This is a genomic window from Microcoleus sp. Z1_A1 (genome assembly GCF_036700305.1).
Taxonomy (GTDB): Bacteria; Cyanobacteriota; Cyanobacteriia; order Cyanobacteriales; family Microcoleaceae; genus Microcoleus.
The window spans coordinates 1-45452 of the sequence record NZ_JAUBOR010000040.1; the positions used below are offsets into that span (position 1 = coordinate 1).

Annotated in this window: 26 protein-coding genes; 16 read left to right on the forward strand and 10 right to left on the reverse strand. The window is 46.9% G+C overall.

The features are described 5' to 3' along the window. Nucleotides 1-50 precede the first annotated feature (50 nt). Nucleotides 51-1025 (reverse strand): transposase, encoded by a 975-nt coding sequence (locus tag QT973_RS21540; protein ID WP_333392135.1) that lies wholly within the window; start codon nt 1023-1025, stop codon nt 51-53. Between the two features lie 130 nt (nt 1026-1155). Further along, nucleotides 1156-2001: a M48 family metallopeptidase gene (locus QT973_RS21545; protein ID WP_333053986.1), complete on the reverse strand. Its 846-nt coding sequence runs from the start codon at nt 1999-2001 to the stop codon at nt 1156-1158. A gap of 372 nt (nt 2002-2373) precedes the next feature. On the opposite strand from QT973_RS21545, the gene QT973_RS21550 reads away from it, so the two are divergent. Both QT973_RS21550 and QT973_RS21555 read left to right on the forward strand, forming a co-directional pair. Further along, nucleotides 2374-3738 (forward strand): ATP-binding protein, encoded by a 1365-nt coding sequence (locus QT973_RS21550; RefSeq protein ID WP_333054089.1) that lies wholly within the window; start codon nt 2374-2376, stop codon nt 3736-3738. 172 nt (nt 3739-3910) lie between these two features. After that, the gene (locus QT973_RS21555) at nt 3911-4477 is read left to right on the forward strand and encodes a hypothetical protein (protein ID WP_333053987.1); all 567 of its coding nucleotides are present in this window, start codon (nt 3911-3913) and stop codon (nt 4475-4477) included. Nucleotides 4478-4810: 333 nt separating this feature from the next. Here QT973_RS21555 and QT973_RS21560 read toward each other — a convergent pair whose 3' ends face one another. Then, nucleotides 4811-6007 carry a GNAT family N-acetyltransferase gene (locus tag QT973_RS21560; protein WP_333392137.1) on the reverse strand — a complete coding sequence of 399 codons (1197 nt, stop codon included), beginning with the start codon at nt 6005-6007 and terminating at the stop codon, nt 4811-4813. Between the two features lie 162 nt (nt 6008-6169). Further along, a complete protein-coding gene (locus QT973_RS21565; RefSeq protein WP_333231946.1) occupies nt 6170-7045 on the reverse strand; it encodes a dihydrofolate reductase family protein in 876 nt (291 codons plus the stop codon). Nucleotides 7046-7263: 218 nt separating this feature from the next. On the opposite strand from QT973_RS21565, the gene QT973_RS21570 reads away from it, so the two are divergent. The 8 genes from QT973_RS21570 (at nt 7264) to QT973_RS21605 (ending at nt 25004) form a co-directional block, all read left to right on the forward strand. After that, nucleotides 7264-9288: a hypothetical protein gene (locus QT973_RS21570; protein ID WP_333053990.1), complete on the forward strand. Its 2025-nt coding sequence runs from the start codon at nt 7264-7266 to the stop codon at nt 9286-9288. Further along, nucleotides 9281-10279: a hypothetical protein gene (locus tag QT973_RS21575; RefSeq protein ID WP_333053991.1), complete on the forward strand. Its 999-nt coding sequence runs from the start codon at nt 9281-9283 to the stop codon at nt 10277-10279. Before QT973_RS21570 ends, QT973_RS21575 begins: the two co-directional genes overlap by 8 nt. Nucleotides 10280-10290: 11 nt before the next feature. Then, the gene (locus tag QT973_RS21580) at nt 10291-15990 is read left to right on the forward strand and encodes a DEAD/DEAH box helicase (RefSeq protein ID WP_333053992.1); all 5700 of its coding nucleotides are present in this window, start codon (nt 10291-10293) and stop codon (nt 15988-15990) included. Between the two features lie 427 nt (nt 15991-16417). Continuing rightward, entirely contained in the window at nt 16418-16798 is a 381-nt protein-coding gene (locus tag QT973_RS21585; protein ID WP_333053993.1) for a photosystem I reaction center subunit IV, read from the forward strand. Between the two features lie 2 nt (nt 16799-16800). Continuing rightward, nucleotides 16801-17694: a DNA-formamidopyrimidine glycosylase gene (locus QT973_RS21590; protein WP_333209417.1), complete on the forward strand. Its 894-nt coding sequence runs from the start codon at nt 16801-16803 to the stop codon at nt 17692-17694. Between the two features lie 187 nt (nt 17695-17881). Continuing rightward, on the forward strand, nt 17882-18097 hold the full coding sequence (locus QT973_RS21595) for an NAD(P)H-quinone oxidoreductase subunit O (RefSeq protein WP_333053996.1): 216 nt from the start codon (nt 17882-17884) through the stop codon (nt 18095-18097). A gap of 122 nt (nt 18098-18219) precedes the next feature. After that, entirely contained in the window at nt 18220-19173 is a 954-nt protein-coding gene (mdh, locus tag QT973_RS21600) for a malate dehydrogenase (RefSeq protein WP_333053997.1), read from the forward strand. Between the two features lie 1271 nt (nt 19174-20444). Further along, on the forward strand, nt 20445-25004 hold the full coding sequence (locus QT973_RS21605) for a PAS domain S-box protein (RefSeq protein WP_333313062.1): 4560 nt from the start codon (nt 20445-20447) through the stop codon (nt 25002-25004). Between the two features lie 735 nt (nt 25005-25739). On the opposite strand, the gene QT973_RS21610 is transcribed toward QT973_RS21605, so the two are convergent. Beyond that, nucleotides 25740-29870 (reverse strand): EAL domain-containing protein, encoded by a 4131-nt coding sequence (locus tag QT973_RS21610; RefSeq protein ID WP_333231950.1) that lies wholly within the window; start codon nt 29868-29870, stop codon nt 25740-25742. A gap of 463 nt (nt 29871-30333) precedes the next feature. Between QT973_RS21610 and acnB the strand changes: the two genes are divergently transcribed. From acnB to QT973_RS21630, 4 genes are all read left to right on the forward strand, one after another. Further along, nucleotides 30334-32949 carry a bifunctional aconitate hydratase 2/2-methylisocitrate dehydratase gene (gene acnB, locus QT973_RS21615; RefSeq protein WP_333054001.1) on the forward strand — a complete coding sequence of 872 codons (2616 nt, stop codon included), beginning with the start codon at nt 30334-30336 and terminating at the stop codon, nt 32947-32949. Between the two features lie 159 nt (nt 32950-33108). Further along, nucleotides 33109-33465, forward strand: a complete 357-nt coding sequence (locus QT973_RS21620) for a hypothetical protein (protein WP_333261939.1) — start codon at nt 33109-33111, stop codon at nt 33463-33465. A gap of 9 nt (nt 33466-33474) precedes the next feature. Then, on the forward strand, nt 33475-33930 hold the full coding sequence (locus QT973_RS21625) for a nucleic acid-binding protein (protein ID WP_333392139.1): 456 nt from the start codon (nt 33475-33477) through the stop codon (nt 33928-33930). A gap of 85 nt (nt 33931-34015) precedes the next feature. Then, nucleotides 34016-34396 (forward strand): cupin domain-containing protein, encoded by a 381-nt coding sequence (locus QT973_RS21630; RefSeq protein ID WP_445242800.1) that lies wholly within the window; start codon nt 34016-34018, stop codon nt 34394-34396. Between the two features lie 196 nt (nt 34397-34592). Here QT973_RS21630 and QT973_RS21635 read toward each other — a convergent pair whose 3' ends face one another. From QT973_RS21635 to QT973_RS21655, 5 genes are all read right to left on the reverse strand, one after another. Further along, entirely contained in the window at nt 34593-35252 is a 660-nt protein-coding gene (locus QT973_RS21635) for a pentapeptide repeat-containing protein (protein WP_333054004.1), read from the reverse strand. A gap of 161 nt (nt 35253-35413) precedes the next feature. After that, entirely contained in the window at nt 35414-37063 is a 1650-nt protein-coding gene (locus tag QT973_RS21640; RefSeq protein ID WP_333054005.1) for an ABC transporter substrate-binding protein, read from the reverse strand. 308 nt (nt 37064-37371) lie between these two features. Next, nucleotides 37372-42210: a PAS domain S-box protein gene (locus QT973_RS21645; RefSeq protein WP_333392141.1), complete on the reverse strand. Its 4839-nt coding sequence runs from the start codon at nt 42208-42210 to the stop codon at nt 37372-37374. 239 nt (nt 42211-42449) lie between these two features. Next, a complete protein-coding gene (locus QT973_RS21650; RefSeq protein WP_333209427.1) occupies nt 42450-43661 on the reverse strand; it encodes an RNA-guided endonuclease TnpB family protein in 1212 nt (403 codons plus the stop codon). 785 nt (nt 43662-44446) lie between these two features. After that, a complete protein-coding gene (locus QT973_RS21655) occupies nt 44447-44698 on the reverse strand; it encodes a hypothetical protein (RefSeq protein ID WP_333231955.1) in 252 nt (83 codons plus the stop codon). A 277-nt stretch (nt 44699-44975) separates the two neighbouring features. Here QT973_RS21655 and QT973_RS21660 point away from each other — a divergent pair, with 277 nt between their 5' ends. Together QT973_RS21660 and QT973_RS21665 are read left to right on the forward strand one after the other, a co-directional pair. Next, complete coding sequence (locus QT973_RS21660; RefSeq protein ID WP_333054091.1) at nt 44976-45143, forward strand: transposase; 168 nt, start codon at nt 44976-44978, stop codon at nt 45141-45143. A 64-nt stretch (nt 45144-45207) separates the two neighbouring features. Next, the gene (locus QT973_RS21665) at nt 45208-45402 is read left to right on the forward strand and encodes a zinc ribbon domain-containing protein (RefSeq protein WP_333392144.1); all 195 of its coding nucleotides are present in this window, start codon (nt 45208-45210) and stop codon (nt 45400-45402) included. Nucleotides 45403-45452 lie beyond the last annotated feature (50 nt).

Sequence of the window (45452 nt, forward strand, 5' to 3'; positions counted from 1 at the left end):
AACTCAATCCTTTTAAGGATTACCCCATAGAAGCCAGTTATCCCCCGTTTTCACGGTTTCGACTGAACGAATCGCACGCAAGTCTTGCTCGATGGATACCAACGGTCGATAAAAATGATTTGTTTACCTTTCTTCGTCGCCACCCATCCCAGAATTTGCAGGAATTCCCCAAATGCTAAATCTAAAATTTTCCGTCCCCAGAGGCGTTGCATTCCCTTCAGGTTCAACGTCTCAAAGCACAGCACGTCAAACTGATCTGTTAGTTTATGTGCCAGCTTCCAGAACCAGTCAGAGCGCCGATTCACCACATCCTCATGCTGGCGAACAAGATGCTTTCTAGCGCGTTCCCGATTGGCTGAACCTTTCTGTTTATGAGAGTGCTGGCGACTCGCTTTCTGGATGGCATTAAGCGACTGTTTGAGGAATTGAGGCGATTCGATTTTGGCAGCATCCGAGACGGTGAGGAACGTTTTTAAACCAAAGTCAAATCCAGCGATTCTACTCGTCTCGAATTTGCTTTCTGACTCCGAAACGCTATCAACAACCACAACCATAAACAACTCACCTAATGTCGTGCGTTTAATGGTTAAAGTTTTGACTGTTCCCTCAATTTCTCTCGATTTCCAATATTGATACACTTTCTGCCCAATCTTGAGCCGATTGCCACCTAAAAACTTGTATCCAGCCTGTTTTAAGGTGAAAGACTTATATTTCTTTACTTTCTTGAATCCCGGCGCCCTCACTCCTTTTTGATGATGTTTGAAAAACAACTGGTAGGCTTTCTCAATGCGCTGGCAGATATCCTGCACAGCTTGAGCTCCAACCAACTGCCAGAACGGATTGCGCTTCCGCAGTTTGGCAATATGAGCCTGAAGTTTGGCGCAGTTCAAATGCTTAGCCCACATCCGGTAGTACCGTTTATGGAGTGCTATACAATGGTTATAAATTACCCCGGCAGCATTGATGGTTCGCTTGAGGTATTTATTTCGCTTATGATTGTATAGTTTGAACTTCAGAGTCTTCATACTATTATTGTATAGTCAAAATGTTCTCATGGGGGACTCAGAGAAAATAAAATACAATAAAATAAAAAGCCGTCCTAGAAGGACGGGGCTTTAGACCCATTAATTTCGGTAAAGCCCGATGCAATTATTGCTAACCGCCCGACACATTTTTAGCAAACTCATCGCGTCCAGACTCCAAATTAGCTGGAACGCCGTTAGGGTAATTTTGCGCGATTAAAGCTTGCAATTTTTGCACTCGGTTTTCAGGGTTGGGGTGAGAACTCAAAAACTCCGGCGGCGCTTCGCCCTTCCTAGCGGCACCGAGGATTTGCATCACCTCAACAATACCTCTAGGATCGTAACCAGCTTCAGTCATAAACCGAAAACCGAGCCGATCGCTCTCAAGTTCATCCGATCTACCGTACCGCAAACCGACAACTTGATTGACAGCTTGAGCAATTAATGCTGCCTGCTGCCCGCCCCCGCGATCGTCGCTAGTAGCCACCCCAACCGCCGTTACCAAAGCCCTGCCCAACTGCTGTTTTGCCAAGTGTTCCGCACCGTGGCGGGCGACAACGTGACCGGCTTCGTGCCCGAGTATAGCGGCCAACTGAGCCTCCGAATTCAGCCGCCCCAGCAGCCCCGCAGTAATGAAAACTTGTCCCCCCGGTAAAGCAAAAGCATTCACAGTTTGGGCGTCTCGCAGCAGGTGGAATTCAAACGGATAACCCGCTTGTTTCGCCACAGAACCGTTGATAACTCGTGCTCCTACTCGATCGAGATACTGCTGAATACTTTGGCTGGGATAAAGCCCCCCGTGCTTGGCGGCCATTTGATCTCGCGCCTGCAATCCCAAAACTATCTCTTGGCGGGGAGAAAGCTGCACCCGCTGTCTCTCTCCTGTTACCGGATTTTCTACGTCGTTTGTAAAATAGGTGATTGCCCCAAAAAATGCCATTAACAGCCCGATCGCGGCTCGAAATAAAAATTTATTCACAGGCTTTCTACCTAAAAAGTTTCGCGATTAGAATACTATGGTGACAGCTTTCTCGACATCTGTCTGAAGTATCAAGAATGGAAAGTTGTTAGAGTTTTTTGAGATAATTTGCGAACAAGGCTTTTTTTTAACGAACCGCGAAGGCGCGAAGGACACGAAGGAAGGGAAGAAGGTTATAGTTATTAAATTGGTTAAACTGAGATGTTGCACCATTGTCAGCAACAGGCTTTCCGGCCTGTTCCACAAAGAATAGATTTTCTTGTGGAACAGGCCGGAAAGCCTGTTCCGAAAAGGCTAATTGAGAATGGTGCAACATATGAGTTAAATCTCTTGAATCCACTACAAAATCAGTTGCCGAACTTCCTTCGCAATATGTTCCAAGCTACCCGCCGCCGCCTCGCTATTTGGTACACTGCCGTTACTGCCGTATTATTACTTGTATTCGCCACAGGTTTCTATTTCTACGTCCGCACTACTTTGATCGATCGCATTGATGACACCCTCAATCATGTTGTCGAAGTAATAGAGCGAACTCTCGTTATCGAACCGCTCAAAATCCCTAATACCACAGATAAAAATAAATTGCAAGTTAATATTCAAGCCAGTTTTCGAGATAGCACCGATGCAGTAGAAGACGACCACATAGATTTAGAATGGTTCAGTCCTACGGGCGAATTGCTGTGGTCTACATTATCGGAACCGCTGAATATTCCCATTCACGCTAACCGCACCGGCGAAACAGTTTGGATAATTAATAATGAGTTGCAGTCAGCTCAAAACTATTCTCTCAGACAAGTAACCCAGCGAGTACAAATCGGCAGGCAAGTTCTGGGATATTTGCGAGTCAGTCATCCTTGGTTTGAAGTGACAAAACCCATCCGCCAATTAATTCTTGATTTGATTTTGGGCGCGAGTTTAACTCTAATTTGCGTGGCGGCGATTGGCTGGCTGCTGTCGGGATTGGCAATGGCACCGGTGCGAGAGTCTTACGGGCGTCTCAAACAGTTTACCGCCGACGCTTCTCACGAACTCAGAAATCCGATCGCCACTATTCAAACTAACGTCCAAGTAGCTTTGGCGGAACCGGATATCGAACCGCAGCAACACCAACAGCTACAAGTTATCGAACGCCTCACCCGCCGTTTGGGGCGCTTGGTTGACGATTTGCTGTTTTTAGCCAGACAAGACAGCGGTATCGTGCAACAGCAGTGGATTGAAGTTCCCCTCGATGCTTTGCTGATGGAGGTAATTGAAGAACAACAGGCGATCGCCACAACCCAAAACCTCTCTCTTTCTTTGGAAATTGTCGATCAGCCCAACGCTGAGGACAACTTTACACTGTTGGGCGACTGGGATCAACTAGCCCGACTCTTTACCAATATAGTCAGCAACGCCGTGCAGTACACACCCTCTGGCGGAGAAATAGAAGTAGAATTGCAACTTGCAGCCAAAAACAAAAGAAATTCGCCGATCTTAAATCCAGCCCTGCAAATAAAAGTAACAGACACCGGCATCGGAATTTCCCCAGAAGCCCTGCCACATTTATTCGATCGATTCTACCGCGCAGATCCCGCCCGCACCCATCGCAGCGCCGCCGGTTCCGGCTTAGGATTAGCAATCGCCAAAGCAATTGTCGAAAATCACCGGGGCCAAATCCGCATAGACAGCCAAGTCGATCGAGGTACAGCCGTTACCGTCACCCTCCCCGCCCACAAATCAGAAGCATCCCACCTCTAAAACTTCCCCTCCTCCTCTGCGCCCTCTGCGCCCTCTGCGGTAAAAAAAAATCTCCCCCTCAAGCCTGATTCTTCTTACCTCTGGCCCAAACCAAGCTATTAAAATTCAATTCCCGCATAGATTAACATGAACTTTGTTAGACAACCTCGATCGAACTTGTGAGGAGTTATTTATGTTTCGCCACAATCTACCGTTTAAAAAAATCAGCTTGCTAGCAGCCACCGGCGTCGGTTTACTCGTTAGTCTCGCAACAATTTCCCACGCCGGCGGCCCCCCGCCCCAACAAGGAAAACCCGTTTCCCAACCCGCAGAGACTCCCGCAGCCACTGAAGAACCCGTCAGCGAACCAACTCCGGCTGCGAGTCCGGGCCCCAGCGGGATGCCCTCTACACCAACAGACGCGCCTGCCCGCTTCCCCATGCCCAGTGCGCGAGTTACGCCTGCCGAAGGCATGATAGTAATTAAACTGGTGAATACCACCAATGCCGTCATCAATTATCAAATCGTAGGCGTCACCCAGCCGCGCACTCTGGGCGAACAATCGGAAATTTTGCTTCAAGCCATCCAAGTGCCCATCACCATCACTTATCAGCGCCCAGACGGCGGATTGCTGCTGGTTCGCCCCCAAGCAACCGCGATGCCGGGAATGTTGCAAGTCAGTTTCGGCGCGACAACTGAGTTGGAGGCTGATACAAAATCGCTGCAAATTCAGGAAGATGGCAAGGTAATTTTGAATTAGTTTAACTGTTGACTGTTGACTGTTGACTGTTGACTGTTGACTGTTACCATTCGTGTCAACTTAAGACTCAAATCCATAATCAATATCGTTTATAGTTGAGTTTAGAGCCCCCTAACCTCCCTTAATAAGGGGGGAAAAGAGTATTCTTACCTCCCCTCTAACTCCCATTAATAAAGGGGAAAGAGCATTCAAAGTCAACCCCTACTCCCCACCGATCGGGGGGATTTAGGGGGATCGAAACTTCGATACAAACGAGATATACACAGGGTTTTAGTATTAGGTTGACACCGATGGGCTGTTACTAATTTACAATTCCCAATTCCCAGTCAACCGTCACTCGCCGAGTAACAACGGAGGTAACTTAGTAAAAGGTAAATCCTCGTTGATTGCATCAATTTCTTCCTGTTCTCTTTCGTTGATTTGACCGATATAAGACTTGAGAATTTGGGCAAGACGGTTGTTATAAAATCGGTGCAAACTATAATTGGGCGTAGCTGGAAAGCCACGCCGTTTTTTGTGCCGCCCGCCGGCACCGGGATCGAAGCTTTGGATGCCCCGATCGATCGCCCATTCGATCGGCGTATAGTAACAAGCATCGAAGTGCAAGCAGTCGATTTCCTGCAAACTTCCCCAATAACGGCCGTACAGTCGATCGCCCTTATACAAACAAAAAGACATACCCATCGGCTGTCTCTCATCTTCCTTGTCGTAGGCGGCTACAAATAAAACTCGATCGCGATAATTGTGGTGCAACTGTTCAAAAAATCGCTTAGTCAGATACTTGCTTCCCCACCAACCAAATTTGTCGCAAGTATTCTCATAAAAAGCATACATTTGAGAAAACATAGCTTGGGGAATTTCATCGCCTGTCAGCGTTTTTACCAACAAACCAGCTTGATCAACTGCTTTGCGTTCGCGTTTGATATTGCGGCGCTGGTTGGCATTAAATGCGCCTAAATAATTGTCAAAATTTTGATAGCCTTGATTTTGCCAAATATAACTGTGGTGCAACCAAGCGCTGAAACCGTGGCGTTCCATGCGCTGCCGCCATTCTGGATCGACATAAAGGAAATTGCAGCCGGAGATATTGTGGCGATCGCAAAAATGGTCGATCGCGCTTACCATTACTCCGGTTAACTCGTCTTCATCTTCCCCCTCGGCAATCAAAAACCGATAGCCTTCAGCCGGAGTAAACGGCGTCATTCCCATCAATTTGGGATAATATTGAATACCCAAACGTTGAGCTAAATCCGCCCACTGATTATCGAATACAAATTCGCCGTAGCTGTGGCTTTTGACATAAAGTGGCGCGCAAGCAATCAACTGTTTGTCTCGCCACACAGTCAAGTGATGCGGTAGCCAACCGGTTTTACCTGTCGCAGAGCCCGATACTTCGAGATTGTTCAGCCAATCCCATTCGAGAAATGGAGTTTTTAGTGGCATCGCCAGGGCATCCCACGACGCTTGCGGGATTTCGCCTATTTTGCTAATCCAGGCTACAGAATATTGAGGTTTTGGCTGTTTCAGCATAGGGAGACTTGTGCGTAGAGCGAACTTCATCGAGACTTACGCAGAGATCCCCCTAAATCCCCCTTAAAAAGGGGGACTTTGAGAATACTCTTGTCCCCCCCTTCTTAAGGGGGGTTAGGGGGGATCGAGCTTTGAGACTCTCAATGCGTAAGTCTTGTTCATTTAACTTAATACAACTCCCCTATTTATGGGTATTTTGACTCTGCGATCGATCCGATAATGCAAAAATACCTCTTGTCCCACCTGTTTAACCGCCAAAAGCTCCAATTTCGGAGCTAAATCCGCCAAAAAACCCTTTCCCTCCACAGGTGTCGGTGCATCCGCCCCGCCCAAAATTAACGGACACACCGTCAGCCAAAGTTCGTCTACCAAGCCTGCAGCCAGCACAGACGCTACCAGTTTTCCCCCACCCAGAATCGCCAAGCGTTTGATACCGAAGCTGGCTAGCTGTTGAAACGCATCAATCCAATCAATCTCTTCACCTGCGGTTTTCGCATAGATAATTCGATCGAATTGAGATGTTGCACCATTCTCAATAAGCTTTTTATGAATAGGCAAGATGCCTGTTCCACAAGAAAATTCCTCTGTTGTGGAACGGGCATCTTGCCCGTTCTTGAGAATGGTGCCAGATGTGCGATCGAACTTACTGTCTTTCGTCGGGTACGGAGACGGCAATGGCGTTTCCCTAGTGTCTTGCCCCGTCAGCAGCCACCGAGGCACCGGTTGCTGGAAAAATCGCAAGTTTGGGTCAAATTGGACCGATCGCGAACACACAATTTGCACCGGTTGTGGTGGCTTCCCTTGCAGTTCCCTCTGTTTGAGCAATTCCGGCGAAATCACTCTCATCGTCGTCCCATAGGCCTGTAAAGTGCCGTTGCCGAACAAAACGGCGTCGCTTGCTGCTACTTGCTGTTCGAGGTGGGCTTTGTCGTTGGCAGAACCGAATCTCGCGGGCGATCGTACTGCATCGGCAATTTTACCGTCGGCACTGATTGCGAGTATTACTGTTGCTAATGGTCGATCGATTTTATCTGTCATTAATTTATTAAATTTTCGCACGACATCATATTTAACTAAGTAACTTCACGGATATAAACCCTATTATTGTTCGCTATACGGACGCCATCACCAAGTCTTATAATCGATATCGGCTGGCGATTTCGACATAATTAAGTTTCTCTATACTCACCTGCTTAGCAACTAGAGTTATAATACTTAAAATTACCAATTTACGTCAAATTATATAAAACATAAAAATGGATTATTTAACCTGGAATAATTCAATCGCATCTCATTTCTTTAAACCGGAAATGGCGGACAGTACCGTTCACCTGTATGTCACAGAGAAACTAATAACGGATATTGGTCAAGAAAGGGGTGTTGATTTGTCAGATTTTATTGCAGCTATCAAAACGGGGCCTCCTGGGGTGACAAGGCAGGGTTTGTGCGTGAAAGCCTTACAAAGCCGGGATAATTGGCAGCAGCGAGAATTAGACTATCCGCCTTATATCGCTTATTTAGCGCTCTTTGTCTTAGCAGCCGGTATTGAAGGAACTTTTGCCGCCCATTCTTACTATCCGCGCTTGCGAACATTACTAGGCGAAGAACCTACCACAGGGCAGTATCCTTCATTTAACCGGATGTCGGAACTCTGGGAAGATTTAGAAAAATGGTCTAATCAAGATAAATCTGGCGAATTGGGTATCTTCAACAGCACCAGCATTGGCAAGAGAAATCACATTGGATTGCCGCTTGCACAAACTCTTCTGACTGAGGAAGAACGGCGCGCACTCCCGGCTATTTTTGCCGCTGCTGACTTAGATCCTATTTCATATCCCGCTGAGGGGGCGATCGCACTTTTGTTAGTCAAGCACGGGCGCAAACAACTGCGAGAACGGACTTTAAGCTTATTAAAAGAAACCAGAGACAGCGACGAACTTCGCCAAGCATTGCTCGAATGGATTATTGATGAATTGCGCGATTGGGATGGAACTGCTGAAGATTCAGGTAAGACGCAGATTTACGGAATCTTGAGATTGTGCTGCAAACTCGATTCAATTGCCAAACGCGCTAGCCTAAGCTTGCGTTGCAGTACCAAACACGAATTTCCTGAAGAGGATTTGCTGTTATTTTTAGAAGACAATTCTCAAGCTTTTTCCTGTTACGAAGATAGTGGGGGTTTGTCTTCACCTCTAATATGTGAGTCAGACGGAAAACCGCTGGTTGGTTGTGAGTTTGATTGGTTGAAAGGTTTGCAAGTGCGATCGGCTGACTCTAAATGGTGTTTTAAGCTGCCAGCATCGCCCATTCGAGTATTCGTTAATGGAGACAGTCAGGGATTGCCAGGTATTGTGGAAGTGCGGCAGTTGCCCACTCAAAAGCCATTTTATTTAGCTGCTCATCAAGAGTGTTTGGAATTGCTGACAAGATGGGGAGAATCGAGCTGTCAAGGCTTTGAAAAATTGCAAATAATAGATGGTTTGCCCAGTGGGTGGCACTTTTTCAAAGCGCAGGCTGCTTGCAGTGACGAGCTGATTAAACAAAAATACCCAATCTTAGCTTTACCGACTAATGTACGGCTAGAGTTAGCTGGGGGAATCCGCCTGGAAAGAGGCAATAAATTCTTTAAGTTTGCCCCGCCGAAATTGGTTCTGCAAGGTGCCAATGAATCAATAAAAGTATTTGGCAATAATAAGCTGTTAGATTGCACGGAAGCAGCAGGTATTTATGAACTGCCAGCCGATACAGCGGAAACGAAGTTGCTAATTGAAGCACGCAGTGGAGATGATATTATCAAACGCTGTTCTCTGTTATTGGTAGAAAACTATTCTTTGCCATCCCAAAGCAACGCGCCACAGTTCGATCGCTTCGGGAAGATCCACACCGGGGAAAATGAGAGCGCGGGCGTTTCTGGTGCATGGGTGCAGGGCGTTGATTTCCCAGACTTTAACTTTAACACTTTTTTACCAATACAAGGAAAGCAGCGGATTTTCTATGTAGGTAAAGAACCAGGGCAAATAGCAATCTGCCCTGCGGAATCACTACCTACAGATTGGGAGCCTGTTTGGGCGATTTCCAAAGGTCGCCATCGCGGTCAAGCAATGTTTTGTGGCACCAATTTGGCAGAGTCACAACCGTCGATGTCAAAGTGCAAAGACCGCAAGAAGATGCGGGCTTGGAAAGAAATATTGTGGCACGATCGCAAGATAATTTCCCCGCCAGATCGATCCAACTTGAAACCATTGTGGAAACAGTTTCAGAAGGAGGCAGAACGTGTCTGAAACTAGCGAAAAGCTGCTCTACGTTATTTCTGCAAAAAAGGAAGTTGCTTGGCTATCCTTTAAGGAAACCTTTGATTATTTGTATAATCTTGAGACGGGTGTGATGGAGGAAAATACCGGAATTAAGAATAAAAGACTTCAAACAATTCGCGCCCTCGATTCCCTAGGTCATTGCGACTTTAATTTTAGCGATCGCAGCAAGAGTAAGGTTTATGCTGCTCCCCCTGTATTGGTGCGGTTGCCTTGTGCTGGCTTTCCTCAAGCAATTTTAGCAGGAGCACGATCGCCTGCTACGATCGCACAATTATCAGAGGCTTGTCAGTCGGTGGGACATCACATTAACCTGGAAGTCACAGAACAATCCAATGAATTAGGGTTGATACCGAAGCGAGTCGCCGTGCAAGCGGAGGATGTAGGAGAATTGAGGGCGATCGGCAATTTGCTTAAAATACCTTTTATCGAAACGCCTTCAGCCTGGTCTTTGCTGCATTTTGCCGCTTGTATTTACGATTACTTAGCTACCATCGAATGGTCTAAAGAACCAGAACTAAACTGGCAAAGCAAAACCTTTGACCCGATTTCTTTACAATTTCAATCCATAAAAGAAACCGATGGCGCCATTCGCCTTAGTGAATACAGTCACCCATCCCGAAACACCAAAGTTTATTATCTGTGGCAAGATGGAATGTGTGCGGAAATAGACCTCGATTGGGGGAGGTACGCTGTTCTAAAAGCACTGCGGCGGAATGTTCTTATCTACGACAAACGCACATTCCATATGGCAGTACCCGCCAGCGCTAAGCTGCCACGACTTCTAGAAAGATCCTTAACTCTTTGTTCTGGTTATGCAGCAAAATATGAAAAAATGCCGCGTGTTCGGCCGCAAATTCAGGGATTCAATTTATTCTCCGCTATTCCCCCTCAAATAGCAGAAAGGATCGCAACTAAATTAGGGCAGACACTGTTGCAGCAATCTTTAGATATAACATAGTGAGGTAACTTATGCACAATCCAATTAACGCATTTAACACAATTCGCGACAACTTTCTACTTTATGTAAAAACCGCTTTCGGAACTCAATTTCCCGAAATTGAACGAGAACGGGAAAGACTGCTGCGCCAACCCGGTGCATTCCATCAAGAACCATGGATTGAACCGATGCCAAGCTATCAAAAATCAGGTAAAACCATCAATGATTTAGATATTTCAAATGTACCGGGATTAGATCAAACTGCCCTTCAAGACTTTAAACAACTTGCCGAGTGCGAACTTGTAGGCAATTACGAACTCTACGAGCACCAAATCGAAATGCTACGGCAAGCATTAGCAGGTAACAATGCTGTAGTAACTGCCGGTACAGGTTCGGGAAAAACCGAATCTTTTCTGTTACCTTTGTTTGCTTACCTCGCGCAAGAATCAATAAATTGGAAGCCGCCTAAAGCCGAACCAGAACACCTTAACGATTGGTGGAAAAATGAACAATGGCAGAACCAATGCAATCCGTTAGTAAATAAAAAACGCAGCTTTAAGAAATCTTATCGGGTTCCTCAGAGAAGTCACGAACAGCGGGATGCAGCAGTTCGCGCCTTGATTTTATATCCCATGAATGCTTTAGTTGAAGACCAGCTTACCAGGCTGCGCCGCGCTTTAGATTCTCAAGCAGCGCGAGATTGGTTTCAAGATAATAGAAAAGGCAATCGAGTCTATTTTGGCAGGTACAACGGCGTTACTCCCGTACCGGGGCATGAATACAAAGAAAATCGTAAACCTAATGGAAAAAAAATAGAAGAACTTCTGGAAGCAATGCAGCAGATGCAGTTATCAGCCGATCGCGCTAGCGAACACGCCGATCGCACTGGCGATCGAGATGTGAGGTTCTTTTTCCCGCGCTTAGATGGGGCAGAAATGCGCTGCCGCTGGGATATGAAAGATGCCCCGCCAGATATCTTAATCACCAACTATTCTATGCTCAGTATCATGCTGATGCGCGATCTCGAACGAGATATTTTTGAAAAAACAAAGGAATGGTTAAACAAAGATGGCAGCGTCTTTCATTTAATTGTTGACGAATTGCACTTATATCGCGGTACTTCTGGGACAGAAGTTGCTTATTTGCTGCGACTTTTGCTGCAACGTTTGGGGCTGCATCCCGGTCATCCAAAATTGCGGGTTCTTGCTTCTAGTGCATCTTTAGAACCAGACGATCCAAAAAGCTTAGAATTTTTGAATCAATTCTTTGGTTCTCAATGGAATTCCCAACAGATTATACCGGGTCATTTAGAACAAATTCCACCAATTGAAGGTCAAGAGTTTCTGGAGAGCGAACCGTTTATCGCTTTGGCAGCAGCACCAGAAATCAACAATGCAGAAACGTTGCAGTCAGCGGCTGCATACAGTGCTTGCCGTCAAATTGTGGAATCTGAAACCGCGCAAGTTGGTGCTAGAATGGTCAATGCTTGTAAAGTTGACGGCAAAATTCGCGCCGTAGCGATCGCTAATTTTGCTAAACAGATTTTCGGCAATGACTTACCCGATGAAAACCTCGAACTCGCAGTAACAGGACTTCTAGCGGCTCGCGGTTTATCGAACCAAACATCTTTGCCATCTTTCCGGCTGCACTGGTTTTTCAGGAATATTGAGGGGCTGTGGGCTTGCACTAAACCGAATCACGGGTGCGAAGAAAATGAAATCAGCAAAAATCGATTGGTTGGCAAACTATTTGTCGAAAATCCTCCCATACTTTACGACGAATACCGAGTTTTAGAACTGCTTTATTGCGAACAGTGCAGAACTGTATTTCTTGGGGGAAACAGGCTGACAAGACAGGATAATGACGGAGACGGATGGGAACTTTTGCCTACAGAACCAGATATTGAAGGGATACCCGACCGCAAGACAGCCATAGCTTTGGATCGCCGCAAGTATTCTGAATTTGCCGTGTTTTGGCCTTTTAGAAATATTAATGAAGATGTTTGCAAAGGTTGGAAGCAGCCATCGAGACAAGGTGAAGGCGGCGAGAAAGCCTCCTGGGATAAAGCATCGTTAGATACCCGCAGCGGTCGTGTTATTCTAGGAGATCCAGATTCCCCGGACGAACAGTGGGTGAAAGGCTATCTGTTTCACTTGCGATCGCTCTCTGTAGAGAAGCAAGAATTTATTGGAGCATTACCCTCCATTTGTCCCTGCTGTGCTGCTAACTACAGCCATCCTAAGAAAAAAAATAAATCGCCTGTTCGTTGGTTCCGCACAGGTTTTTCTAAGGTGAGTCAATTACTTTCCAAAGAACTGTTTTATCAGTTACCGGAAGATGCAGAATCCCGCAAATTAGTTGTGTTTTCTGACAGCCGCGAAGATGCCGCTTCAATATCCAACGGCATTGAGCGATCGCACTACGACGACTTGGTACGAGAAGCACTTTTTGATGAACTCGGACAGTTGGCTGTAGGCGAATTACGTTTATTAGAAGATATTCAACAATATGGTCAGCCTACTCGTCCTGAAGCCCAGTTATTTGCTCAACGCAACCCCAATATTGTCAGCGAGTTACAGGAAAAGCTTGAATCAGCTAACTTGACCTGGCAACCAGAACTTTCTCCTGTAGCAGTAAAAATTTTGCAGAAAGATCGAGATAATGCTCAGAAGCTACTCAACGAAATTCAGCAAAGAGGCAATACCCGCACAGTTCCTCTCAGAGCACTATTTGAAGGCATTGAGAATTCCCAAGACCCGGGACTCCTGATCCAGCGATTAGTAAACTTAGGCGTTAACCCTGCAGGTAACGATGTTCTTTACCAAGAATTTTCCTATGATGGAAAGTACCATCATTGGACAAAAATATTTGACTTTGCAACCGCCGGGTGGAAACTAGACTTGCCTCCTGAAGCAGAAACAAGGCGAGACAGCACACTTCGAGAAAAAGTTAAATCTGAGGTCTGCGACACACTTTTTAGTCGCCTGTACTTTGGGATTGAAGCATCTGGATTGGGTTATATTCGCCTGAATTTACTCCCAAATCAATTAGAACAGCTAGCCATTCAATGCGGAGTTTCAAGCTCAGTATTTGAGAGTATTTGCGATGGCGTATTGCGAATTTTAGGTGAATTGTACAGATATCCAAGAAAACCTCAAGATTATCCGCTGGATGACTGGAAAGACTGGGGTGATGCGCGCTCCAACTTCCGGAATTATATTAAAGAGTGTGCAAAAGCTTGCGGAATTTCCGAACAGGAATTGAAGCCCGCATTGAAATCTGCTATTTGCGAATACGGTCAACACCACCACTTTAAACTTAATCCCCGGTATTTATCTGTACGAGTTGCTGTGTCCGATGACCCCGTGTGGCAGTGCGAGTCTTGCCAGCGCCATCACCTGCACCGCGCCGGAGGTGTTTGTACTAATTGTTTGGCACATTTACCAGCGAAATCTAATAGAAAATGCGGGGATTTGTACGATCGCAATTATTTCGCCACCCAAGCTGTAAATAAGCGTCAACCGTTGCGGTTGCACTGCGAAGAGTTGACCGGGCAAACCGACGATCAGGCCGAAAGACAGCGGCATTTCCGCAACATCATCGTGAATTTTGGCGAACAAGACAGAGATTTTATCCCAGTAGTAGATACCATCGATATCTTGAGCGTCACAACCACAATGGAAGTGGGAATTGATATTGGCAGTTTAATGGCTGTTGTGATGGCAAATATGCCGCCGATGCGCTTTAATTACCAGCAGCGTGCGGGTCGCGGAGGGCGCCGGGGTCAGGCTTTTGCTATTGTACTTACTCTCTGTCGCGGTCGATCGCACGATGAGTTTTATTACCGGCATCCTGAAAAAATTACGGGCGATCCGCCGCCGGTTCCTTTTCTTGCTATGTCACAGGTTGAGATGGCCCAGCGCCTCCTCACCAAAGAATGTTTGAGACTAGCATTTATTGCTGCTGGTGTCAACTGCTGGGAGGTGGAAAAAAAGCCGGACAGTCACGGTGAATTTGGCACAGTTCAAAATTGGAAGGAAACGGAAGAACGGCGCGAACAAGTTCGGCGCTGGTTGGGAACTTCTTGTGAAGTAACTGAGGTAATAAATTCTCTGCTAGTCGGCGTTGAAGGTATCGAGCGCGATAACTTAGAAAACTATGCACGTCAGCAGTTGTTTGATAAAATTAATGAGTGCGCCAATAACTTAGAATTGACTGGTGATGGATTGGCAGAACGCCTCGCTGAGGGCGGGATTTTGCCGATGTACGGGATGCCTTCAAGAGTGCGCGATTTGTACCATCACGAACCGTCTAGAAAACAGAAAGTTTCTACTATCGATCGAGATTTAGATTTAGCAGTCGCGGAATTTGCACCAGGTTCCGAAAAAACTAAAGACAAGCGAATTTATACCGCGATCGGGTTTACAGCACCGTTAATTTCAGACGGTAAACACGGGTTAGTTCCTGCGGGCGAACCTGTGAGCGATCGCAAATGGATGTTGAGGTGTCAGCGCTGCCAACATACGGCAACCTCTAATACAATATTTGAAGATATAATCTGTCCGAAATGCGAGGCAACTGAGGAACATGGATTTCGAGTTTTTCAGTGGGCTGTCCCTTTAGCTTTCCGTACCAGCATCAATCCTGGAGCTGACGCTAAAGAGGAATACGATGCGTTAATTACAGGTGCAGGCAGCGTCGCCGAGGCCCAACCTCAAGATTTTAACTTAGTAAATAACACGAATACTCAGATAGCTTTCTCTAAGTCCGGCCGCGTTTTCCGCGTCAATGACAATAGAGGACAGCTATTTAAGGGAGCAATAGGAACTGCCACATTTGGACGCGGTGACAAACTATTACCCGATCAGTGGATTGATGAGCGATTCCAGAATAAGCCTGACGGGGTGAGGTTTAAACCCCAGGGCGAGTCAGAGGCGATCGCTATAATTGCCCCAAAAACTACTGGCGTACTGCGAATTAAGCCCGTTACTGTACCTGATGGATTGTGCCTCGATCCTATTGCACCCGGTTCTGCTGTCAAAGCTGCTTTCTACTCAGCCGCTTTCACGGTTCGTGCTGTAGCAGCACAGGAGTTAGACATCGATCCGGAAGAATTAGACATCAGCGGTTTGCGACAGGTTGAATTAGAGGATAAAAAAGTAGGAGAAATTGTAATTAGCGATCGCCTTGCTAACGGTTCTGGCTTCACCTATTGGCTAGCTAATCACTGGGAAGACATCCTTTTAGACAAAATTCTGAATTCTCAAAATAGCTTTGCTGAGGCAATTATGTCACCACAACACCGCCAAAAATGCGACTCTTCTTGTTACGATTGCTTGCAGCAGTACCGCAATATGAACTATCACGGTCTGCTGGATTGGCGTTTGGGACTTTCCTTGCTGAGGGCATTGGCTAGCAGCAATTTTCAATGCGGACTCGATGGGGATTTTTCTACTCCTGACTTAGAAAATTGGCTGCTGAATGCAACTGCTTTGCGCGATATATTTTGTGCTTCGTTTAGTTGTTCCGGGGAACAGTTCGGCGCTTTACCGGGTTTTGCAGTGGGAGATAAAAGCGTTATTATCGTTCATCCTTTGTGGGACGTAGATAACCCTCAAGGCTTATTGCATGAAGCGATTGCTACAGTAGAAGCGCCCGATCGAGTTCGATACCTAGATACCTTCAATCTCCTGCGCCGTCCGAGTTGGTGCTATCAATCGCTAGATGATTAGATGCAGGATTCAAACATTAACACACTAGATGGTGGATAACTTGACTGAATGAGGATTTACGCAACCTTCTCGTGCAGAGCCGTGGCAATTCCCAGAGCGCTTGGGGCTACGCGGCCTGCTGGGGGATTGCCACGGCTCTGCCTAAATCCTATTAATGCACTATGTAGGCGCTCCGGCCTGCTCTCCTATTTGTAAAGTTTTTTATAGATCCGATCGCACAGCTTGTATTTAACGGATAATGTCTGTTTATTTATTTTTGTCCCCCAGCGATCGCCCTAGCAAAGTATTTACTTTTCTTTACAAAAAGCAGATCAAAAAACGGCGCGACAGGTAAAAATTTCCTTGCAGACTTCAAATGCGTCGCGCGATCGACTAGAGTAAAAAAAATGGCTTTATCCGTTTATTCATCGCAAAGGAAACAAAGCTCATGGTTCAACGCGGTTCTACAGTTCGGATTCTCCGCAAAGAATCCTTCTGGTATCAAGAAGTGGGCACCGTTGCTACGGTAGACCAAAGCGGCATTAAATACCCAGTTATCGTTCGCTTTAACAGCGTAAATTATGCAGGCGTCAACACCAACAACTTCGCCCAAAGCGAATTAGTGGAAGTGTCAGCACCCAAAGCAAAAGCGAAAACAGGGACTCCAGTAGCTTCCGGCGGCAAACAAACCACGCTGGACGAGAAAACCCGGAAAACCGGCAGCGGAGGAGCCCCCCAGCAGCCGAAAACTTCGACCGACAGCAAACCCGGTGCCGAAGTGACCGGCAGCGTCGAAGGTTCGCCAAATCAAGGAACAGAACAACGCTAATTGTGCCAGAACTGCCAGAAGTTGAAACTATTTGCCGGGGATTGAATCAAGCAACCCTCGATCGAGAAATTTTGGACGGGGACGTGTTGTTAAACAGCACGATCGCCCGCTCAATCTCTGCGACCGATTTTTTGACAAAAGTCAAAGGAAAGTCGATCGCCCGCTGGTACAGACGCGGCAAATATCTACTGGCAGAACTATCTCAATGTAGGGGCGGTGCCCCCGTGCCCGCCCTCCCCGCGCCCGCCTTCTTCCCTCCTTCAAAAGCCGGCTGGCTGGGCGTTCACCTGCGGATGACAGGACAACTGCTGTGGGTGAACAGATCCGAGCCCCTGCAAAAACACGCGCGAGTCCGGCTGTTTTTTGAGGGAAACCAAGAATTGCGCTTTGTAGACCAGCGCACCTTCGGGCAAATGTGGTACGTGCCCGCAGAAACCGAGGTTTCGAGCACTGTCATCGGTCTGAAACTCTTAGGCCCCGAACCGTTTTCAGAGGAATTTACAACAGAATATTTGACCCGCAAGCTGCACCGGCGGGCGCGACCCATTAAAACAGCTTTGCTAGACCAGTCACTGATAGCTGGTTTGGGCAATATTTACGCAGACGAAACTTTGTTTTTGTCGGGAGTGATGCCCACAACTCTGTGCGCGGATTTGACAGCAGAGCAAATTGGGCGCATCCATACAGCTATTATTCAAGTTTTACAGAAGGCGATCGCATCCGGTGGCACCACTTTTAGCAATTTTCTCAACGTCCAAGGTGTCAACGGCAACTACGGCGGCGTCGCTTGGGTGTACAATCGCGCCGGCCAACCCTGCCGCACTTGCTCCACAACCATCCAACGTATAAAATTAGCAGGGCGATCGACTCATTTTTGCCCCCTTTGTCAGACATAGGAAGCAGTCAAGGGATTTTAGGCTTGAGATTTTAGATTTTAGATATACCCCACGAATCGGACTCCTTTATTCCTTAGTCAGCTTGGAGTGACTTCGTTTGTTTAGTAGCGATTTCAATCGCCGAGTGACTTTGCAGCCAAATCTAGATTAAAATTTGTATAGTTTTTTAAACTAAACCAAGCAAGTTATGGCAATCAAGAAAGGCAGCATAGTTCGCGCTGTACGCGAAAAATTGGAAAACAGTCTAGAAGCCAAAGCCAGCGACCAGCGCTTTTCCTCCTATATATTTGAAACAAAGGGCGAAGTGATGGATGTTCGCGGCGACTATGCCTTCGTCAAATTTGGCAAAGTTCCCACCCCGAATATTTGGCTGCGGGTAGACCAACTCGAAGATTTTCAGTAACTCACCAAAACTAAACACACTGTTCTTAATGTAGCGAAGGGTGCACACCGCGCACCTTTCCCCAATTAAGCTGATTGCTAAAATCTAAAATCTAAAATCTAAAATCTAAAACCTAAAACCCAATGAATTCTCCATCAAACCGCGTATCAATTATTGGTGCAGGCAAAGTCGGCAGTACCTTAGCCCAGCGAATTGCTGAGAAAAATCTGGCAGATGTAGTATTGTTAGATATTGTGGAGGGTTGGCCACAGGGCGTTGCTTTGGATTTGATGGAAGCTAGGGGAGTGGAACGTCACGATCGCCAAATTGTCGGTACAAATGATTATACAGATACGGCCAACTCAAATATCATAGTAATTGCAGCCGGAGTGCCGCGCAAACCCGGTATCAATCGCGAAGATTTAATTAAAATCAATGCTCGAATTGTCACCGAAGCCACAAAACAAGCGATCGAGCATTCTCCCGAAGCAATCTTAATCACAGTCACAAATCCCCTAGATATCATGACTTATTTAGCTTGGGAAGCGGCAGATTTGCCCAAACACCGAGTCATGGGGATGGGGGGAGTTCTCGACTCCGCCCGCTTTCAAACTTTTATTGCAATGGAATTGGGCGTTTCAAATGCTCAAGTCAATGCAACTGTCATCGGTTCTCATGGCGATTTGATGGTTCCTTTGCCCCGCTATTCCACTGTCAACGGTATTCCCATCAATCAACTTATGGATGCTGCGACTATTGATCGACTCGTACAGCGGACTCGCCACGGTGGCGCAGAAATTGTAAAATTGATGAAGACTGGTAGTGCTTATTTTGCACCCGCATCTTCTGTCTGTTTGATGGTAGAATCTATTTTATTTAATCAGTCGCGACTCTTGCCTTGCTGCGTTTATTTGCACGGCGAATACGGCGTGCAAGATATCTTTTTAGGAGTGCCCTGCCGCTTGGGATATCAGGGAGTCGAACAAATAGTGGAACTCGAACTCAGCGATACCGAAAGAGCAGCCTTTATCGAGTCGGGGAAATTGGTTGCCCAAAATATTGAGGAAGCCAGGGCTATACTGAAAACGGCTTCTTAAGCTTGTAGGAGTTCGTTGAGAAAAGCAGCCTGCTCGTCGCTTCAATATAATAACTTATACTGAGTATGATAGTGCGATCGCTCTGTCGGAAGTTGGGTTCTCGGATTTCAACAGTCCTTTGATAAATATTATCGATCATCTTTGTTAGGCTGTATTGCACCAGCTACAAAATGGCAGCAAGGAACCGATTGATAAATATAATACTAATTATCAAAAATCATGCAACAGTAGCGCTCCGGGTGCGTCGCCCTAGAAAAGTTATCAAAAAAAGCGACTCTCTCACAGATCCGCACCGGTGCATAAGCTGTTGCGCGTTTAAATTGCATATTCGGGACGGGCTCGCGTGCCCATCCCACAATAATTTGAGTTATTTTTGACACACAATTTAAATGGAGAACAGCTTACAGTGTTTCAGGAAACACACCAAAAACTCATAACTGTTGCAAGATTTTGGATAATTGGTATAAAATTTACTATCAAAAACTTGCTGACAACGCAAAAAACTGGCAAAAGCAGTTGAACTTGGTTTGCGCGACAATACCCTCACAGTTTCTGTAGAAATTCAAGCAAAAATCTGCCATTTTTTAACTGGTTCCCAAGCTCTGCCTGGGAACCGATGTAAGCGAGGCTCTGCCTCGGCCCAGACTATGGAGGCTCTTCCTCCGGATCTGCGTTACCACGCTCTTCCTGGTAACGAGTATAATCATTTAGGATTGCTATAAATCGAGCATTACTTAAAACTCTAGAAAAGGCGATCGCCGAAATTCAAACAAATTTTAAAAGACGTGTTCCCAACAGGATATTCAATCGCCAAAACAAGGAAACCATTAATCGAGTTTGCGGTAATAATAAAAAGGTGACAATAGAAACCGAAGGCGAGCAAAAAAAATGTCAAAATTAGTCAGAGACGCTCCTCCCGATCGCGAAATGGAACCGGGTTTCTTGTTTCCACTTTCGGAGATTCCCTGACTTGATTACGTTAATAAACCGGGTTTATGTGTAAGTTTTGTTAGCATTATTCTCAATAATTGATACTTAATGAAGTAGCAAATTATGCCACTTTTTCAGTAAATATACGGGAGCTAAGATGGTCGATAGACCTCCAAATCTCGAAAAAATACGGAAATGCAGTGTGAGTAGCTGCTAAGTGCTAGCAGAAGGAGGAGAATAGGTTCTTTGCCTTTTTGACTTACCAGACTCAACTTGCAGAGCGCTATTGAGATGCCATCAACCTCGATACCAAACCGCAAAATAACTAAAGAAAAAGCATTATGTTTCATGAATACCTGTATTACGAAGTTTGCAACCTGCGCGAGAAACTAGCTCACCTAGAAAGAGAAACGCAGTCTCAAACCTGGTTCAAAAAGCTGCAAGCGCTGATGGGAGTGATTGGCAAAATTCGTGAATCCCTAGACTTAGAAACAATATTCAAAATCACAGCCACCGAAGTTCGGCAACTCCTAAATGCCGATCGAGTCGCCGTCTACCGATTCTTTCCCGAATCCGAATGGAATGAGGGCGAAGTAGTGTCCGAAGACGTACTGCCCCAATACAGCCCATCTTTGGGAGCAAGAGTCCGCGACTACTGTTTCGGCGAACAATTTGCCGCCAAGTATGCCAAAGGTTACGTTCAAGCTGTCACGGACATCTACAAAGCCCGGTTGAGCCCTTGTCACCTCAAAATCCTCAAGCGATTTCAAATTCGAGCCAACTTAGTCGTACCGCTGCTGCAAGGGAAACATTTGTGGGGATTGCTGTGCATTCACTCCTGCGGCAATCCCCGCGATTGGCAAGAAGACGAAATCGAATTTGCCAGACAAGTAGGCGATCATTTAGCAGTTGCCATCCACCAAGCCGAACTGCACTTACAAACTCAGAGGCAAATAGCACAAATCGAAGCAGCACAGCAGAAACTCCGCGACAGCGAGCAAAAATATCACCAAATTCTCGATTCGATCGCCGATATGGTATTAGTCAAAGGCCCCAAATCCAAAATTGTTTGGGCAAATCAAGCATTCCGCGACTATTACGGCATGACTCAAGAGGAACTTCAAGACATCCTAGACGCACCTTTCGCCGATCCCGACAATACCCTCCAGTACGTCAGAGATGACGCCTTCGTATTTGAAACCGGACAGACTCTGCAAATTTCCGAAGAACCAGTGACGCGCTACGACTCAGAAGTGCGGCTGTTCAGCACCGTCAAAACACCGATCCGCAACGCAGACGGCCAAATCGTCATGACTGTCGGCGTCTCCCGCGACATGACGGAACGCAAACAAGCAGAAGAAGCCGTCAAAGCCAGCGAAAGCAAATACCGCAGCCTGGTAGAAACCTCCCAAGACATGATTTGGTCGGTAGATGCTTCAGGACGCTACACCTTCGTCAACCCAGCAGTTAAGTACATCTACGGTTACGAACCAGAAGAAATGATCGGTAGGCCCTTCTCCGACTTTGTGACACCAGAACAATGCCAGAAAGATTTAGAAGTTTTCGCCCGCCTGTTTGCCGGAGAATCAATTTTCCAGTACGAAACCACCCAAATCGCCAAAGACGGTAGCATGAAACATTTGATGTTTAACGCGATCGCCCTGTACGACGAAACCGGAAACTTCCTCTGCACCACAGGTACAGCCGCCGACATTACCGATCGCAAGCGAGCAGAAGCAGCCTTACAACACGCCAACGCAGAACTAGAGCGCAGAGTAGAAGCGCGCACAGCCGAACTGCGACAGACTTTTGCCGCACTCAGTGCCAGCGAAACCAAGTTTCGGACGATCGCAGCCACCATGCCCGGAGCTCTGTTCCAGTTTTGCAACCGTGACGGAATTTGGCGCATTGACTACATGAGCGATCGCATCTTCGATATCAGTGGCGTTACCGCAGCAGAAATGATGCAAGACATCAATACATTCATTTCCCGCGTCCATCCCGAAGACTTGGAAGGCTACATCGCTTCGGTGAACCAGGCCATAGAAAACCTCTCCCTGTGGCACTACGAAGGGCAGTTAGTCAAGCCCGACGGCGAGATTCGCTGGTGGCAGGGCGACTCCATGCCCACCCGCAGCGAGAACGGCGAAATCGTATTTTGCGGCGTATTGTTCGACATTACCGATCGCAAAGTTGCCGAAACCGCCATCCGCAACAGCCAGCGACAGCTACAAGAAGCCCAGAGACTCGCCCACGTCGGAAATTGGGAACTCGACGCAGCCACCGGAACCATCACTTGGTCGGAAGAACTTTTCCGCATCTTCGGACTCGAACCAGCCCCCATCGCGCCCAACCTAGCCGAACAGGTCGCTCAGATTCATCCAGAAGATTTGGCATTGTGGCAAACTCAAGTGCAGCGGGGACTCGAAGCGGGCATCCCCTTTGATTTTGACTTTCGCCTTTACCGTCCCGACAGCATCTTGCGACACGTGAACGCCGTGGGTCAAGCCGAAACCGATGTCAACGGCAAGGTGGTAAAAATGTTCGGTACGGTGATCGACATTACCGATCGCAAAGCCGCCGAAGCAGCCCTGCGGCAAGCAGCAGTCGAGTTAGAAGACAGAGTGAGCGATCGCACGGCCGAACTTTCCCAAGCAGTCACCCAATTAGAACAAGAAATTGGCGATCGAAAACTTGCAGAAGCAGCGCTGCAAGTTTCCGAGCAAAACCTGCGAACCATATTTAACAATGTCTACGATGCTATCTTCATTCACGATTTAGAAGGAAACATTCTCGATGTCAATAATCGAATGTTAGAAATGTACGGAGTGAGCCCCGAACAAGCAAAAAAATTATCAATTAAAAATGACTATTCAAGCGCCGACAATCCCATTGAACAAATGGAAGAACTTTGGGAAAGAGTATTAGCAGGCGAAACTGGTCGCGTGGAATGGAAAGCGAGGCGTCCCAAGGACGGTTCAACTTTTGATGCAGAAATTGCCCTGTCCAAAATTAATCTCAACGGCAATCTCAGCATCATTGCCAACGTCCGAGATATTAGCGATCGCAAACAGGCAGAAGCAGAACTGCAACACGCTCAAAATTTTATGGAGTCAGTGCTCAAAACCATACCCGTAGGAGTGGTTGCCAAGGATGCCCAAGAACTGCGGTTTGTTCTGTGGAACCCAGTAGCTGAACAGTTACTCGGTTTCAGTGCAGCAGAAGTAATCGGCAAAAATGATTACGACTTTTTCCCAACAGAACAAGCTGATTTTTTCACCGCCAAAGACCGGGAAGTGATCGATAGCGGGCAAATTTTAGAAATCGCCGAAGAAGAAATTGAAACTAGCCAAGGAGAAACGCGGATATTTCATAGCAAGAAAACAGCAATACTCGATGCTGATGGCAAACCGCAATATCTATTAGCTGTCACCGAAGACATTACCGATCGCAAGCGGGGAGAAATTGCCTTAAGGCAATCGTCAGCCAGACTCAGACAGCAAGCCGAGCGAGAAAAACTGCTCAACAACCTCACTACTCAAATCCGCAATTCCCTCGATTTCGACAGCATTATTGCTGTCGCCGTCCAAGAAATTCGGGCTTTCATGCAGATCGATCGTTGCAACTTTAGCTGGTATCGTTGCGACGGAGACGAACCATACTGGGAAATTATTCAAGAATCTCGCACAAGAGAACTTCCAGATTTAATAGGTTGCTATAAAGCTTCTGATTTCGGAACTATAGGAGAACAGATGTTGCGTCTAGAAACGCTGCAAATCGATGATGTCGGAGCGATCGCAGACCCTATTTGGAGAAGCTCTCTTAACTCTCTGGGCTACCAATCTGTCTTGGCAATTCCCATGCAGGCACTTTCGGGAGTAGTGAGCGTTGTTACCTGCGCCCACTCCGCTGCTGTGCGACTCTGGAGTGACGACGAAGTAGAATTATTGCAAGCGGTTACAGTTCAATTGGCGATCGCCCTCAACCAAGCCGATCTTTACGCCCAAACTCGGAATAAAGCTCTCGAATTAGAAAAAACATTGAAGAAATTAACCAGCACTCAATCGCAGTTAATTCAAAATGAAAAAATGTCGAGTCTCGGTCAACTTGTGGCAGGAGTCGCCCACGAAATAAACAACCCAGTTAACTTTATTTACGGCAATCTCAGTCACGCCAACGACTATACCCAAGACTTGCTACACCTGATCGAACTTTACCAAAACCACTATCCCGATCCCGTCCCGGAAATTCAAGAAGAAGTAGACAATATTGAACTCGACTTTCTGATGAAAGACTTGCCAAAGTTGCTTTCTTCAATGAAAGTCGGTGCAGACAGAATTCAACAAATTGTTGCTTCTCTCCGCACATTTTCCCGCATGGACGAAGCGGAAATGAAAGCCGTCAACATCCACGAGGGCATAGATAGCACCCTGATGATTTTGCAGCACCGGCTCAAAGCTAAACACAACCATCCAGAAATTGAGGTAATTAAAGAATACGCTCAACTGCCCTTGGTAGAATGTTATGCCGGACAATTAAATCAAGTATTTATGAACATCTTGAGCAATGCTTTGGATGCTTTAGAAGAACGGGATCTGCGCCGTTCTGCTGAGGAAAAGCGGCAAAAGCCCAGCAACATCCGCATCCGCACTGAACTATCGCCAGCCGGCAAAGTAATCATTCGGATTGCTGACAACGGGCCGGGAATACCGGAGACTGTCGGCACTCGGCTTTTTGACCCGTTTTTTACTACTAAACCTGTGGGTAAAGGCACCGGGATGGGCTTGTCAATTAGCTATCAAATTGTTACAGACAGACACAACGGGTCGCTGAAATGCACTTCTTCGCCGGGCCAGGGTACAGAATTGGCGATCGAGATTCCCCTCAAAGCTAATTGTTAATAGGGAATTGGTAAGTTGTAATTGGCAATTGCGAAAGCGTTACTGTGCGTCATTCGATTTTAGATTTTAGATTTTAGATTTTGGATTGACTTGCGCGAGATAAATGCTCTTTCTTGAGGATTTTCGATTTCCGATGTTGGATTGATTCCACGGATAAACCACGTGGCGGGTACCACATGAAGAAATTCGTGGTCAGTTGGGTAATTTTCAACCATATCAAATCCGGTAGCATCGTCCTGATATAGCAACCGCCAAGACAGTTAGGACGTTGTTAATGGCTGAAACGATTGATTATATTGCTTCTTCCTGCTTCCTTCTGCAATAAAATCCAGTCATATCAAATCCGGTAGCATCGTCCTGTATTCATCTCTGTATTCTCTCCCTCTGCGTTCTCTGCGCCCTCTGCGGTTAAATCATTCCGATGCAACCGGAAACGATATCAATACTCAACAATCACGGACGGTACAACCGGAATTGAACTCATTTATCTGCGTGAATATCTGTTAATCTGCCCTCATCTGCGGTTAAAAAAAGAGAATGTATTAACCGCAGATGACAATGGATGGACGCGGATTCACGCAGATGAATAATTCCGATCCTAACAGATTTGATATCATCACCTAAAATCTAATTTTGATGCACCATTTATTCCCTGGTGCATCAGTTTTGAGATTAGGAGTTTGTAGCAAAAATGTCTTCACAGGGTGAGGCACTATTTACCAATCTGTAGCTCAATCAGTCCCTAATTTCTATATTACCGAGATTTATCAGGATTTCGGTCACGGCAGAACTGTCCAAAGGTTTAGAAAACCAATATCCCTGAGCTAATTCGCAGTCTAATTCTCGAAGCTGTGCTAACTGTTCGCCTGTCTCTACACCTTCGGCGATCGCATTCAATCCCAAATTGTGAGCCAAAGTTACGATCGCCCGCACAATCTGCAAAGGCTGACCCCCGTCGTCACCATTTTCGACAGCCCCCAAGCGGCTCACAAAAGATCGATCGATCTTCAGTGTATCCAGCGGAAAACGGTGCAAGTAACTTAAAGACGAATAGCCAGTACCGAAATCGTCTATCGACAATCGAATATTCCTACCTTTTAATTCGGCTAGCACAATATTGGCTTTTTTCACATTTTCCACGATCGCGCTTTCAGTAATCTCCAATTTTAAACAGCTCGGATCGCAGCCAGTTTCTGCTAAAATATCATCGATTTCCTCGATTAAATTCGGCATACCTAACTGTTTAGGAGAGAGATTGACGCTCATTGTTAATTGCGAAGGATCAATAATGGGTAATTTAAAATTCGCAATTGGTAGCTGGGAAGTTGTACTGAACGTAGCCGAAGAGTTGGTAATTGGGAATTGGGAATTGGTAATAGAGGAGTGGAAATCGGTAATCGGGAATTGGTAACTGGGAATTGGTAATTTTTTACCGATTCTTTCTTCCCTGTGACCAATACTGGGGCTACGCTCAGTAAAAGTTCCGTGTTCCTCATGCCCTGTATCTGTTACATCAGTTAAATCCCCTACATTGCCCGTTGCCCTCTCCTCTGTTGTTACCCTGAGCGAAGTCGAAGCGCCTTCTTCCTTCTGGTTACGCTGAGCGACTTGCTCTGAGTGCAGCCGAAGCGAGTCAAAGGGCCTTGTTCCGACTTCCATTGGACTTCTTCCCTGTTCCTCGGTTAACATTTCTTGCCAAATCCGCAATTGCTGACAAGCTTCCCGCAACACCCAGGCTCCCAGAGGCACGATCAAACCTGTTTCTTCAGCTACAGGGATAAAAGTAGACGGCGGAACTAGACCCCGAACTGGGTGGTGCCAGCGCACCAAGGCCTCAAAACCTTCGAGCGCACCGCTGGCGATCGAAACAATCGGTTGGTAGTGCACAATAAAGTGCGAACATTGATTCTTGCTCTCTCCTAATTCCTCCTTGCCCAAAATAGCCAACCGCAGGTCAGTTTCTAACTGCAACAGCGACATAGTTTGGTCGTGCATCGCCAAATTAAACACTTCGTGGCGGGCCTTACCCAAAGCTTTAGCGCGGTACATAGCGATGTCAGCATCGCGTAGGAATTCTTCCGGGTGAGTGTACGAATTTAATTCGCCACTGGGGGTGGCTTCGCCTCGACTGAAAACAATGCCAATGCTAGCGGTGGTAAATACTTCGTGCCCTTCGAGATGAAACGGCTTCGTCAGTTCTTTTTGTATCTTTTTAGCTGCGAGGGTGGCGTCGCTGAGGCTCTGAATGTGGTCTAGCAGGATCGTGAATTCGTCTCCCCCCAGTCTGGCGACGGTATCCGAAACCCGGACGCAGGTTTGCAGTCGCTGGGCGAGGGCGATTAGCAGTTTGTCTCCTAAAACGTGTCCTAAAGAATCATTAACGACTTTGAAGCGGTCTAAATCTAGGAAAAGTAAACCAAATTTGTAATCGGGGGACTGATTGGATCGGCGGATGGCTTGTCCTAGCCTGTCGATGAACAAAACCCGGTTGGGCAAACCCGTCAGCGCATCGTGAAAAGCGCCGTGCAGCAGTTCCCGTTCTACTCGCTTGCGCTCGGTGACATCTCGGATAATAATCTGGCCGGCCGTCGAGCCTTGATAAATAGCGGGGATACCGGCCATTTCAACGTCTATTATTTGTCCGTCGAGCCGCATTAGTTTTTGTTCGGCAAGGTCGAGTGGCTGATTTTCTGTCTCGACTAGCCGAATGCGCTCTGTGGCTATTTCCACATAGTTTGGATGGACGAAATGCAATATGGGAAAGCCAATCAGCGCTTCGGGAGAACTCGCACCGAGGAGTTTCGCGCCGGCAGCATTGATGTAGGCGATTTTCCCTTGACTGTGAACGGCGATCGCTTCGGGAGATAGTTCTACTAAACGGCGATAGCGTTCTTCACTTTCTTTGAGAGATACTATCAACTCGCATCGCTCTTTTTCAGCTTGCTGGCGTTCGATTTCCATTTGGTGAACCGCCAGAATTTTCCCAATACTTTGAGCCATCAATTCTATAATTTCTATTTCCTCGTACTTGAACTTTCTTTTCTTTATTTCTGGCGAACTAAAACTTAACGTACCGTAAGTTTTATTGTTGACAAATATCGGCGTTCCGATGTAAGATTCTGATTTGCAGCTTAGATAAGCAGGATGTTCGCGCATCTCAATATTTGCTCCTATATGAGAATACGCAACTGTTTTGTTGAGCTTAATTACTGCGGCGCAGTAAGTATCGCTGAGGTTCAATTCTAAGCCTCGCACGAAGTATCCTAAATCAGTTTTCGCTGCCTGGACAATAAAAGTTTCGCTGTCAACTTCAGCCATGATGCCCATAGAAAGTCCAAACATCAAACAGCCGGCTGTTAGATAATCGTCAACCAGTTCTTCAAAGTTTTGATAATGATAAGTTGTAATCCGGTGCAAGTGTTTGAGATTAGCGCTAAAAGCTGCTAAAGCTTGAGATTTTAAAAATAACTCTTCTTCCGAACGCTGGCGGTCGGTAATGTCTGTTTGTACTCCAATAAAGTGGGTTAAGTGTCGCCGCGAGTTGTAAACCGGAGCGATCGACAATTCGTGCCAAAAAGGCGTGCCGTCTTTCCGAAAGTTGCGTAATATAACTTGAGCTTCTCTGCCTTCTTCAATCGCAATTCGCAATTCTTTGGCAGCGGGGCTGTCAGTGTCTGTGCCTTGCAAAAATCGGCAATTTTTGCCCATTAACTCGTCTCTGCTATAACCCGTAATCCGCTCAAAACTGGGATTGACATAAATAATCGGATTATCTGCAACGGTTGCGTCGGTGATTGCAATGCCGTTGCTGCAACTTTCGATCGCCCGTTCCATCATTTGTAAGCGCTCTTGCGATATAATCCGCTCGATCGCCGCAGCTAACACGTTGGCGATCGCTTCTACAAAATAAACGTCATCTTGACTGAAAACCCGCCCTTGGCTGGTATGAACCCCCAAAATGCCCCAGGCCTGCGAGGATGAACTGTCCGCTGGTTCTACTTGTCCCCAGTTCCTCCCCAGTCCCCGATTGCCGGGAATGATCACAGTAACGCCGCTGACAGCCCGGTGGTTGTGCAGTAGCGGCAACTCGCTAAAGCGCGTTTCCACCCGCAAATCTTCGACGATCGTCGGTTCGCCCACTAGCAATGTGTAACCTGCTTGGGATCGAGCAGAAGCGGCAACAGTAGCGCTGCCGACGAGGCCCGGCTGCCAGCCAACCCCCGCTCGCAGCATAAAAGCATGACCAGAGGGCAACAGTTCTAACACCTGGCAATAATCAACGTCCAGGGTTTGAGCAATTAAAACCGCAGCTTTGTCCATCAGTGCGGACAAATCAGTTTCGGCCAGGGCCTGCTGCCCCAAGTAAGCGACGGCCGCTTGCTGGCGGGCTCGCGAGTGGATTGACGTGAGCAATTCCTGCTCCTTGGCGGCCGCTCGCTTCCGATCCGTAATGTCGGTGAACACCGACAGAACAGCTTTCCCCGACACCAATGTCAGATACCGCATCGATACACTTGCCCAAAACAGCGTGCCGTCAGCTTTTTTAAACCGGATTTCTGTCTCGCGGACGTGTCCGTTGCGGGCGAGCCGCAACAGCAATTCCTGGCGCTCTGCTGGTTTGTGGTAGAGCGTTTCGGCTTTTTGGCGGTCGATCGACTTAAATCCTGTGAACCCGAAAGCCTGACGACATAAATCGTTACTATAAATAATTGTGCCGTCCCCCAGACTGCTCACGATCAGGGGTATTGGCATCGAGTTGGCGATCGTCAGCAGTAATTCTTTGGCTCCTTGCAGCTCTTTGTACAAGTCTGGCTTGGAGGCCCAGCCGTGACAGTCTTCAGACTTTTCAGGGATAAAACTTTCCATTGTTTAATCGATCCATTAGCAGGACAACTTTTTTAAACTTGTGGTCAATCAATACTGCGGACTGTTTTTAATTAGCATTCGTAGAATAAAAGTTTCAAGGCGATTCGCCAATGGAGCTACCAACGGAAAATCAAGGGTTTCACACTACGAACTACAAACAGTCCAGACTATTGGTAAATGACGATTTCAGATGCAGAGGAGGATCTACAGTAGCCCACAACACATTAATCTTAACCAGAACTATGCAACTGAAGGCCCTAAACTGCTCGACTGAAGTTTGATACGCTGCTCTCTCGTTAAAGACCACATCTGTCTTTGGTATGAAAATCTACTGTTTTTAAAGTTGCGTTAAGTTTTGATGTATGGCGAGGTACTTTACCCAATGTGCAGCGGAAGCTCCTAATCTAAAAAGTAAAGCCACCTACTTGCCAACCACCGAATACTATCCGAGGAGAGAGGAGAAATGCTTGAATCTTACCGCCGTACCGCGGCCGAACGTGCCCATGAGGGAATTCCACCGCTGCCGCTAGACGCCCAGCAAACGTCGGAACTGTGCGAACTGCTGAAAAATCCGCCGGCAGGAGAAGAAGAAACCTTAATAGAATTATTGCGCGATCGCGTCCCCCCAGGCGTAGACAGCGCCGCCTACGTCAAAGCTGGTTTTTTAACTGGCATTGCTAAAGGCGAAATCCACAGCCCCCTAATTGCTCCCAAATGGGCAGTTTACCTGCTGGGGACAATGATGGGCGGTTACAACGTCCAATCTTTAATCGATTTGCTCAACCCCACTGCCGAAATCGCCATTCCCGCCACCGCCGCCCGGGCACTGAGCAAAACGTTGTTAGTATTCGACGCTTTCCACGACGTTATAGCTTTGTCTGATACAAATCCCTACGCCAAGCAGGTAGTCGATTCTTGGGCGGATGCCGAATGGTTTACAGGCCGTCCTGTATTGCCAGAAGCGATTACCGTTACAGTCTTCAAAGTTCCTGGAGAAACCAATACTGACGACTTGTCGCCTGCACCTCATGCTACCACGCGGCCGGACATTCCCCTACACGCTTTGGCGATGCTCGAAAGTAAGATGCCTGGGGCTTTGCAAACCATTGCAGAATTGAAGCAAAAAGGTCATCCCGTAGCCTATGTTGGTGATGTTGTCGGTACTGGTTCGTCGCGGAAATCGGCGATTAATTCCGTGCTCTGGCACATTGGCAATGATATTCCGTTTGTGCCCAACAAGCGCAGTGGCGGTTATATTTTAGGAGGTGCGATCGCCCCGATCTTCTTCAATACCGCTGAAGATTCCGGCGCATTGCCGATCGAATGTGATGTCTCCCAAATGGAAACAGGAATGGTAATTACCATCCATCCATACAAAGGCGAAATCACCAACGAAGCCGGAGAAATTATCTCCACATTCACCCTCAAACCTGACACAATTCTAGACGAAGTTCGCGCAGGTGGCCGAATTCCGCTATTAATTGGACGCACTTTAACCGACAAAACCCGCGCAGCTTTAGGACTAGAACCTAGCACTATTTTTACCCGTCCTACAATTCCAGTAGATACGGGAAAAGGCTTTACTTTAGCCCAAAAAATGGTAGGCAAAGCTTGCGGTTTGTCCGGCGTTCGCCCCGGTACATCTTGCGAACCAGTCATGACAACAGTCGGCTCGCAAGATACCACAGGGCCAATGACTCGCGACGAATTGAAAGAACTTGCTTGTTTGGGATTTAGCGCCGATTTGGTTATTCAAAGTTTCTGCCACACCGCCGCTTATCCAAAACCAGTTGATGTCAAAACTCACCATGAATTGCCCGATTTCATGGCAGAGCGCGCCGGCATAGCTTTGCGCCCCGGAGACGGCATTATTCACTCTTGGCTGAACCGGATGTTATTGCCAGATACAGTGGGAACGGGCGGCGATTCTCACACTCGTTTTCCTTTGGGAATTTCCTTTCCTGCGGGTTCGGGATTGGTGGCATTTGCTGCGGCATTGGGCGTCATGCCTTTGGATATGCCGGAATCAGTTTTAGTGCGGTTTAAAGGTGAATTGCAGCCGGGAGTAACGCTGCGGGATGTTGTGAATGCCATTCCCTATGTAGCAATTCAAAAAGGTTTGCTAACCGTCGCGAAACAGAACAAGAAAAACATCTTTTCTGGGCGGATTATGGAGATTGAAGGTTTGCCCGATTTGAAGGTTGAGCAGGCTTTTGAATTGACCGATGCGACTGCAGAGCGTTCTTGCGCTGGATGCACGATTAAATTGAGCGTGGAGACTGTTTCTGAGTACATTCGTTCCAATGTCGCGCTGCTGAAAAACATGGTGGCGCGGGGCTATCAAGATGCGCGGACGATGATGCGCCGGGTGGCTAAGATGGAGGCATGGCTGGCAAATCCGGTGCTGATGGAGGCGGATGCTGATGCGGAATACGTTGAAATCATCGAAATCGATCTGAACGAGATTAAAGAGCCAATTGTGGCTGCTCCCAATGACCCGGATAATGTTAAGTTGTTGAGTGAGGTTGCGGGCGATCGGGTTGACGAAGTATTTGTCGGTTCCTGCATGACAAATATCGGTCACTACCGCGCCACAGCGAAGGTGTTGGAAGGTGCAGGGGAAGTGAAAACTCGCCTGTGGATTTGCCCGCCAACTCGCATGGACGAACAGCAACTCAAAGAAGAAGGTTATTACAGCATTTTTGGAGCCGCTGGAGCGCGTACAGAAATGCCCGGATGCAGTCTTTGTATGGGCAATCAAGCGCGGGTTAAAGATGCGACAACGGTTTTTTCAACTTCTACTCGTAACTTTAACAACCGCATGGGCAAAGATGCACAAGTTTATCTCGGTTCGGCGGAATTGGCGGCCGTTTGTTCGCTGTTAGGTCGCATTCCTACAGTCCAAGAATACAATGACATTGTGTCAAAGAGAATCGATCCTTTTGCTGGTGATTTGTATCGCTATTTGAATTTCGATCAAATTGCTGGTTTTGAGGATGAAGGACGAGTGATTGCTTTGGAAGATATGCCTCGCATTGAGGATATTTTGGGGATTCCCGATGGTGTGCTGAGCAAGTAAAAAGTGGGGCGGGCAAATGCCCGCCCTTTGTTTATAATATGAGTAGGGGTTCACCCCTGCATCTCTAATTCACATCCAGGATATTGATCGACCCGCCCCGCTCCCCTTTTCGTAAGTCGATCGAACTTGATATAAATCTGAGAAAGGAGAAAAGTGATTATGCCTGAGCAAGTTTTAATCAGCGAAAGCCAACCGACAGCAACTTCAGCGCCAGAAACTCGCATAGGCGAAGAAATTGTAGATTTTTTGCGGGAGATTCAGCAAACTCCGAGAGAATATTGGCCAAACTTACTTCAGATGATTCGGCTATTTCGCTCCACAGTAACAATGAAGCCAGGAACCCCCGATACTTCGATAAAAGCTACAGACGAAATTAAGACCATCGATCCCGTACAGCAGCACGAAGCTCTGAGCAAATTGCTACAGTCTTGGGTTGACGATGGAGATGAACAGGAGCAAACAGAAACCGCTGAAGTTCTCCGCAAGGCACTAGAAGAAAACTCCGTGCATATATAAGAGCATTCCATGAGCAGAATAGTGTTGTTAGATTCGGGGCCGTTAGGAATTGTTACCAATCCCAAAGCCACCTCTCCTTTATATCAAGAGGGCAAACTTTGGCTGCAATCTTTGCCACAGAAAGGTTACATTGTAATGCTCCCTGAAATTGCTGACTACGAAGTGCGACGCGAATTAATTCGCGCAGGTAAATTAGCAGGTATTCAACGGCTTGATGAACTTAAATCGCAACTTCCCTACCGTCCTTTGACTACAGAAGTAATGCTTCTAGCAGCTCAGTTGTGGGCTGACGCGAGAATGAGAGGAAGACCAACCGCAGAAGCCAATGCACTTGACGGGGATGTGATTTTGGCGGCTCAAGCAATTTTGGAGGCAAATGAAGGGCATGAGGTGATAATTGCCACCACAAATGTGGGGCATTTATCCCAATTTGTGGATGCTCGCGAGTGGCGGCTAATTGAGTAATGTTTAAATCCATCGCACTTAGCCAATCCCTGCTATACTTTCAACTACAGATATTTTTACAGACACCGTTAGCGAGATAAACAGCATGGTGGAAACAGTGGAGACAAGCGAAAAAATTGACGATCGCACACAAACCCGCTACTGGGGTCAAGTTACAGTCATAGACGCGGGCGATCGTTATAAGATCAATCGCATTGAAGTCAAGCCGGGGCATCACATCAGCACCCAAATGCACTATCACCGCAGCGAGCACTGGGTTGTCGTCTCCGGTACCGCTAAAGTTATCTGCGACGACAAAGAGACGATTCTCATGCAGAAACAGTCAACCTACGTTCCCATGAATACTGCTCACCGCGTAGAAAATCCAGGAGTTATTCCCTTGGTGATGATTGAAATCCAAAATGGTGAATACCTCGGCGATGATGACATTATCCGCTTCGCCCAAGATGCTCACGAGGCAGATTGATCCTAGATCCAAATATGAAGCAATCGCAGACGCCAAGAAAAAGCTTCGCACACCGAACAATCATCTACGCTACGCAGCGACGGGAAACAAGATAAATCCTACAATTAAAAATTTAGGGGCAATTTCAGAATTGCCCCTACCTTATTATATTAAGCTTGTTAAGCACCAGAATTTGATATAGCAAGTGGCGATCGTCCTAGGGCAAAGAAGCGTTTTTCAAATCTACATTTGCCATATTGGCATTCTTTAAATTGGCACCTGTCAAGTCCGAACCGTTCAAATTTGCACCGTTCAAATTTGCATTGGTCAAATTTGCATCCCGCAAGTTGACTCCCTGTACGTCGATTCCCGACAAACTGCCACCTCTGAGGCTGACATTCGCTAAATTGGCTACAGACTGGCGAGCATTTCTCAGATTTGCACCCGCCAAATTGGCGCTTTCTAAATTAGCACCGATTAAATTAGCGCTGGTGAGGTTGGTATTTTTCAAACTCGCAATCACTAAACCCGCCAAACTCAGATTAGCGCGGCTCAAATCAGCACCCTCCAAATTAGCCCCGTGCATTTTAGCAGCAATTAAACTCGCACCTTGCAATTTAGCTTGTTTCAGATTTGCTTCGTTCAGTTTGGCTTCGTTCAAATTTGCACCGTTCAAATTTGCACCGCTCAGATTCGCACCGCTCAAATCTGCCCCGCTCAGATTGATACCAGCAAGCTGCGCTCCTGTCAAGTCACATTGGCTACATTTTTTAGTTTCTAATAATTGCTTGACGTGGGATACGTTTTCTGCCTTTACTCCCGATGCCAAACCGATCGCAATTAGCACCCCTGTTGTTGTTAAAATCCCAAATTTCATATACCACCCTCAGCAATATCTCTCTGTTAATAATATCGCACATTATTAAAGAGGGTTGGGTGATCGGTCTCTTTGATAAACTGTGACAATCATCACCCTGTTGTGCACAAAATATGCAATAATTATTGACGTTTCAACTCCCCCAAAATTATTGTAAATAATTATTGCTTTTTCAGGAACCAAAAAGGAAAAGATTGCGTCGGTTCGAGACGGACTCCGGTGATGCTGTTCTGAGCAAAGGTATAGTCCTTATCCTGCCAAAGAGGGATGAAAGGTACATCTTGACCTAGTATGTCTTGAATTTCCGCAAACAGAGCTTTGCGGGTTTCAGGATTTGCTTCTTTTCGTTGCTTGTCGATCAGTTCATTGACCCGATCGTTATAATAGAACGAACCCTGACCTTGGCTAGCACCCTTTTCACAGCCCCCAGCCGCCGAACCCGTCGCACAATCTAAAAACGGCTGAATGTAATTATCGGCATCGAAAAAGTCGGCGTACCAATCCACTAAAACCGCAGGATAAATTCCCTTCTCTATGTTTTGAAACAAAGTCGGAGATTCAACGCTGTTAATTTCTACCTGCATTATCCCGTCCATTTTGAGTTTAGTTTGCGCCTCGATCAGACTCGCGACTAAAGCTCGTTTTGTGGAAGCTGAAGGATACCAAAGTTGCAGAACAAAAGGATTGGTGGCTGAGTATCCAGCTTTCGTTAAAAGTTCCTTAGCCTTTGTCGTGTTGGCATCTCCGTACAGTTCTTTAAAAACCGGTTTTTGAACGTCGAAGGTTGTAGGGATCAGACTGTAAAGCGGTTGTGCTTGTCCGCGCAGTACGCGCTCATTAATCAGGGGGCGATCCATCGCTGCTGCGATCGCCTGTCTCACTTCTAACTTATCCAACGGTTTAGACTTAGTATTCAGCGTCATGTAACTAACCGTACTGCTTTCCCCCGCAATTTCCTGCCATTTCCCTTGTTTTGCTCCCTCGCCCAAGCTTTGAACTTGGTCTGCATCCAGAGACAAATAAGCCACATCAACTGCACCAGTCCGAAAACTATTGAACAAATTTGACGAACTAGAAAGCAGCAAAAGGTCAATTCCTTGATTAACTGGTTTTTCGCCCCAATACTTGTCAAACACATCAAACTTGAGAGAATCGCTGCCGTAAGTTGCCAACTTGTAGCGTCCCGTTCCCACAAACGTATCGGGTTTAAATTTACCCTCCCCAATCTCGTAAGCTTTTGGAGAAACTGCACAACTACCAGCGAATGTCAAGAGAGAAGGAAAAGCAGCAAAAGGCTTTTTGAGTTGAAAAGTTAATTCGTATTCGCCCGTCGCTTTCACAGATTCTACGGCATCGCTCAACAAGAAAGCCGGACGACCGCCATTTTTGATAAACCGCTGCAAGGAGAACTCCATTGCTGCGGCATTAAACGGTGTGTCATCGTGAAAAATAACTCCTTGACGCAAGGGGATGGTATATGTCAATCCGTCTTGGCTAACTTTTGGCATTGCTGTGGCTAAATGGGGGATTAACTCAGTAGTCCCCGACTTGTAAGTATAGAGAGTGTCGCCCAAATTTTGCAGCAGTTGCCCTGAGATAATTTCGTAAGCGTCCGCAGGGTCGATCGTCCGCAATTTCAAGGTTGTGCCAATAGTAACGCGGTTATTAGCATTTTCGCCGGTCGCAGTGACCGATGGACGTGTTCTTTGTCCACAACTTGCAGTTAACAAGCAGCACAGAAAGAACAGAGCTATCGCTTTAATCACTGAAGGTTTTATATGTATTCTAGGCTGCTGCTTGTTAATTCCCATCGTCTTTTTTTGACACTCCAAATTATTGATTATATTATCAGGACTTACGCACTATTAGACTAGAAACCGGATTTATTGATAGATTCTCCTGTAATATCACGTCCGAGCGATTGACCATAATATCCCGGCCGGGCGGGTTTTTGAGATTGTCAATTATTGGCAGATATGGTTGTTGAACCCGCCCCTACCTCATTTCGGGCGAAGCGAAGCGGAGGGAATCGACCGGACAGAAGATAATACAAATATCGCTCCCTAACCACAGCAACTTAAAAGCTTGGTGATATTCGATCGGTTTGAGATCCTTGGGCTCAATCTCGATCGCTTGCTGGGCCATCAGTGTTCTTGCTAAGAAGTGCGACGATCGTCTTAATTAATTCATCCGGTTCGATCGGCTTTGCCAGATGTCGGTGAAATCCAGCTTGCAAAGCTTGCTGTTGATTAAACTCACCCGCATAAGCAGTCAGGGCGATCGCGGGAATCAGCCCACCCCGTTCTGGCGGCAGAGCTCGCACTTGTCGCAACAGCATATAGCCATCCATTCCCGGCATACCAATGTCGCTCAACAGGACATCTGGCTGGAAATTAGTCAACGCTGTGAGGACTTCTTGAGGGACAGCAAGAGTCAGTACCTCTGCACCTGCATCTTCTAGCAAAAACGAAATCAACTCTCGCATATCCGGCTCATCATCAACCACAACTATCCGCATCCCCGATAACGGTTCATCCGCAGTCGATCGTTCCGAAAGTCTTGCAAGAGAGTTTTCTTGTCTTACCTTCGGTGATAGGGGCAGTCTTACGGTAAAGGTAGCTCCTAACCCTTCACCGGCGCTATCTGCCCCAACCGTGCCACCGTGCAGTTCGACTAAATGCCGCACGATCGCCAGCCCCAATCCCAAGCCACCAAACTTGCGGGTTGTAGCGCCATCTTTTTGGCGGAAGTAGTCAAACACGTAGGGTAAAAACTCCGGTGCAATGCCAACCCCTGTATCCGCCACCGTAATTTGAGCGCGATCGCCCACACGAGTTAAGCGCACCTCAACGCGCCCCCCGGCCGAGGTGAATTTGACCGCATTGGAAACAAGATTCCAGACTATTTGCTGCAAACGGCCCGAATCTCCCAAAATTTGTCCGATCTGAGGATCTAACACAGTCCGAATGTCAATGGATTTGGCAACAGCAGCCAAATTGACAGTTTCGATCGCCGATTCCACAGTTAAAGCTAAATCAACTGGACGAATATTCAGACTGAGCTTACCTTGGAGAATTTTCGAGACATCAAGCAAATCTTCAATCAATTCAGTTTGCAGCTTGGCATTCCGTTCGATCGTCGCTAACGCCTGGGCGGTTTTCGCCGCATCCAGCTTGCCAGTTTGCAGCAGCTTTGACCAGCCCAAAATAGGATTGAGGGGCGATCGCAATTCATGGGATAGTACCGCTAAAAACTCATCCTTGATCCGATTTGCCTGTCTTAGCTGTTCCGCTTGCTGCTGCAGTGAATCGTTCAGATTTGCCCGTTCCAGAGCGATCGCGATTTGGTCACAGATAGATCCCAGCAGCTCGATTTCAGCAGGCGTGAAGTGCGTCCGAGTCAGACTGGCAAAGGAGAGCGTTCCTAATAACCGTCCTTGAGCGATTAACGGTTGACCCACGTAAGCCGTGATGCCCAGTTCATAGAGGGCTTTACCATTCGGATGAGTGGAAAGTTCGGCTTGATTCAAGACAAGTTGCTGCTGGGTTTGGGCAACCAATCCACAGAGATATTGCCCTACTTCGATCCAGGCGATCGCCTGCGCCCTTTCTTCAGAGATGCCATCATAGTTTCTCAAATGCAGCATCGGGCGGTTGTCTTTTTCTTCCACCATGAAGTTGTAGTAACAATCCAGATCGAGTAGCACTGCCAGTTTGCGGAATAGCGTGTCCATCAAAGCCAGAGGCTGTTCTGTCTTCATCAGATCGCGGGTAGTTTCATACAGCAATTGCAGGCGCTCACTTGCTTGCCGTTGTGCAGTCTTGTCCTGCATGATTTTGACAAATCCCTGCGGACAATCCGCTTCATTAAGCAGGGGCATCATCAATCCACTGGCCCAAAAGTGATTCCCATCTTTGCGGACGTGCCAGCGTTCGTCTTCGACCCGTCCTTGCAGTAGAGCCATTTGCCTCTGGTACTCGGCTTGTCCTTGTTCGTTATCTGCTGGTGTGAAAATCATCCGACTGGAGCAACCAATTGCTTCTGTCTCGGTATAGCCCAACAACCTTTCTGCCCCTGAGTTCCAACTGGCAATGATGCCGTTAAGGTCGAGGGTGAAGATGGCATAATCTTTGGCGCTTTCAAAGATCAGACGGAGGCGGGATTCATTCTCGCGCAGGGCTTCCTCAGCTTGTTTGTGGTCTTCAATATCAACACAGGAGCCGATGTAGCCCAAGAACTCACCTTCCAATCCGTAGCGAGGAACAGCTTCATCCATAATCCAACGGTATATGCCATCACAGCGTTTCAAGCGATAGTCCATCTTGAACGGTTGACGGGCATCAAAGGCAGTCACATAGGTGTCTAAACACCGCTCAAAGTCGTCGGGGTGGACTCCTTCTGTCCAACCATTGCCCCTTTCTTGCTCGATCGTCCGTCCCGTAAAGTTTAGCCACGGGACGTTGAAGTAATAACAGAGTTTATCTGTGCCCGACATCCAAATCAGCACAGGGGCGGCATCTGCCATCAGTCGGAACCTTGCCTCACTCTCCCGTAGTGTGGCTTCGGCTTGTTTGCGATCGGTGATATCGTTGACGAATGCTACAAACCCTTCAATTTTTCCCTGGCTATTGAAGCGGGGAACATAGGTGGCATTGATATAACGGGTTCCACCATCTTTGTAGGGAATTTGGCTTTCAAAGGTCACTTCCTGTCCTGCCAAGACTTGCTCAACATAACGACGAATCCCTTCATAGCCAGTTTCGCCTAAAACCTCTTGAAGGTGCTTGCCATAGATTTGCGCTGCCGAATGTCCAAACCATTCTTCATATGCTCGATTGTTGAAGCGATAACGCTGGTCTGAGTCTACAAAGGAAATCAAGGCAGGCACGGCATTGGTGACTAAACGAAGTTCTGCTTCTCGTTGTTGCAATACCTCCTCGGCCAGTTTTCGATCGGTGACATTTCGGAAATAAATGGTAATCCCGTTGGCTGCAGGGTAGGTGCGAACGTCATACCACCGATCGTGATCGGGATAAAAAGCCGTGACTGACAAAGCCACGCGCTCGTTTGCCACGCGCCGATAAACCTGCTCAAACTCGCTGCCATTAAGTCCGGGGAATTCTTCCCACACATTTTTCCCAATCAGATCGCTGGCAGTCCGGTCTAGCAGAATTTCCGCTGACCGATTCACATAAGTGAAACACCAATTCTCATCAAGGGAAAAGAATCCATCATCAATACTCTCTAGAATGTTGCGACTCTGCTCTTCGCTTTGACGCAAAGCTTCTTCTGCTTGTTTACGATCGCTGATGTCGATTAATACGCCCCGCGTCGAAATTATCATGCCCTCAGCGTTATAGGCGCAATCGCCCTTTGCCAAAATCCAACGAACGGTGCCATCTGCCCACAGCGTCCGATACTCAATTTCAGTATGCGGTTGATTCGCTTTGAGCTCATTGAGTACGGTGTGAACGAATGGACGATCGTCGTGATGCACCGCTTCTAAAAACACCTTCATGGAAATTCCCCGATCCACGGGTAAACCAAACATCCCTTTGGCTATGTCCGTCAAACTCAGGGTGTCAGTTTCCCTATCCCAATACCACAAACCCAAATTGCCGCCTTCGGAAGCCAGTCTGAGCTGTTCTTCGCTCTCGCGCAACGCCTGGAACGATCGATCGCGCTCGAAGACGATGCTGGCAACTTGGGTGCCGAACTCCGCGAGTTTATGTTCCCAATCCGTCGGCATCCGCGCCTCGCTAAAGCAAAGCATCAGCGACCCCATAGGTAGATTGTCCTGCCTGAACACGGGCTGAGAATGACACGCTAGAATGCCATGAGCCACGCATAAATTTCGCCATGCTTGCGACCAGCGATCGTCCTTGGCAATGTCGGCGCAGGTCACGGGCTGACCGCTATACACTGCTTCGCCGCACGTTCCAATGCACAAATCGTTAATCGGAGCATTTTGGAGTCCTTCAGCAAAAGACGGTGGAAAGTCTGGAGTAATCGATCTGTTAAAAGTCAGCCCCTGAGCATCCGCTAGCATGAAGCCCGCGCGGGTACCCGGATTCAGCCTGGATACTGAGTCACACACGGCTGCCAGACAGTCGTCTAGTGGCTGTCCGAAGGCGATCGACTCCAGCAGTCGTTTCTGCTCGATTAGGAGGAGTTCCGCCTGTTTGCGATCGGTAATGTCAGCAAGCAAAACGGTCAGTCCACTGGGCGAAGGGTAAATTCGATGGTCATGCCAACCTTTCAAAGGTGAGTACAGATAATCAAACTGGAGTGGCGTTTGTTCCCGCATTGCCCGATGAAACTGCACGTAAGCATCGGTGTCAACGGCTGCGGGAAATAGCTCCCAAACGTTCTCACCCAGAATCGCTGACTGCGGCATTCCAATCATTTCACAGTAGCGATCGTTGGCATAGGTGTAGCGCCAATCGCGATCGAGGATGTAAAACCCATCGTTGATGCTAGAAAGTACCGTTTCTAGCTGTTCTTTTGTCTCCCTCGCCGCAGCTTGTGCGACTTGGCCCCGAACCTGGGCTTTTTGTTCTAGGAACCTTGCCTCCTGTAAATTTTGCAAGGCTGCTTTCGCATTTTTTAGAGCATTGCGCCACGATAAACTGAGTGAAGCGCTCAATCCTGCGGCGATCGAAAACATACCCAGCCGAACAATTGTCTCTACATTAACTATCTTTAAGGAATAGAACGGCTCAATAAAAAAATAGTTGATTGCCAGCGTGGATAAAATTGTTGCCAGAAACCCAGCCCCGAAACTGCCATACCACGCACTCACCATCACCGCGATGAAAAACAGGGGCGTCGTGGTTGGGTAGAGCCACGGTAAAAGCGATCGGGTTAGCGCCAGTGCCAAAGCCACGGAGAGGGTGGCCACACCATAGGGAAGTAGTCGAATATCTCTGAAAATGCTGTTGATTTCCTCTACACTCACCCTTTGTACTCCTTATCCGAAAAATATCTTGCTCGCAGCGCCTTACTGCATTCGCCAAGCGTTGCATCTGGGGAATTACCTAACTCATCCAGCAATATCTAAATTTGCTTGAGTGCCAAGCGAGAAGGCTTAGCCTGTCCATTTTCCCAACGATTAATCGTGGGAAAGGTCATCCGTTCTGAAAAACTTACCCATAGCTACCCAAATCTTGACATAGCTGAACATGAGTGCTTGTGGTGTTAACTTCCTGTTTCACAGTAGCGACAACATGACTGCTGTCGGGTTTGTCTACTCCGCAGGCTGACGGGAGTGGAACTCACCGCCAATTCTGAACGTTCTGGAATAAATATTCCTTCAAACCAACGTTCTATATTTTTCGACGCATTCAAGTCACGGTCTTGAATATTTCCACAACTGGGACATTCAAAGGCTCGGACTCTTAATGGCATTTTATGCCGATGATTACAGCAATTTGAACAGATTTGACTGCTAGGAAAGAATCGATCTATGAGCGTCAATTTTGAGTTAAAATTTTCGGTTTTATATTCAAGTTGACGCTTGAATTCGTACATGGCGCAGTCGGCGATTGCACCAGCTAACTTGTGGTTCTTCAAAAATGCCTTAACATTCAAATCTTCAATCTTCACTTCACCGTGGTTTTTGGCGAGGTAAGTTGTTAGCTTATGAATAGCATCTTTTCGGATGTTTGACACTTTTAGGTGCAGCTTGGCTAGTTTAGCGATTGCCTTTTTGCGGTTGTTAGACCCTTTGACTCGCGCACAGACACGCCGTTGCAGACGTTTCATTTTACGGTTCATCCGACGATAGGCTTTAGGGTTGGCAAAGACTTCGCCGTTAGAACAAACAGCTAGCTGCTTGATGCCGATATCAACTCCGACAGTAGGACGGTCACGTAGAGTTGCGGGCTGCTCAATTTCGTATTTAAAAGCAATGAACCATCTGTCAGCTTTTCGACTGATTACGCAGTTGTGAACTGCCGTAATTGGTAATGGTTCGTGCAGCCTAACCCAGCCAATCTTAGGTAACTTGACACGCTTGCCGTCGTTATTAATTCCTGGCTTTGCTTTGGTTCCTTGTTCTAGGTAGAAGGAGTCCCCCGATACACCTTTCTTTTTGAATCTAGGTTGTTTAGATACCTTTTTGAAGCATCTATCCCAAGCTATTCTCAATTCAGTTAGAGCCTGTTGTGGGCTGGCTTTGGAAGATTCGTAATACCAGGGATGCTCATGTTTGACTTCTGCCACTAAACGCTTGTGTAGATCAATTGCAGAAGGGATCTTAATAGTTTTATCCGTCTTCCTGAGTGTCAATGTTTCAAGGATGATTGAATTTGCCCAGTTGTAAGCGTGTCTTGCTACTCCGCAATGCTGCCGAAATCTAGTCACCTGTTTGTTATTAGGTTTTAATTCCGTCTTGAAACTAAGTAACATTTGCTTTTACCTCATTTCTGCCTTACTCTTATTGTATGCGGAATTAATACGGAACAAGAAAATGCCTAGAAAAAAGATTTACAGCGAGCCTAAGCGTAAGGTCAACCTCAGCCTAACCGAGACTGCTACTAAGTGGCTAGAGGAAAAATGAGTTCAGCGGGAGCATCTCACCTTTGCAGCCCAGCTATAAATTGGAGTTTTGAGGCAGGAGGCAGGAGGCAGGAGGCAGAAGGAAAGAGGAAGAAGGAAGGAGCCAGAAGAAGTATTTTTACAAATATGAGATGCTCCCAGTTCAGCTTACCGCAAGCAGTCTTAGTGACGTTATCGAGAGACTTGCTTTCTTAGTTACCCAACAATTCCATCAATGGGTAACTTTGTCCAAGAATCACGTTACAGCTTTAAACCCTAATTCATCCGCCAACTTTTTCTGAGACAGCTTCAGCCCTTGCCACCGTTCTGGCACCAAATTACCGATCGCTGGTTTTGCCGCCCTCAGCCGTTCTATTTTGAGAAGCCTCAGAAGTAACAGGTATAAAGCTATTTATATTTTACCAAAGAACTGGGTCTAAAGCCCCGTCCTTCGCTTGACGGCTTTTCCTCTTTAAGTGTATCAATCCAGTCCTCTACAAGCTGGGTCATTTTTTTTTCTTTCTGTTTGGCAATTCTCCGTAACTTTTTTAACCGACTCACGGCAATGCGAATACTTAATCTTTCTTTAATCATTTTGCTACCCAATCGCTACCCGTTATGAGATCATGGTTAGCATGAAAACATTGAAGTTTAAGCTATATCAAAGCAAGCGAAATAGACATCTCAAGCGAAGTATCAATGCTGCCGGGGTGATCTACAACCATTGCATTGCACTCCATAAACGGTACTACCGGATGTGGGGCAAGCATTTGAATTGCAGCAAGCTTCAAAGTCATATTGCTAAAATCAGAAAGCGTAAAGCGTTCTGGCAGCAGGTTGGATCTCAGGCTGTACAGGATATCTGCCAGCGAATCGAGAAAGCCTACCAACTGTTTTTTAAGCATCACCAGAAAGGAGTTAGACCTCCCGGTTTCAAGAAAGTTCGCAAATACAAATCGTTCACTCTCAAGCAAGCTGGCTATAAATTTTTAGGTGGTAATCTAATTAAAATTGGGAATCGCGTTTATCAGTATTGGAATTCCAGAGAGATAGCGGGGAAGGTCAAAACCTTAACCATTAAGCGCACTCCATTGGGAGAGTTATTCATGGTTGTGGTCGTTGACAGCGTTGAACAACCTGAAACCAAAGTCGAGACGAGTAGAATCGCTGGCGCAAGATTTCGGCTTGAAAACGTTTCTCACCTGCTCAGATGGAACGAAAATCGAATCACCACAATTCCTGAAACAATCCCTCGGCGCTATTAAGAAAGCGAATCGTCAACATTCCAAAAAACGGAAAGGCTCAGCTAACCGGGAAAGAGCAAGACTCAATCTAGTTCGCAAGCACTCCTGACGTAGTAAATCGTCGCTCTGATTGGTTCTGGAAATTGGCTCACGAATTAACTGATAAGTTTGACGTGCTGTGTTTTGAAACGTTGAATCTAAAAGGAATGCAACGGCTTTGGGGACGTAAAATCTCAGACCTTGCATTTGGCGATTTCCTCCAAATTCTCAAATGGGTTGCCAAAAAGAAAGGAAAACAATTAGTTTTTATCGACCGCTGGTATCCATCTAGTAAAACTTGTGTGCGATTCGTTCAGTCGAAACCGTGAAAACGGGGGATAACTGGCTTCTATGGGGTAATCCTTAAAAGGATTGAGTT

Coding starts and splice junctions, on each gene's coding strand:
- QT973_RS21540 (WP_333392135.1), bottom strand. CDS start 1,025: ATGAAGACTCTGAAGTTCAAACTATACAATCATAAGCGAAATAAATAC.
- QT973_RS21550 (WP_333054089.1), top strand. CDS start 2,374: ATGTTCCAAGCTACCCGCCGCCGCCTCGCTATTTGGTACACTGCCGTT.
- QT973_RS21555 (WP_333053987.1), top strand. CDS start 3,911: ATGTTTCGCCACAATCTACCGTTTAAAAAAATCAGCTTGCTAGCAGCC.
- QT973_RS21560 (WP_333392137.1), bottom strand. CDS start 6,007: ATGCTGAAACAGCCAAAACCTCAATATTCTGTAGCCTGGATTAGCAAA.
- QT973_RS21565 (WP_333231946.1), bottom strand. CDS start 7,045: ATGACAGATAAAATCGATCGACCATTAGCAACAGTAATACTCGCAATC.
- QT973_RS21570 (WP_333053990.1), top strand. CDS start 7,264: ATGGATTATTTAACCTGGAATAATTCAATCGCATCTCATTTCTTTAAA.
- QT973_RS21580 (WP_333053992.1), top strand. CDS start 10,291: ATGCACAATCCAATTAACGCATTTAACACAATTCGCGACAACTTTCTA.
- QT973_RS21585 (WP_333053993.1), top strand. CDS start 16,418: ATGGTTCAACGCGGTTCTACAGTTCGGATTCTCCGCAAAGAATCCTTC.
- QT973_RS21595 (WP_333053996.1), top strand. CDS start 17,882: ATGGCAATCAAGAAAGGCAGCATAGTTCGCGCTGTACGCGAAAAATTG.
- mdh (WP_333053997.1), top strand. CDS start 18,220: ATGAATTCTCCATCAAACCGCGTATCAATTATTGGTGCAGGCAAAGTC.
- QT973_RS21605 (WP_333313062.1), top strand. CDS start 20,445: ATGTTTCATGAATACCTGTATTACGAAGTTTGCAACCTGCGCGAGAAA.
- QT973_RS21610 (WP_333231950.1), bottom strand. CDS start 29,870: ATGGAAAGTTTTATCCCTGAAAAGTCTGAAGACTGTCACGGCTGGGCC.
- acnB (WP_333054001.1), top strand. CDS start 30,334: ATGCTTGAATCTTACCGCCGTACCGCGGCCGAACGTGCCCATGAGGGA.
- QT973_RS21620 (WP_333261939.1), top strand. CDS start 33,109: ATGCCTGAGCAAGTTTTAATCAGCGAAAGCCAACCGACAGCAACTTCA.
- QT973_RS21625 (WP_333392139.1), top strand. CDS start 33,475: ATGAGCAGAATAGTGTTGTTAGATTCGGGGCCGTTAGGAATTGTTACC.
- QT973_RS21630 (WP_445242800.1), top strand. CDS start 34,016: ATGGTGGAAACAGTGGAGACAAGCGAAAAAATTGACGATCGCACACAA.
- QT973_RS21635 (WP_333054004.1), bottom strand. CDS start 35,252: ATGAAATTTGGGATTTTAACAACAACAGGGGTGCTAATTGCGATCGGT.
- QT973_RS21640 (WP_333054005.1), bottom strand. CDS start 37,063: ATGGGAATTAACAAGCAGCAGCCTAGAATACATATAAAACCTTCAGTG.
- QT973_RS21650 (WP_333209427.1), bottom strand. CDS start 43,661: ATGTTACTTAGTTTCAAGACGGAATTAAAACCTAATAACAAACAGGTG.